We start from the raw sequence: 57,671 nt of genomic DNA on the forward strand, positions 1-57,671 counted from the left end.
CCGTTTAACTACAGTGGTATGTTGGATAATGCCTATGGTGACAAGCGGTATGAACTGTCGAATCATCTGGGGAATGTCTTGCAGGTGATCACAGACCGCAAGCTTCCGGAGAATGACGGAACAAACCATGTAGCACACTACCTGGCAGATGTGGTGAGTTACAGTGATTACTTTCCGTATGGGATGCAGATGCCCGGAAGGAATGGAAACGATGGGGATGGGTATCGATATGGGTTTCAAAATCAGGAAATCGACGATGAGATAAAAGGCACGGGAAATAGTGTAAACTACAAATACCGGATGCATGACCCGAGGTTGGGAAGGTTCTTTGCAGTGGATCCGCTTGCATCGAAGTACCCGTATAATAGCCCGTATGCATTTAGTGAGAACAGGCTAATAGATGGTATTGAGCTGGAAGGATTGGAAGTTTTTATAATGCGAAAAGGAGGGAACTTATATCAATCTCCTTTAGTAGGTCCATACAATCAAGAGATTGTTAAAGCAACTGCTGCAGCTTCAAAATCAGAATACGTCGGATATTATTTAGGAAATCAGAAAACAGTTACAGAAGCAAGAACTCCAAATCATACTCCTGTTAATCCTAAGGCTGCAAGTCCAGCACCCCAAAAACAAAATAGTAACGATGGGGCAGATAAAATGACTGATGCCGCTGGAAAAGGTCTAACTATAGCTGAATCTATTTCTAAGAAAACAGGAACCAATCTAACTACTCCTGTTAAGGTGATAGATGGAACTCTTAATGCTTTGGAAATAACCGAAATGGCATCTAATGTTGTTGATGGAGTGAAAGATTATACTGAATCTGGAGCAACCCAAAAATTGAAAAAAGCGGGGGAGGATGTAACTGAATTTATTGGAGATGCTGTTGCAGATGAACTAATCATTCAACCCCATCCAATTGGTAAAGCTGTTGGTGCATTGTGGTATGTAAGCAAATTTCCGATATTGGATGTTCTAGAAGATATCTTTGGGTTTAAAAAACAAGATTCACCTCCATCCGAGACACGAGAAGAAAAATCAAAGAGAGAAAATATAGATAACACAAGAGTTGACAAATCGGCACTTGCACCGAGTTTTTAACTTAAAAGGAGAAATAATGTTAATGATATAAAAAATCAGTAATTAATTATAATGAACTATTTTTATTCAATATTTCGATTAAGCACTCAATCTGACATAGTCTTTTTGAGATTTTATATTCCATTTTTAGTGTTTGGGTTAGGAGGAATTTTTAATCTTATGTTAGTTCCATTTGGATTAGACCTTAAAAGTGCTCTAGTTATATCATCGACACTTGCTCTTTTTTATACTCTTGCATATTATTTTTTCTTTGGATTTAAGATAGATAAGAGAATTTCAAGTTATTCTTTTGCAAAAATTTATTTCTTACGAATAGCGTTTTTTATAGCTGCAATTTTAGTTGAATTCGGTTCTTTTTTTTTAATAGCTTATTATAACAAATATTTTTACTCATAAAATGATAAAATTCATAATATCCTTTACTTTTATCTTATCGTTTAAGATGACGTTTGCTCAATCAGTATGCTTGGAAAATATCAAAGAGGGAAGATTTACACATTTTGCTTCTGATGGGGAGACAATTATAATTAGAAAAAAGAATAGTCAAACAGAATATTTTGATAGAGGCAAAATTAAATCAAAAGTGACGTGGATTAAGGAAGATGAATATCTTTTAGAAATAACAAAAATTAAAAAAGCTGAATTAGTAGCGGTTAATGTAGGTTCAATTATTTCTGTTAAAGTAATAGGATGTCATGAGAACTATTACGATTTTACTATATCATTGAATAATAATGGTGAGATAATTCAGGCTGATGCAAGGTATTATTGGTAATGTGGTAATGGGGGTCGCGTATCAGATTAGCAGGTAAAAATTTAATTTCCTGTTTTACAAATTTTTATATTCTTTGAAAGCCAAAAAATACCCCAAAAGCATTTTTTTCAGGTGGGGTTTAACTTATTTTGTATGGAGTTCGTTCGTTAAAATTGATTTATTTGCAAATTTTTGGTAATGTTCCAAATTTGCACCTGAGTTATTTTTATAAGATTAATCAATTGAAAACCAGGAATAATTTATTTCTGGTTTTTTGTTTTTTCCACTACCTGTGGTGTCGTTTCAATCAAAATAATGCAAAACAGGGATCTTAAAAGCAGCATTTTCGTATCATGTGTTCCAAATTTGCACCTGATGAACTATCGATATACCATTGGTGGAAATACGGTATATAATGTGTATCTTTCAGAACGAAACCTTTATGGATCATCGAGATTGGAGCAGGAGCAAGTAAATATGGTATTAACACAGGCAGCACCGTTTAACTACAGTGGTATGTTGGATAATGCCTATGGTGACAAGCGGTATGAACTGTCGAATCATCTGGGGAATGTCTTGCAGGTGATCACAGACCGCAAGCTTCCGGAGAATGACGGAACAAACCATGTAGCACACTACCTGGCAGATGTGGTGAGTTACAGTGATTACTTTCCGTATGGGATGCAGATGCCCGGAAGGAATGGAAACGATGGGGATGGGTATCGATATGGGTTTCAAAATCAGGAAATCGACGATGAGATAAAAGGCACGGGAAATAGTGTAAACTACAAATACAGAATGCACGACCCGAGAATCGGTAGGTTCTTTGCTGTGGATCCGTTGGCAAAAAAGTATCCATATTATTCACCGTATGCGTTTAGTGGAAATAGGGTTCTGGATGCTATTGAATTAGAGGGGTTGGAGCCTGCTAAGTATCAAGATCAATATGGAGGTCAAGACATTTTTGATTATGAATTACGTGGTGATCAGTTTACAACGGGTGTAGGTGTAATTAAAGATGGTCAATTTACTGACTTGGGAGACTTTCATTATGTTTTTGTTGAATTTGAACAGCAAATTGAATCAATGAACAGTGGGTGTTCGCCTATGGAGAGCGGGAATGATTATGGAGTGCCGTTAGTTTCTGATAACAAAGGGTCTGAAATCCAAGCAGAATCAACATTTGGTTCTATAGCCGGAGATCTGGCTGGTCCAACGGTGGACGGTGTTGAAGAATTTGGGAAACGAGGAGATAAATTAAGAAAAACAACCACTCCACTAAAAAGCACAGGAGAGATCAAATATTACGATAATGCTTGGGGAGGAAATCAATATACTAAAACCGAACGGGTATTTGGTAAAAATTTGACCAAAGGACTAATAAAGAATGCCCCCATAGTTGGAAATGTATTGGATATTTTAGAAGTGGGGGAAGGCTTTGTTAAAGATGGTAATACTATTGGGAAGAATACAATAAAAGAAGCAGTAGGGGTAGCTGGTGGTGCTGGTGGAGCTGCCGCTGGTGCTTGGGGGGGGGCTTTAACTGGTGCAACTATAGGATCTTTTATTCCGGGAGTTGGTACAGTAATAGGAGGATTTATAGGAGGGGTTGCTGGTGCATTTTTCGGAAGTTGGGGCGGAGAAGCAGCCTCAGAGGCCATTATTGAAAATGTTGTTAAGTAATATTCATTATGGAAAGATATTGGAATTATCTATTTTATCTACAGCATAAATTATTGAATGTAATTGGAGTTAAGTATTTTCAGAGACCATTAAGCTACATAATCTTTTTTATTTTCCCTAAACTAAAAAAGAAAAAAAAGGAAATACTAAATGCAGCTGCTTCTAGCATTGATCATAAGGAAATGGGCTTTAATCTAGGTTTTGCTTTTAGCCATATGTTTTTGACAACTGTAGTTATTTTTAGCATTATTTGTTTGTACGTGACTGTTTTGATTAATTATAAAATAAAAGAAGATATTAAGTATTTTATAACTGGGGTCTTATTATTATCGTACTTGCTTAATTACTGGCTTTTATGGAAAAAAGATATTTATTTAACGTATTTTAAAAAATTTGAAAAACAACCGTTCTCACAATGGCATTATTTGTATATCATTTTCTTCCATTTAGGAGTTTGGGGTTTTGGCATTTTGTCTATCCATTGGACCATTGGTTTTAATCTTTAAGCGGCTATCAAGTATGTTAAAAAATATGCGAATTAATAGAATTTTTATTGAACATTAAAATTGAATAAATGAAGCAGTTATTATTTTCCGGAATGTTAATATTATTTTCTTTCACTTTGTATGGACAGAATAATAATGGATTTTTAAGATCTATATTGTATATATATTCTATAAATAATTTGTCTAAAGATACCTTTGAAATAGTCTTTTATAACTCATTAAATGAGCAAGTTATTAGTAGGTCAATAGGGGAGGGGATAATGTTTATGTCTTTGCCAGTTGGTATGTATTCTATGAAGTGTGCGAACAAATTAGGAATGTCTATTACAATAGAAGGTGTAGAGATAAAATATAAATCGACTGTTCTTCATGATATAAACGTGTCCTCATTATCTGAACATTAGGTAGGTCGCGTATCAGATTAGCAGGTAAAAATTTAATTTCCTGTTTTACAAATTTTTATATTCTTTGAAAGCCAAAAAACACCCCAAAAAGCATTTTTTCAGGTGGGGTTTTACTTATTTTGTATGGAGTTCGTTCGTTAAAATTGATTTATTTGCAAATTTTTTATCAGGTGTATCAGATTAGCAGGTGAAATCATTTAACAGGTGGTAGGAATTCACGAATACAGTATGAACCCCAAAGAATATGGAATGTTTGAGATGTTCGTCTTCCTGTATAAAAGCAGGAAAGCAACAAAATGGGAAACTTACATCCAATAACAAAAGCAGAGTATGGCAAACCAACAAAAGAAAGTTGCGTAGAAATGATTTTTAAATATGGAAAAATAAATAAAGATGAGTTAGTAAATATACCGACTCCGTTTGTTATTAATGATCATTTTTTGACAGAAGATTTGTTTCAGTTAGATTTTGAAAACGGCAGATATGGATTAGATGTTGGATGGTATTCTAAAAATGGTGGGGAATGTTTTGTTATATATATTATTAAAAATCATGATTGGGATAATCCTGTTTTTAGTGTGGATGTGTTTGATAAGCATACATTAGAGGGTGAATTTCTCAAAGCATTGGATATGTTTTATAATCTATGTGAAGGCAACAGGTAAGGTTCCAAACTTTCACCTGAGTTATTTTTTTTTTTTTTGTAAGGTTAATCATTTAAAAATCAGGGGTAAATTACTTTTTATTTTTTCCAATACCTGTGGTATAATTCTAATCAAAATAACGCAAAACAGGTATCTTAAAAGCTGCATTTTCGTATCACGTGTATTAAATCTGCACCTGATGAAATGTTGATATACGGCAATACAATAATAGTGTGTACCTTCGGGAATGTAACCTGTATGGTTGGTTCACCGTTTGTAAACTTCCCTAAAACTGGAAAGGCTACAATCTGTCTTAAAATTTCTGTTGACATTTCTACCGGCAAATCAAGAATTTCGGTCACAGCGACTATGAAAATAAAAGAGAACTAAGAAATATGAGAAAAATAAATTATTTAGCATTAATCCTCTTATTGGTTAATTCATGCAATTTGCCGGAAATGAAAAAGTTAAACAATGAATCAAAAAAGGAGATTGATGAAATCATCAATGAATTGAAATTAGAAGATTTTCAATATTCTTTCCACCAAAAAACAACAAATGAGAATACAAAAAAGGCTTTTTTTGTCGATCTTTCAAATATTGATGATTCAACCGATTTTAAGCCATATAATGATCGAATAATTTCGGCATTTGAAAAAAGCGGATATGATTTTAAAGACCAAGATTTTATTCGTATTGGATATTTCAAACAGCTGATGACTATAGATTTATACGTTTATTACGAAATAGACCCAAGGACGAAGCAGATTATTAAGGAAGGGAGTCAATAAGGTGGTAGTGTTATCAATGTAGTGATATAAATTGCTAATATTCCCAACCCGCACCTGATGAAATGTCTCCATTTTAATGCATCTCGTCTGAAGAAAAGAAAAATTCGAGGTAATTACCCCAGTTAATAGCTCCACCAATCCATGAACCGGTGGTCAATTTAACATCCTACTGATCATTCATCAAAAAAGTGCAGCAGATCATTCTTCCTTCTCACAGAAACCGGAACTTCCTTACCGTTGATCAATACCAATAATCCACCGTTACCGCGAATGTAAGAAGTTACATGCTGCAGATTCACCAGGTAGCGGTCGTGGACACGGATGATGGAGTGTGACTCCAGTTTTGAAACAAAACTCCCGATTTGCTTACTGACAACAATTTGCTCCCGGTTAACAAGAAAAAAAGTGGTGTAATTACCGCTGCTCTCACAGTACAAAATATGCGCAGGATCTACAAACGTTAATCCTTTCTGACTGGTGAGAGTAATCCGTTTATCCTGGTTGTTTCCAGATGTAATAATTGCCTTTTTGAGTGTTTCTACCAATCCCGTATTGGTCTTTTGATGAATGAGCTCAATGGCGCGGGAGACGGTTCGGACAAACTTTTCAGAAACAATGGGTTTGGTAATGTAACCGATTGCCTGGTGGTCGAATGCATCCAGTGCGAATGCATCATGAGCTGTCACGAAAATGACTTCTGCTTTCTGCTGTTTCCGGACATGTTGAAGCAACTCGAAACCATCCATTTCCGGCATGCTGATATCTAGAAAAAGTAACTCCGGTTGAAGCGTTGTTATCAATTCCAGTGCTTCAGCAAGGTTAGATGTGGCATACGGCCGGATGCGATCCGGGAAGAAGTTTTCAAGTAATCCTTTTACCAGGATGCAATTGATTTCCTGATCGTCAATAACAAGCGCTTGAATCATGTTGTAACGTAATTTGAAGTGTTAGTATCACAGACCGTCCTCCGGTAGCGTGTTCAATGAATGCCGTGTCTATTGCATACAATTGTGCTCTTTTTTCAGTAATGGAGATCCCTTTTCCTGTATGCAGATGTGATTCTTTCGGAAGAGGTTGCCGCACAGATCCCGGACCATTGTCGCGAACAGTACACACAAGTCGCTCACCTTGTAAGTCGAATGAAACAGTGATCAGTCCCTGTTTATCATTGCGTGCAGAAACACCGTGTTTGACTGCATTTTCTACGTGCGGTTGCAGCAACATGGCGGGAATAAAAATCCGCTCGGGATCAAGAGAAGGAGAGAGGATTAACTCAAAATTAAACCCGTTGTTCGAGCTCAGCTGCTCAATTTCCAGGTAAGCCTGCAGGTAACTGATTTCCGAAGAAAGCGGGTAATTACGTTCAAACGATGCCTCCAGTGTATTTCGAAAAAGCGTTGCAAAACGGTCGATGTAACGATCGGCTTCCCCTATCCGTTTTTGATACATGAGGCTTTTGATCGAATTCAGGCAGTTAAAAACAAAATGCGGATTGATCTGTGCCTTCAGAGCTACCAGTTCCAGTTCCCTGAGTTTGTTTTGCTGTAACAATTCATCATTCAGTTTTTGATAATGCCGCTTCGTAAAGTAGCGAACCAGCAGGTAAAGCAGTATGATCAGGCAGAATCCCATCGCAACCAGGAACCAGTTCTGAACATAAAACGGATAAGCAATCGAAATCGTAAGGGTATACGAATCGGAAGGACGGTTGTAATTGTTCAGCACCTGGATTGTAATCCGGTAGTTCCCTGATCCGAGTTGATCAAGAGAGAGACTTCCGTCTGACACGTATATCCAGTTGCCGGTATTGACCCGGTAGCGATAGCGGACTGGAAGTCGTTGATAATTCTGTGTCGAGAATTCAACCTGCAGGTCATATTTTCCGGAAGCTAATGCCGTCCGGGGTTGAATCGTCAGTGCCGTCTTATTGAGTAATACCCGGGTAATTTGGAGTTGAAAAGACCGGACAGGAATTTTCGTTCGTGTATCAAAACGGTACAGGCTGCTGGTACTTAAACCGTACATGGTGTCGGCATGAAAAAAGAAATTACGGATACCTTCCCCTCTGAAAACAGGAAGTTCCGTCAGGTCCTCTATGTGTAGCTTTCCTCCCGAAAATGTGTAGGACAATTGTTGTGCTCCGTTGATATACCCGATGTAGAGCTGCCCGTTATCACTCGCTTCAATTGTTTCAATATGATTGCGGGACGTGCCGTTTTCAGCGTTGAGAATGAGGTGTGCTTTTCCATTGTATACAGCACTCAGACCTTCACCGGCTGTCGCCACCCACAAAATGCCGTTTCGGAAGCTCAGGTCGGTGATGCGGATCGGGTTGAATGTTCCTGCATCACTCCAGTTAATTAGTTCCCCGGATGCTGTCCGCTCAATCAATCCCTGGATCGTGCCGATAAAGACGGATCCATTGGGTCCGGGACTGATGGCAGTTGAACGTCCCAGGTAGAGTAATTTTGCTTTCCTGGTCTTGTTGTTGAACCAAAAAGCACCTTTTCGTGTTGCCACATAGCGAATAGAATCATTCAGAATGCTAACCGCTTTTACGCCCATCATGTTAGCAGCGTCGTAGATCAATTCATCCGGGTTGGAAATGATAATTGTTGAATTTCCATATACCAGATCCTTCCCGTTGACCTGTTCGGAAAATACTCCGACATCATAAGTTCCGGCAGTAATGTTTCTGACAGATCCATCTGGCAAATTGAGCAGATTTCCGATAAAGTCGCTTACGTATAACTGGTTCTTTTGCAAGTGGAAAAATCCGGGAATCTTTCCCTGGAATTGTTCTTCTGTTCCGGAAGGTTGATTCTGAACCCGGATCCCGTTGTCGGCAGAGAATAAAACACGGACATCACCCGCTTTATTCTCAGTTGCGTGTGCCAGAATAACGTGTTCCGGCAGTTCGACTACTTTCCGGGTTTTAAAATCAAAAAATAACAGGCTGGCTTCCTCCGGATTGATTAAAACACCCGTTTTGAACACCCCGAAACGATGAACGGATCGGGTGAGGGGAATCGAAATTTGTTCTCCTGTCCTGCTGTTCAGGCACAAGAGAGGAGGGCCATTTAAAACAGATTGAAAGCAAATCCACTCGCCAAATGATTCAACCCGTAAATACCCGTAAAAGGGTTCTTGTTTCACGGTGCGTTGAGTCAGATCAAAGGTGAATTTGTTCAGGGAACAAAACAAAATCATCTTTTTGTCATGTGTTTCGTACAGGAAAGCATTGTGGTAATGAAGATATATCCCGGGAAAGCGCGATCGAAGAAAGTAAGAAGTAAGCAAACGATTGTGCTGAATAATGCGGATAACCCCGTTCTCACTGATCAGGCCAACCTTGCCATCCCGTAAAGGGAACACGCGATAAGACTGATCTTTTTTTACTGTATCGGGATGAATAATGGTGCGTATCGTTTGAAAACGGACTGCGTTTTTTTTGAGAAATGCAGGTTCCCGCTGAAAAGGTTGTGCCCAGATGGTTCCGGTTGAATCTTCTGTAACATAAATGATATCATTGTCCGGTAAACCGTCTTCAACGGTGAAATTTGTAAAATGCGTTCCGTCAAAGCGGGACAACCCGTGATTCTGACAGATCCATAAAAAATTATCCCGGTCAAAAAGTCCGTAGTACGTCGTATTGGAAAGCATTCCGGATTGTGTAGTATATTGAACGGTATGCAGATTGGTTTGAGAATAACCGGCAGCTATGCAGATACAAATTAAATTAGTCGTAAGAAAGAGTCGCATGCCGGTATTTAGTATTATGTATGCCCTGTTACATGTATGTAACGAATGGAAGATAAAAATAATGTTTAATCCCGGAATTTTTTAGCGTTATTTATTTAAATGTGGAACCTGTATATTCTATGATTCAATCGTGAAAAGAGCCGATTACATTCCTGTTTCAGGGCAATGGGCTCATTCCGGGTTAAATAACCACAGCGTGCAACATCTATTACCTCTGCACTACCTGGCAGGTGAACAATTAGAACACAGAAGCCGGCTTGCTTACTGACACACCAGTGTGTCGTAGACCGGTGAATACCCGGCCCATACGCCCAGGCATCCTCCTTGCAGGTTGGTTTTCACATTCATTGAGGAAGCAAAAGGATTGCCGCTGGATAGTGCCTGAGCTACTTTCGTATAGAGAAAATCATAAACGCCTTCGTCTATTTTTGAGAATTTTACAACCACGGTGTCTCCCGCTTTATAGCGTCCCCGTTGCTTTGAATCGATACTTTGATCGCCCATCGTCCAGGGGTTTTCATAATAGAAATCAAATGTTTTTCCATCAAAAAATTCATCTTCAAATACCGGTGAAAACGTCGGTTTGTAATATCCGTCAATTGGTTTTCCGTCGACCACATTAATCCGTTTTACTTCCCATTTGTACGCATCATACACATCTGTGGGGTCACTGAGCCGGGCGTACGAAAATCCATATCCCGGATTCTCATTTTCCTCCTGCCACCAAAGTGAATCCAATGCGTGTGGCGGTAGAATCTGCGTTGTACCGGTATAACTTTTTCCTTCGTGTTCGATCCGCAGGTGATAGGTTTTCCCGGCCTGTCCCCAAATAGCAGGATTCATACTGGTATACGCACAAATATTCAATTGAGCCAATTGCTCGGGGGTAACTCCCAGGAATCCGGCAACCAGTTCTTCCGTCCCCGGGGGAAGGTCATTGGAACAGAGCAGGGTCAACTGGTATTCATTTGTGCCGTCACTGACATAAACCGCTGCATCGGTTACAAAACCGGATAAAAATGCTTCGATATTTGTCGGGGAATAAATGTCCTTTGAACGGGAAATGATGACAATAGGTGGCATTCCCGGCTCAATGGAACCATCAATGACAAGTTGCTCTTTAAACCCCGGGATATCGATTTCCACCTCCTTGGTGCAACCGGAAATCAACGACACGATTACCAAAAAGAGTAAACCGGCCGGAAAGAACTGTTGAAATATGTTGCGCATGTTCACTGGTTTTAAAATTCAAAATTCCATGTAATACTCGGGATGATCGGGAACAAACTCACCTGTTTCACCTTGATCTGAAAGTCACCATCCATAAAATTCCCGTCGCCGTCTACGTACAAAAAGTAAGGATTCGCCCTGCTGTAGACATTGTACACCGACAAAACCCAATTACTTCTGAACCGTTTTTTTACGGCAACTTTTTCTCCGGTGGCCGGATCCAGCTTTTCCTTAAATTCTTTGTCATACCAGGTAACAGATAGATCCAATCGATGATAGGGTGCCATCCGCGTTGAATTTCTGGCTCCATACTGGAACAGCAAATCCTGGTTGTGCATGTACCAGGCATTCGGAAGTGTCAGTGTATTTCCCGTTGCATAGACAAAGGCAGCTCCCAGGCTCCACCGTTTGTTGATGTCATAGTTCCCGACAACAGATAAATCGTGTCGCCGGTCGTATTTTGCGGGGAAGACTTTTCCTTCATTTAATGCTTCAAACTTTCGTTCTGTTTTCGCCCAGGTATAACCGACCCACCCGGTGAATTTTCCACGTGTTTTCTTGAAAAAGAGCTCGACTCCGTAACTCCATCCTCTGCCAAATGCGAGCAGGTTGTCCGTATTGTCATTCACATTGTCTGTTGGCAACGCCCCTTCTTTGAATTCAACAAGATTGTTCATTCCCTTGTAGTACAATTCAACAGAAGACTCAAACATGTCATCCGCGAAGTTGCGAAAGTAACCGATCGCTGCCTGCCATCCCTTTTGCGGGCGAGCAATATCCGTTGTCGGGTACCAGATATCTGTCGGGAGCGAAACGGCACTGATCGAAGCCAGGTGGATGTATTGATAATTGTACGCAAATCCGGCTTTGATAGAACTGTTGTCCGGGAGCAGATACCGCATGGAAATACGTGGTTCCAGTCCCTGGTAAAACGAAACAACATCTCCGCGACCGTACTCAATTGTTGAGTCAGGAGTGGAAATATCACCTTTAACGTACCGCGTAAACCGTCCTGTATGTGTAAAGGTGCTGTACCTCAATCCCGCATTCAGCCGGAAGTTTTCAGTAATGTCCCATTCATCCAGTACATACAATCCTGTTTCATGACTGTATAGACTTTGTCCTTTTCCCGTATCAAATACTGTCGTATCCTGTTCCGCAGAAACACTGGTGGGAGTGAAAACATGATACGTATACTGTGCTCCGAATTTGATGGTATGCCGGTTGTTTCCGGGGAAATAAGAAAAATCAACTTTCCCACCCACGTCGTTGATTCCGGACGTTAGTTTGAGTTGCAATTCATCCTGTTCTGAAATAAAAGAAAAATTATAGTGCGAGAAGGTCGCAGCAACGTTCATAAATAATTTCCGGCCGAACAGGTGTGTCCATCGCAGGGATGCAGCTCCGTTCTGCCACGGCATGCTCACCATGAAATTATCTTTTCGGTTGTCGTATTTGAATTCATCTTTCCCGAAATACCCACTCAGGTAAATGTGATCTTTTTCGGAGAGTTTATAATTGGCCTTGAAATTCAGGTCGTAGAAATAATAACCGGATCCGTAGAAGGAAGAACTTTTGGGAATAAAGGCTTTCATCAGCAAGTCGATGTAGGTTCTTCTTCCCGAAATCATAAACGATCCGCGGTCTTTCTTAATCGGACCTTCCACGGCCAACCGGGAGGAGATGACTCCCAATCCACCCTTGACACCAAATTGTTTCTTATTTCCTTCCACCATGTTTACTTCCAGTACGGAAGAAAGTCGCCCGCCGTAATTGGCCGGCATTCCTCCTTTTATCAGGTTAACGTTTTTGACAGCGTCCGGGTTAAAAACAGAAAAAAAGCCGAAAAGGTGAGAGGCATTGTATACAATTGCTTCATCCAGCAACACCAGGTTTTGATCAGGGCCGCCACCGCGAACGTAAAACCCTTGCCCTCCTTCAGAGGCGGAAGAAACCCCGGGCAGTAACTGAATGGCTTTAATCAGGTCAACTTCTCCCATGAATGCGGGAAGTTTTTTGATTTCTTCAATCTGAAGCTCAATTTGACCCATATTGGCCGATTTTACATTTTCCGATTGCTTTGCACTCACGATCAACTCGTCAATTTGTGTTGCAGGAGTTTTTAATTCGAAATGAATGGTCGTATCACGTTGAAAATTGGCAGTGATCGTTTGTTTCTCCAGTCCGGTAGCGACAACTTCCATCGTTTGCGCTCCCCTGGGAACGGAGACGGAATAGAAACCGTAACTGTTGCTTACTGCTCCGACAGATAAACCGCGGAATGTAACTTTTGCACCGATGACTGTCTCACCATCCTCAAAATTGGTGATTGAACCGGAAATGGTGATCTTTTCCTGTGCGGAAATGACGAATGGAAATATGAACAGAATTACGAGTAGCTGTCTATACATTGGAGTGCTGTTTTCTCCCGACAAAAGTACAAACAAAAAGCAAACTCGTTGCACCAAAAGATGTTAATTAACTGGTTTACTTTTGCGGATACCGAAGGGTTTTCCGGTAGAGGATTAAAAATACAATCAGGGTATAAAATACAAAGAATAACAAGGCGAGCGTGTAGCCGATTTTGAGGAGGTAGAGCATGGATAAAGTGAGTAAACAAGCAACCGAAGCAATCGCCAGGAAAACATACCAAACCTGCCGGTCTTTTAGCCCTGAGTAAACCAGGTGGTGCGTGGTGTGATCTTTCCCGCCGACCATTGGTGATTGTCCTTTCTTCAAGCGGTTAATGACGACCGTCAGCGTGTCGGAAAACGGTGCGGTAAAACAAACGGCAACCAGTACCATACCGATTCCGTTGTGCAATCCCTGTCGGGCACCCACCATCCACAGGTCATCAATGGTAATAAACGCAATGTACAACCCGATAAACTGAGACCCGGCATCGCCCATAAAGATTTTGGACGGATGAATGTTGAAGTATAAGAACCCCAATAATCCACCCACCATCGCACAATTGATTACGGACCAGAAACTGCTGTTGATGCCGTTCAACATCCAGTCGGATCCCAAACAGGTAATGATAATAAACAAAACGACTGTTCCGGTAATACCGTCCATATTGTCCAGCATATTCAGTGAGTTCATCAACAGAATGACCCAAAATATGGTGACCAGGTAATTCAGCCATTCAACGGAGGTAATGCTGATAATTGTTCCGGTGTAAATAAAAATCACTCCGCAGAGGATTTGAACAGACAATTTAATCAATGGTTTTGTGTTGTAGGCATCATCTGCCAATCCCATTAAAAAAGCAAGTGTCCCCGATACAAATAAACCAATGAATTTTAGATCGTGAAAAATATTTTCATCGTGCGCAAAAACAGAAAATGCAAAAATACAGAAGATGAATACGACAAAAAAACTGATCCCTCCCAAAGACGGCTTGGATTGGTTGCTCCACCTCACCGTAATGTCATTTTTATTCCGGATGCCCAGAGATTGTGAAAAATTCAGTAAGAGTAAATTACAGATGTATGCGGCCAAAATACCACCGGCACAGAATGCGACTAGCTGTAAGAGCGTTTCTTTCATCGTGAATAGGACTAAAAAGGAGAATTCAATTCCTCAAAGATACGACCTTTTTTATCTTTTTCCGACACAATGGGATGATTATTTCCCCAATCGATGTTCAACGTCGGATCATTCCAACGTAAAGTTCCCTCAGAATCAGGGGCGTAGTAATCAGTGCATTTGTACAAAAACTTGGTGTGATCTTCCAGTGCGATGAATCCGTGTGCAAAACCTTCCGGAATCCAGAAAAGTTTTCCGTTTGCTGCCGATAAGATCTCGCCATGCCATTTCCCGAATGTCGGCGAATCCTTCCGGAGGTCTACCGCAATATCTAAAACACTTCCGGAGCTTACACGCACTAATTTCCCCTGCGCATGAGGAGGTTTTTGAAAATGCAGTCCTCTCAGTACATGCCTGGATGAAACAGATTCATTGTCCTGAACAAAACGAATGTCTGCCCCGACAAGTTCATTGAATACCCGCTGATTGAAACTCTCCGTAAAATAGCCTCTTTCATCTTCAAATTTCCGGGGAGTTAATACTAAAAGGCCTTCGATGTATGGGTGGACTACCTGCATTATCTTCGGAATAATTTTTTAATGAATTTTTTTGTCTTGCTGGTCGTTTTCAATTCAGCCAGCTTATCCTCGTCGTCCATGTAACCACCATATCCTTCTCCGTAACCATATCCATATCCGTAACCATACATGTTTCGTTTCGTGTTGGCGACACCGTTCAAAATGATATTGAGCGATTTGAGTTGTTGCATTTCAAATAACTCCCGGATACGGTATGCAAAATTTCGTTTGGAATACTGTGATTTGAATACATAAATCGGTATATCTGCTTCCGTAAGTACCTGTACACCATCCGAAACGAGTCCGATTGGGGGATTGTCGATCACAATGATGTCGTAAACCGTTTTGAGTTGCTCAATTAACTGTTTGTAGCGGTCGCTCAAGAGTAATTCTGCCGGGTTAGGAGGAACAGGTCCCGAAGTGATAATGTCCAGGTTGATGTCCACATCTTTGACAATTGCTTCCTCCAGGCTGATTTTTCCGATGATCAGATTGCTCATTCCGTGTTCATTGTTTAACCCGAATGCCAGGTGGACTTTGGGTTTTCGCATATCCAGATCGAGCAAAATCGTTTTCTTCCCGGTCATAGCAACAATTGCAGCGAGGTTTAGGGCAACAAATGTCTTTCCTTCTCCTGAAATGGAAGAAGAGATTGCAATGGTCTTGTAATCGGGATGGATATAACTCAGATTAATCCGTATTTTCCGAAGTGCTTCGGCCATCATTGACTTGGGCGCTTTTGTCACGATAATCTGTGAATGTTCCAGCGTTAGTTTGGAAAGTGGAATTCCTCCCAGGATGGTAGCTTTTTCCGGAAGAATGGCCTGCAAGTCCTCCAACAGATTGATTTCATTAAAACTTACGTACTTGACAAACAACACCCCGATTCCCAGGAATAAACCGAGCAGCGTAAAACTGACATAAATCATGTTGGCTTTCGGTTCCACTGGTGTACTGCTTACGGAAGGCTGCGAGAGAATACGGTTGTTGGTGGAGAACCCGGCATCGGAAATGGAATACTGTACTTTTTTCTCTGTCAGCAACTGAAAGTATTTTTCATTCAGGTCCTGGATGTTTTTCAAGCGGTTGAACTCCATTCGTTTACCAGGTAAATTGGAATATTCAGATTCCAGTTCATTGATTTTAGAACGCAGAATTTTCACCCGGGATTTCAAGCGTGTCTCAATGGCATCGGAGCTGCGCAGAATCTGTTTGATTTTTTCCTGTATCTTTTTATCTATCCGTTTGACTTCCGAACTTTCGGGGGTTAGCCGAAATAATACATCTTCCTTTTCTTCCAGCAGCAGGTGAAGGGCTTCAATGTGCCCGGCAATGGCTGATTCATACGATTTCCCTAAAAGCTCCGGTAGAATCCGGTAGATTTCCAGTCGATTTGAATTTTCATTCATACGTTGGTTAATGAATTGCAACGTACTGAGTTCATCTTCGAGGTTGAACAATTCTTCCTGGAATTTGTTAGCGTCTGTTTGCATCAGGTCTCCTTCTTTTTCAGGATCGGAAAGATTCACCTCACGCTGGTAGTCCATCAAACTGTCTTTTGATCGTTTCAGTTCCGTAGAAAGAGAATCCAGTTGCACTTCAATGAACTGAAGAATGCTTTCCGAACTTTTTTTCTTTAGTTTGACCGAATAATCAATGAATGTATTGGCAACGGCCAATGTGACGTCGTGACACAGCTTGGAATTATCTCCTTTAAACGCAATTGAAACTGTTCGTGCCCGTTCATCAATAGGCAAGACATACAGGTTCCGAATGAATCGTTCTGATAAACTTTGTGTGCTGTTGAACGTGAAGTAGATTTCATTTGATTCGGTCTCTTCTAAAAACGCGCTGATGTTTTCCGACTTCACAACGACATCAAAATGTTGTGAAATAAGGTGTTCTCCTAACTTTCCTTTTACAGTGTATGCCTTCCCTTCGTGTACATAGTTGAGGTTGACCAGTTGGTTAACATAGGTAATCGTGACAGGTGTCCCCACCAGGGTAGAATCATTCAGGTGGTAGGGTTGTACATTTACACTACTGAGTTTATACTTCTCCTCCGTGAGTATTTTTCCTTTATAAAATATACTGACGTTCATTGCCAGCGAGTTCATTGCCTGTTTGAACAATAATTCCGAACGGAGCAACTCTACTTCTGAAAAGAATACGTCTTTCTTGGAATTAATATTCTCTACATCAATAACATTTTTTGCATTGTCTTCATTCTCAATCTGTAAAATCAACTGTGATTCATAGACGGGTTTTGTATACCGCAGGTAAATGATGGCAACAAAAAAGAAGAATGCCATGAAAATCGGAACCAACCACCAGAAACGACGGAGAACCGTACGAAATAACAAGGAGTCGTACGATTTGTTAATGATGAAACTATTTTGATTTTCCGCCATATGTTTATTTGAGCAGGTTTACAACTGTTAGTATCACAACGGCACTCGACAGAATGGTAATGATCGGTGCGACTTCTTTGACAACTTCCCGTGCCAGCTGAGGATTCGGTTCGACATAAATATAATCATTTGCCTGGACAACCATATCCACGTACTGCAACCCTTCGATGGTCGATAAGTCAAGTACGTATACATTGCGTTTATCTCCGTTCCTTCGCATGAGTTTTACCCGTTTAGCTTTACCGCGTTCCGTAATACCACCGGCCTGTGCCAGTGCTTCCATGAGCGTTGTATTGTTATTCTCCAGTAAAATTACCTTGGCATCACTTCCGTTTCCGGGGAAAACAACAACGCGCTGGTTGGTAATCTGAACCTGTACAAACGGATTCTGGTATTCGGAACTATACAACTCTTCCAGTAAATCTTCGCATTGTGAAACCGATAATCCCTGAATTTTGATGCTGCCGATCTTTGGTAGCTCCGCAGTTCCGTCCCGTCGCACCAGGTATTCGACCTGCATGGTCGTTCCTGTCAAACTTTTTTGAGAAACGTCTGCATTGTTAGTCAGTAAAACCTCTCCTTCGTTGGTGTATAACTGAAATTTAATCTTGTCATCGATGGAAATGAGGTAATCCTGAGTAGGTTTCATCGGTATTGAATCGTAATGAACCGTATCGCCTTTTGCTTCCTTAAACATAATGTTGGAATTGATTCCGCAACCGGAGAGAATGATGCACATCACTGCACAGCAGACGACAACTATTTGATTATTTACGGATGACATTTTTTTCGTTCAATAATTTAAAGTACAACTGTTTAACATCATTAGCTAAGCGGGTATAATGAAACTGTTCTTTCACGTACTCCCATCCTGATTGTGACATTGCTGAACGGAGTCCGTCATTCTCAATCAGTTCCAATAACTTTTCTGTATACTCTGTTTGTGTTCCGGAGGTTACAATAATCCCCGTTTTTTTATCTGCTACAATATCGCGAACTCCTCCTACATTGGTAGAAATAACGGGTACGTTTGCAGCTTGTGCTTCAATCAGACTCACAGGTGTCCCCTCGTTCTTAGAACACAGGCAGATGATATCCATTCCGGGGTTAAAAACCTCAATTTCCCTGATCCAGGAAGTTAGTTGAATGGTTAAATTTTCCGGCCAGTTAAAACCGTCAATGTGCTGCTCGATAGCTCCTCTTTCCGTGCCGTCCCCAACGATGAATACTTTTACTTTTTTAGTCGTTTGCCGTGAGATTTCTTTCAATACATCAATGAAAAAGAGGTGATTTTTAATGGGGGCAAGCCGTCCGATAATCCCGATCGCGATCTCATCATCTGCAATGTGAAATTGACGGCGCGTTTTTGTCCTGTTTTCAGTTCTGTTTTCATGGAACTTAGAGAGGTCAAATCCCAATGGAATGACTACTGTTTGTTGATCAGAACATACCTTGTGTGTGTTGACCAGTTCATCTTTCTGAAGCGAAGAAATGGCAATGATCCGTGTACTCGATTTGGAAAGTCGCCGCTCAATGGCTTTGTAAACAGTCGTTTTTAACGGGTTGAAATAGCCGTGAAAAACATGACCGTGATACGTATGTACAATGACCGGAACTCCTGCCGCTTTTGCTGCTCTTCGTCCTAACGCACCTGCTTTTGCCGCATGTGTATGAACAATATCAGGCTGAAATTCCTCAATGATTCGTTGGATGCGTTTGTATGCTTTCCGGTCTGATGAAAAACTGGGTTTTCGTTGCATTTCATCCAATAAAACCGGTTGCACACCGTATTGTTCCAGGATGTGAAGTGAATCAGACTCTCCCTCTTCGGGTAGACCGCCGATCAACAAGGTTTCGAATTCATCTCCCAGGAAACGGGTAAGGAATGTTGCGTTGTACGTCGGACCCCCGATATTAAAACGATTGATGATTCTTAATACTTTGATCTTCTTCACACTGAAAAATGGTAAAAAAATTGCTGTTAATCATGCAAAAGTAGTGCAGAATTGTTAATTTCCTTCAATAAATAAATAAAATGAATAGAAAGTCAGTCCGTGTTTTCCTTTTCCTGTTTGTTTTTCATAGCTCTGTGGGAGAAGCTCAATCCTTGCAGGAAACTGTTAATAAATTTGCAGCACATCCTGAATTTGAACATGCATCTATCGGTGTTTATGCCATAGATGTCAATACGAAACAGGTGTTGATGGACTATGGAGGAGGCCGATTGCTTGCTCCGGCTTCCACGACAAAATTGTTTTCAACAGCCCTTGCCCTGGATGTGCTGGGAGGAGATTACCGGCCTGTAACATCTCTGTATTACAACGGAATGATTAAAGATAGCGTACTCACCGGAGATGTGTGGATTATCGGTGGGGGAGATATGTCGTTGGGAAGCAAATATTTTGCGAAGAATGACCGCGACGGATTTCTCAGGGAATGGGCATCGGAACTGAAGAAAAAGGGAATCGGCAGTATCAATGGAATCATTTATGCAGACGGATCTGGATTTGGCTATGAAGGGGTTCCTGATGATTGGTTGTGGGGAGATATCGGTAACTATTACGGAGCACATTTCTCAGGAATCATGTTGTATGATAACTTAGTGGAATACCACTTTAAAACAAGCACAGCAGGAAAACCGGCAGAATTAGTGTATACCTTTCCGAAGATAGACGCATTACAATTTATAAACAACGTTGTATCCTCTACAAAATCGGGAGATAATTCGTACATCTTCGGAGCGCCTTATTCATTTGTAAGAGAGGGGAGGGGAACACTCCCGCAAAATATGGCAGACTTTCTGGTAAAAGGAAGTCTTCCTGACCCGGAATTGCAGTTGGGAATCGAATTTGACCGTGTTTTATCCGAAATGGGAATAATGCATGAAGGACCGTCACTAAGTACCCGGCTAACCCATCTATCACCTCCCGCGGGAACGTGGCAGAAGGTGATAGAATACAACGGAAAAACACTCCGGGAAATTGTACGTGAGACAAATTATGAAAGCATCAATGTATTTGCGGAGGGATTAATGCGATTGACTTCCTATGTAAAAACAGGAGACGGTACACATGAAAAATCCAGTGGTTACATGCAGAGTTATTGGAAAGAAAAACTGAAAACGAATGCCTTATTCCTCAGTGACGGGAGCGGACTTGCCAGAACCAATGCTATTGATGCAAAAACGATGTGTGAGTTGTTGGTGTATATGGATACATCGACAGGTAAAGCGGATTTTTATAACTCACTGCCGGTAGCAGGTGTTAGTGGAACACTGAAAAATGTAGCGAAAAACCAGGCTGCTCACGGGAAAATTCATGCCAAAAGCGGTACGATGAGAAGAACGAAATCCTACGCCGGATATGCTGAAACAACTTCCGGAAAGAAGATAGCTTTTGCTTTTATTGTCAATAACTACACCGGATCCAATAAAGATGTAACTACGCAGATGGAGGTACTGATGAATGAATTGGTAAAACAATAAAAAACCCCGTGATTTCATTTCACGGGGTTTAAGTTATATCAGGTTAATTTCTTCCTTTCTGGATGACTCCTCCTCCTCCTCCTGTTCGCGGAGCAGTAATTGTGGTGCCAACAGGTACCTTTGCCGGTTGAGGAGAACTTCGCTTTTCACCTTCTTCCACACATGCCCCCCTTGTTGCCCCTAATCGTTCATACCTTCTCCATTCCGTTGCTGCAATTGTTTTGGTAACGTAAACTCCGTTCTCCTGCACGCAGATGAGCATTTTATCCGTAGGGACGGTATTGCCGGTTGAATCGGCCTCGGACCCGACGTTGGAAGTCGGACACGCGCCGAGTGTGGCACCTTTACTTCTGTATGCCTCCCATTGTGATTGTTTAATCGTCAGGGTGTGGCTTTCTTTTCCGTCAGGAACACAAATGATAATATCGGCATCTACCACCTCCGGACATGCTCCCAGTGATGCTCCCTGAGCCTGGTAATCCGGCCATTGTGATTCTTTGATTGTCATTGTTGTCAATACCGAATTTTTGCGCATACAAATGACAATGTCCGGATCATCATTACTGATTCTGCAATCTCCCAGCGTTGCCCCCATTTGCTGATATTGCGGCCACTGTGATTCTTTGATCGTCATTGTCACTTTTGTTCTTCCCTGAGGAACGCAAACAATGATGTCATTGTCAACCACCTCCGGACAGGCCCCCAATGTTGCTCCCAATTGTTGGTATTGCGGCCATTGTGACTCTTTAATGGTCATGGAGACACGTTCTTTATTTTTTACAAGACAGATCACAATGTCATTATCGACAGCTTCCGGGCATTCACCTTTCGTTGCTCCCAGCTTTTCATATTGCGGCCACTGCGATTCCTTGATGGTCAGTGTCATCCGTTGTCCTTTTTTATTGAGACAGATCACCAGGTCATTATCTACTATAACAGGACATTCGCCCATGGTTGCTCCCAATCGTTGGTACTGAGGCCATTGTGATTCTTTGATCTTCATGGTTTGCCGGACACCGTTTACCGTGTGGCAGATAATCAGATCATTGTCAATTACAGGAGCATCTTCCGTTGTGATCTGGCATTTACTTGTCGTTGTTCCAACATGGTTACTCGCGGTAATTTCCATTGTATAGGTTTGTGAGTAACCGACCCGCAGTTCCAGTTCAAAACTAAATCCGTTTCCAATTGGCCTGAAGGTTACCCCGTTCTGAACAACATTTTGCAATTTCACCTGGATTTGCGAAGCTTGTGTTACCCCAAAAACATTTCCTGTAAACTTAACCAGTCCGGCAGCTATTTTTACACCACAATTATTGGTAAATACAACCACCGGTTTTTCACCGACAATAACTGTTTCTCCTTTCAGGTTGATGGTAGTGGAAATCATTGCTTCTCCACAGTTGTTACTTGCTGTGAGCTGAATTAAATTATTTCCTTTTTGCAGTTTAAGTTGTTTCCGCAACACATTCGTATTGTTGAAATATGTAAGGTTCGTTACCACACTACCATTTAAGGTCAGTACAACGTCATTGGCAGAATTGATTCCCGTAATAACAGCTTCCAGTGTGTAATCTTCTGAATTTACACTTGTCCCTGAATTGGCCGGTTGTTTCCATGTGGCAATCGGCTTATTACATGGCGCTGTATACGAAATCGTTGAAGAAGAGCTTGCATATCCACATTCATTGCTTGCAGAAAGTTCAATTTGATTGCTTCCGTTGCCCAACTGAATCGTTGCAGTAAACAACCCGGTCTGCATACTGTAATTAAAACTTGTTACAAGTACATTGTTGACTTTAAACGTAATGTTTTGCGGATTGGTCACATTGCGGATGGTTGCCTGAATCGTATAATTGGAAACGTTGGAAGTGACACGTGAACCGGACGGGTTGGTCATTACAACTGTTGGATCAAGACACGGTTGCCCGTATTCATAATTAATCGTCTGCTCGTGTGTTCCGCAACTATTGGTAGCGCGGACTACAATTGAATTTTGCCCCAATCCGAGTGTGAGTGCTTTTTTGTAGATTCCATTCGTATAAGTACCGACTGTTTGTTTTTGGCCGTTTACATATACATCTACCTGGTTGACATTGGAAATGTTCTGAATGGATGCATTCAACTCAACCCGGTTGGATGTTCCATAACCATTGGATGGTGATTTGATGGAAACAAAAGGAGTCGGACACAATTTGTCATACTGTACGTAAATTGTTTGAGAATTACTCCCGCAACTGTTTGAAACGATGATTTGAATGCTGTTGTTTCCGTTTTGCAATGCAACAGTACTGGATAGCATTCCTGTATTGTTCGTATAACTGAAATTTGAAGTTTGCTGACCGTTCACATATAATTGAACCAGGCCGTCTCCCAGGTTGGTAATCTGTGCCTGAACAGCAATTGTTGCGTTTGTCGTCGAAGTATTGGCACTTCGCGGATTTGTAAAATTGACAAGCGGGTTGTCACATGCGGGAACGTAGTTTACATGAATCGTTTCTGTCCGGATTCCGCAATTGTTCGAAGCGGTTAATACAATTGTGTTTAGCCCCGGCTGTAACTGGAATGTTCCGCGGAATGTTTCACTGTTATTATAGACAAAATTTCCTGTCTGAATACCGTTGTGGGTAGCGGTAATGCCTTGTAATGTTGTATTCCTGATGATTCCGCTTACCTGGAATGTCGGCTGATTGACTGTGCTGTTTGCTGCTGTTTGCAATACGATTACCGGCTCCGGGCAATCAACAGGAGTTGTCGGGTTGGTTGGGTTCGTCGGTGTTGTCGGATTAGTAGGTGTTGTTGGATTAGTAGGTGTTGTCGGATTAACAGGTGGACGGGTTGAATGATCCTCGTGATAACGTGCCCGGTTGAAATAAACTTTCAAATACACACTTGTGTAGTGATAAATATCTGTCTTGAATTTTCCGTGATTGTTGACCGTTCCGTCAAAAATATCACCTCCTGTAAATGTGGTTTTATGTTCAAATCCCATGGCGAAATTTCGGGTGAAATAGTATCCGAGACCTATTCCAAGGTGCCCCATGAGCTGTGCATTCACCCTGTTCTGACTTCCGTCCAGGTCTGATTCGTAGGTTTTATCCATGAAATTGTACAGGGAAGTTTTGCTGTAGTCATTCAGTAAACTGTAGTCATACATAAATCCCATGTCATCTGTGAGGTTCCCTTTTGCACGGAAAAAAGTTGCACCTACGCCACCGAAAATATAGGGATCCAGTCCTGTTCGTTCGGTTAATCTGTTGAGGTGGATTGATAACTCCAGGTTGAGCTCGTGCGCCTTCGTCTGGAAATTGTTGATGGAATATCCGTAGGTATTTTTATAGTCCGTCGGAACCTGACTCAGAGCCAGGTTGGTGTAATCACTGAACCCGGTTGTATCGGTATTCTGTCCTCTCCATGCGCCACCGAGGTAACGCAACTTCAGATCATAACTAAAAATATTAGCATAATCCCGGTTAAATGTTCGTCCGAGAACAAGTCCCCATCCGTAATGTGTTTTATTCTTGATATCCGTATGATGCCATGTGCCACCTACATTGACTCCGAAAAACCAGGGGGAAGTACGTTCATGATCCAGTTTCTGTGAAAAAGAACTGTTGAAAATGAGCGCGAGTGTTACGAAGAATAAAGTAATAATTTTAGTCATAAACGATGCTTTTAATATTGTGAGTAAAAACCCCCAATCCATTTTTTGTGCCAAAATTCATAAAAAAAAATGAATTGCAAATCAATCGATTTTAGATTGTTTGTAATTAGATGGTTATGGACGATTTATTTATTCTGCTGTATCTGTTTTATTTCTAAATTTAGCCTTGTAATACACTAAAAACTAAGTCTATGAATACACGAATTCTTGCATTAATGCTATTACTGCTTCCTGTGTGCTGTTCAGCTCAATCCCTGGAAGAAGTTAATATGATATCCGATGGTCTTTCCCGTAAATTCTGGATACAACTACCGGATGCCCCCGGAAACCTGGATAACAATCTGCCGGTTATCATTGTTTTACACGGCGATGGCGGGACAGGTTCCGGAATTGCTGCTTACTCCGGAATTGCAGACCTGGCTGCGGCACACAATTTTATCGGCGTGTTTCCGAATGCTTATGCCGGTGGCTGGAATAGGGCTGTGTTAGGAGATGCCCCTGCTGATGACCTGTTGTTTATGCAGGATATCATTGATTACTTATGTGAAAATTACTCCATCAACAGGAACCGCGTTTACGTAACAGGTCACTCTGCCGGCGGTTTTTTAGCTTATCGGATGTCTATTGAACTGGCAGACAAAATTGCTGCAATAGCACCGGTTGCCGCAAGCATGTATGGCGATGCGAATAACAACGGAAGTGCTTACATTAATAATTACCTGGGAAGTGGTAGTTTTGTGAAAATGCCCATTCTTCATATTCACGGAGATAATGACAACACGGTGGCTTATCCCGATCCGAATCACCAACCGGACGCATGGAGCGAGTATCCGCTGACCGGATTTTCATACCCGACCTGCGGAGAAAATACGTACAATCCGGCAAATGTATCTGATATCAACCCGAATGTAAAAAAAATCACATTTTGTTCAACAGGAATCAATTCAAAGGAAATTACATTGATCCGAATTGTTGGTGGGGGGCATGGATGGCCGTCGGCTCAGCTCCCGGACGTGGCGACCCGGATTGTTCAGTTTCTCATGGCTTTTGAATTGCAGGGACAACCGGTTTGTCAGGAATTGGGAGTAAACACTGCTGCTGTAACTGTTAAATTGATCCCTAACCCGGCAAAAGAGGTGGTTTATATTCAGACGGATCAACATGTGAAGGCGGTACGGTTGTACGAACTGACCGGTAAATGGATCAGAGACGGAAAACCCGGTTCCGGAGAATTGTCGCTTCTTGGACTAAATCCGGGAGTATATTTATTAATGCTGGAAACAGAAACGGGGACCAGTGTTCAAAAACTGGTAAAAGAATAAAGTCGGTCATTAGGAGAATTCAATCCCCTTTAATTCCGTTTCCGAATGTCAGTATGTCAGTTTCCTGACAACTTTTCTGCCAGTTTTGATTAAAAAAAGGATTGGCACAAAATTGGTCTAAACCGGAACGAAACAGTAAAACAAATTGTACATATGTCTATATCATTTAAACCTTTGGCAGACCGCGTTCTGATTGAAGCGGCGCCGGCAGAAGAAAAAACAGCAAGTGGAATCATCATTCCTGACACAGCAAAGGAGAAACCATTGAAAGGAACTGTTGTTGCTGCAGGAGGAGGGAAAAAAGACGAACCGATGACAGTAAAAGTTGGTGATCATGTTCTGTACGGACAGTATTCGGGAACAGAGATCAAACTGGATGGTAAAACATACCTGATCATGCGGGAGTCTGACATTTATGGTATTTTCTAATTAATAATTACAAGAACAAGTAAACATGGCAAAAGAAATTTATTTCGACGTCGAGGCACGTGAGAAACTGAAAAAAGGTGTAGATGCTCTGGCAAATGCAGTGAAAGTAACTTTGGGTCCAAAAGGAAGAAATGTGGTGATCGGTAAAAAATTCGGTGCGCCGCACGTTACCAAAGACGGTGTTTCCGTAGCAAAGGAAATCGAACTGAAAGATGGAATTGAAAACATCGGAGCGCAAATCGTAAAAGAAGTTGCGTCAAAAACAGCTGATATTGCCGGAGATGGTACAACAACAGCAACAGTACTGGCGCAGGCGATTATTACGGCAGGTTTGAAAAACGTAGCTGCAGGAGCCAATCCGATGGATTTGAAAAGAGGAATTGACAAAGCGGTTGTTGAGATCGTGAAATCCTTGAAATCCATTTCAAAAGAAGTAGGTTCGGATAACGATAAGATCAAGCAAATTGCTACAATTTCTGCGAATAACGACGAAACAATCGGAGCATTGATCGCAGAAGCGATGAAAAAAGTAGGAAACGAAGGTGTAATTACTGTTGAAGAGGCAAAAGGTACCGAAACAGAAGTGAAAACGGTAGAAGGAATGCAATTCGACAGAGGATACTTATCTCCTTACTTCGTGACAAATACGGAAAAAATGATCGCTGAACTGGATCGTCCGTACGTCTTGATCTATGACAAGAAAATTTCCAACATGAAGGAATTGCTTCCGATTTTGGAGCCGGTGGCACAATCCGGAAAACCATTGTTGATCATCGCTGAAGATGTGGATGGTGAAGCATTGGCTACTTTGGTGGTAAACCGTATTCGCGGAGCACTGAAAATTGCAGCAGTAAAAGCACCTGGATTCGGAGACAGAAGAAAAGCAATGTTGGAAGACATCGCAATTTTGACAGGCGGACAAGTGATTTCGGAAGAGCGAGGATATACACTTGAAAATGCGACATTGGAATTCCTGGGAACAGCTGAAAAAATAGAAATTGATAAAGACAATACAACAATTGTCAACGGAGCAGGCAAAAAAGAAGAGATCGATTTACGTGTGAATCAAATCAAAGCACAGATCGAATCCACATCTTCTGATTACGACCGTGAGAAATTACAGGAGCGCCTTGCGAAACTGGCAGGAGGAGTTGCAGTATTGTATGTAGGTGCTACAACAGAGGTTGAAATGAAAGAGAAAAAAGACCGTGTTGATGACGCACTGGCAGCTACAAGAGCAGCTGTTGAAGAAGGAATTGTGCCAGGTGGAGGTGTTGCGTTTATCCGTGCCATTGAAGTGTTGGAAAACCTGAAAGGAGCGAACGAAGACGAAACAACGGGAATCCTGATTGCAAAACGTGCCATTGAAGAACCGTTGCGTCAAATCGTTGCCAACGCAGGTGGTGAAGGGGCTGTTGTGGTTCAGAAAGTACGCGAAGGAAAGAATGATTTCGGATACAACGCACGTACGGATGTGTACGAAAACCTATACGAAGCAGGTGTAATCGATCCGACAAAAGTAACGCGTATTGCCATTGAAAATGCAGCATCTATCGCATCTTTGTTGCTGACTACCGAAGCCGTAATCGCTGACGAACCGGAAGAGGCAGGAGCACACATGCACGGTGGTATGCCCGGAGGAATGCCAGGAATGATGTAAGTTGAAATGCAGTGAAAAACTGCAAATTGATGTGAGATCAGTTTCCCCCTTTGGAGGGGGATAAAAGGGGGAGGATGCTTCTGGTTCTTAGAGGCGTCTTTATGAACAAAGAGTTCCTTACCTCATAAACGCTCAAAGAGTCGGCTACTGTCGGCTCTTTTTCCGTCTTGTTTTTGCCGATTTATTCGGGTAAAATAAGACGACCATATATAAAAGAACCTCTTCTGAAACAGAAGAGGTTCTTCTTTTTAATCCCTTTGCCCTTCACAAGAAAAAAACAGAATATTTTATTGAATGCTTCTACTTAGTTTATATCTAACATCTAACTACTCTTGAGCGTATCCTTTGCGTCTTCGCGCCTTAGCGAGCAAAAACACTACAATTCATTTTACCCAATTTTTCCATCTAACCAACTCCAAAATCCAACGATCCTCTCAATCCTCCCTTCATATCTTCGCGCCTTCACAAGAAAAAACACTGTGTTTTATTCAGTTCGTCTACTCAGTCTATTCCAAAATCCAGTTACTTTTCAGTCTGACCTTTGCGTCTTCGCGCCTTTGTGAGCAAAAACACTACAGCTCATTTCGCATCTTCGCATCCTGGCGAGCAAAAAAAGTCCTTTTACACTTTCTCTTCCACTGTTCCGTCAGCGTGCTTCGCAAATCGACCTTTCGTCCGGTCGTGCACCTGATCGTATTTCGCCCACGGCCAGCCGCCGAATTTTGTCCGGTGATATTCTTCAAATGCTTCCTGGATTTCCGCTTTCGTATTCATGACAAAAGGTCCGTATTGCATCACCTGTTCATTGATCGGTTTTCCCTGAAGAATGAAAATACTTGCGGCAGTAGCTCCTGTTGTCAAAGTTGTTTGCACATCCGTGTTCAGGAAAACTCCTGTATATGCATGAAAGGTGGTTTGATTAATTGTTAATGCGCTCCCCTCATAAAAATACAGACTTCTGTTTGCTCCACTGTCGGAAACAGGAAGTGTAACAGAGGAGTGAGGTTCCATCTTTATGTTTACAATAAACACATCATTTTCCTCCGTAGCTGCCCACGAATCAGGTGGGGGAGAAACCGCCCGGTACTGGTCCCATCTTCCTGCAATCAGTTCAACGAATACCTTATTGTCATCAAAATGCAGATACGGAATAGATTCCCGCCACAGCATTTTAAAATGTGGTTCAACCAGTTTGTTCTTTTGTGGTAAATTCAACCATACCTGGAACAATTCCATCGGATTGTCTGCCGTTTCGGAAAGCAAAGGGAACATTTCAGAGTGCTGAACTCCTTTCCCCGCTGTCATCCACTGCACATCCCCGTCTCCGTACCTTCCGGCAGCTCCCAGCGAATCGGCATGGTCTACAAACCCTTTCCGGACAACGGTTATGGTTTCAAAACCCCGGTGGGGATGTCCGGGAAATCCCGGAACGGTTTTTCCGTGATACATACGAAATCCGTCTTTGATAATGAAGTCATCCCCCATGTGGCGTCCTTTGAAATGGTCGGATGCAGGTCCCATTTCTTCATTTCCTGCCGGGAAGTGATCTTCGTGATGTACACAAAACAGGAACGGATCCTGTGTTTCCCACTGAAAACCCAGGGGGAACTGATGTTTGATAGCTTGTTTATTCATAGATTCAAGTGTCGTTTGATGATTACTGCTTCTAACAAGTCCCGGAATAGCTACAAAACCGGCAGAAGCGGCTAAGAGACGTTGGAGGACATTTCTGCGCGATACATTGCTCATTTTTTCTTCAGTCATTGGTTCAACTTTCACTCAAAAATAACAAACTTTCACGTTATATACTCCTTTGATTTTCTGTATTTCAAAAGAGTTTAGGAGCATCGGGATAAAAAAAATGCGGAAGTGTTTGTTTAAATTAAAAAAATAGTATCTTTGCAGTCCCAAAACAGCTTTGGGGGTGAAACGAAGAAGCGTTTTATCATTGAAATACAAAGATGCGGATGTGGTGAAATTGGTAGACACGCCAGACTTAGGATCTGGTGCCGAGAGGTGTGCGGGTTCGAGTCCCTCCATCCGCACTGATAAAAATGTTTGAATGGTGTAAGCGGGTCTTATGCCATTTTTTATTTATTAAAATCAACAAGAGATGAAAGTAGTTCGTGAAGACATTGATGCGTTAAATGCAGTGTTGAAAGTTGAAGTAGCACCGGCTGACTATGAAACAGCGGTAAAGCAGGAATTGGATAAATACAGAAAGACTGCAAAAATCCCTGGATTTCGTCCGGGAACAGTTCCTTTTTCGTTGGTGAAAAAACAATACGGTAAAGCAGTGTTGGCTGAAGAATTGAATAAATTGGTTAACAAATCCTTGTACGATTTTATTCAGGAAAACAAAATCAGCATCCTTGGAAACCCGATTCCGAAAGAAGGTACAGATGTAAAAGGTGACTTTGACAATCCTTCAACATTCGAATTTGAATACGAAATCGGACTTTCTCCGGAAGTGAAAGTGAATCTTTCTGCAAAAAACAAATTTGAATACAATAAGGTTAAAGTAGATGACGAATTGATCGGAAAGCAAATTGATGACCTGCGTCGCCGCTATGGAAAACTGGGAACAGCTGAAAAAACATCCGATACAGATATGATTCTGGGGCAATTTGTTGAATTGAATGAAGACGGATCCATTAAAGAAGGGGGAATCCTGAATTCATCAACAATTTCAGTGGAGTTTGTTGAAGACAAAGCAACAAAAAAATCATTAACCGGATTGAAGGTAGGGGACAGGGTAGTTGTAGATCCTGCAAAAGTTTCAAGAGGAGAGCGCGATACAGCTGCGATGTTGGGAATTAAGCCGGAGCAGTTGAATGCGATCTCTGATAAGTTCCAGATTACAGTAAACGAAATCAAGCGAATTGAGTTGGCTGAAATGAATGAAGAACTGTTCAATAAGTTATTCGGTGAAGGGGTTGTGAAAACAGAAGCGGAACTGAAAGAGCGCATTGCAGAAGATTTAAAAAATATGTTTGTAAATGATTCGGACCGCCTGTTGACAAAATTCGTTTACCAGGATTTGATGAAAAATACAGAAGTACAGCTTCCGGATGCATTCATGAAACGTTGGATCAAACTTTCAAATGAAAAGCCGATCACAGACGAACAGATCGAAGCAGATTACGATTCTTACTCGGATAACCTGAAATGGCAGTTGATCCAGGGAGAAATCTTCAAGTCTAATGACATTAAACTGGACAACGAAGAAGTAATTGAATTTACAAAAGGATTGTTGGTCAACAATTATGCACAATATGGAATTCCTGCTCCTGCAGATGACGAATTGACAAAAAGCGCGATGCAGGTATTGCAAAACAAAGATGAAGTAAACCGCATCTACGATATGCTGGCAGAGTCAAAATTGACCAAGTTTTTCAAAGACACAGTGAAGTTAAACGAGAAAGAAATTTCATACGATGACTTCGTAGCATTAGCAAATAGTTAAGCAGTTTTTAATTAACCGCATTTTTTATAAACCCGGACTCAGTTCGGGTTTTTTTATGTATTTTAGTTCCACATTTATAAGCTTATGAATCTACGAATTGTCATCGTTCTGTTCCTCCTCGGATTTGCAAAGCAAACCAGTGCTCAATCCGATTATCTGAAATTTCGCCCCTATTCTCCGTATACATGGAAAGTCGGATTAGGGTGGAGCTTTGTTGACAATGACGGACGGTCTCATTCTCACTTCCTGGACTTGAAAGGTGCCTGGCTGATGCATCCTTACCCGACACATTTATTGGTTGATAGGTATATCAAGCACGGAGTCAGTCTGGAGTTAGGGGCATCACTGAATTTACTTACAGGAAAGAAAATGGTCAACGGTGCCTATCCTTCGGGAATGATGGTTTCGACAGATTTGACAGCACGCTATAGCTTTTATCAATTCCTGCAACCGATGCGATGGTTTGATCCGTATGTAGGGATCGGCGTCGGAGCAACCTATATTACTGCCGGATCGAATGGTTTTTACCCTACGGCAAACGGAGTAGTAGGAACCAATTTTTGGTTTGGTAATTTCGGAATCCGATTACAGGGAGCATTAAAATTCGGACTGGTTTCGGATGTCTATTACAATGATACCAATTACCTTCATTACACCGCTGCTGCACTTTATCGTTTCCAGAAAAAAGACAAACGCGACAACTCATTCAACAAGTCCAAACATAAATGGGCACGTAAAAAACCGGGTAAATACAAAGGACGGTCCAAGTAGCAGGTTACATATTTTTTAGACAGATTCTATAAAATGCGCATAAATTATATCTGGTGTTAAGGTGTTCATGATCAGTTTGCGGAGGGAGTAAAACATTTTTTAACAAAAGTTTGTAAGTTAAAATGGAATTACTTAAATTGGCTATTACCAAAATATACTAGCTATGGAAACAATTGCTCAAACTCCACAATTGGTGGATAAGGAATCTATTCCCTCATTATCTTTCAAAGGTGTTGTTCTGGCGGACAAAAACCCGGAATTGGAAAGACAGATCGAACAAGCTGTTCGGTTGGGAAATGCGTATCATTCAAAAGTTTCCATAACCTTTATTGACGACAACGGACTCAAACGTGTTGAAACAACAATATGGGCGAAAGGAGAAAAGTTTATTTGCCTGAAAGGTGGCATCTGGCTACCGATTTCACGCATTATTTCAGTAAAATTTTAACGTTAGGATTACAAGGATAATCTGAAAACGTTGCTTTCATTTTAGATTCTATTGGTTACCTTTGGGAAAATGGAATTTAAAATGAAAGCATTTTTTTTGTCGCTATCAACCTTGCTGTGTTTTGCCGCATATACTCAACAGGAAATTACCTGGGATTTTTCATATAATCAGGAGAAAGAACAAGTGGAAATGAAAGCCAGCCTTGCACCTGGTTGGCATGTTTACAGCACGGATCTGGGGGGAATTGCAGGTCCGATTCCAACTGAATTTGCATTTGAGGAAAATGACCATGTTGCCATAGAAGGAAAAGTAGAAGAGCCCCAGCCAAAAACAGAATTTGACCCCAACTTTGAAGAAACAGTAAAGTACTTCGATCAACAAGTTACTTTCGCGCAACGCGTAAACGTTAAGAAAAATACGTCACTAAAAGGCGGAGTTGTATATATGGTATGCAACGATACAATGTGCCTGCCTCCTGTAGAAGAAAAATTTGAAATCACGTTGAAGAAATAATACCAAATTATGAAAAGCAGACTTTTGTTATTTTTATTATTTATTACTGGGAATATTCTTTCCGGATATTTATTTGCACAACCTACCGGATGGCAAGATAAGGTGAAATGGTTTTTCGCTGTAGAGAAAATTAATGAATCGGAGGCGTATATTGTCGCCAATGCAAAATTAATTGATGGCTGGCATGTTTTCTCTGTTAATCACGACCCTGCAAAAGCAGATTTTACTGGATATCCTACAACATTCAAGTTCCAACCAAATAAAAATTACAGGTTGATTGGTAAACTTACAGACGGTAAAAAACCGATGACTCATAATGATGATTTAGGAACGTCTTTGTACTTTGAAAAAATAGGTGTCTTCAAGCAAAAAATAGAGGTTTTGTCTGGAAACAAATTTGACGTTGAATTTGATTATTCTTTTCAAATCTGTGATGAGTTGGGATGTCTTTTCCCTCCGGACCAGGAAGGAAAGGTCTCTGTTAGTGGATTTATTCCGAAAAATAAGGACATAGTAGATGAAGTGCAGGAGAATACGGGAGTTTCCGGTGATACCAATAAGGGGGCTGTTGTAGATAATATTCATGAAAATCGGGGACAGGTAAAACAAGTAGACAGTCCGAGAGCTGATGGTCAGGAAAGTAAAGAAGTTAGAAGTTTGTGGTCTGTTTTTATAGAAGGTTTTGTATGGGGATTTATTGCCTTGTTTACCCCTTGTGTTTTTCCAATGATTCCAATGACTGTATCATTTTTTACCAGCTCTACGAAATCAAGGAAAAAAGGAATTTTCGATGCTTTGTTTTATGGATTTAGTATCGTCGCAATTTATGTTTCAGTGGGGTTATTAATCACCTTATTAACAAATAATGCTGCGGCAATCTATGAAATTTCAACAAGCGCAACGTTAAATCTGATCTTTTTTGCAATATTTATGCTGTTTGCGTTTTCTTTTTTGGGTGCTTTTGAAATCAGAATGCCATCTAAATGGGTAAATTCAGCGGATAAAAAAGCTGATAAGGGAGGATTGGTTGGCATCTTTTTTATGGCATTCACTCTTGTTCTTGTCTCTTTTTCGTGTACGGGGCCAATTATCGGAACATCATTGGTAAATGCGTTAACTTCTGGTTCTGTGATTGCCCCTGCAGTTATTATGTTTGGTTTTTCACTAGCATTAGCCTTGCCATTTATGTTATTTGCATTTTTCCCCGGAATGGTGAGTTCTTTACCTCAGTCGGGAGGGTGGTTGAATAGCGTAAAAGTGGTTTTGGGATTGTTGGAAATTGCTTTAGCAATGAAATTCTTAAGCATGGTAGACTTGGCTTATCATTGGAATATCCTGACACGTGAAATATTTGTTGCTATCTGGTTTGTTATTTTTGCTGTTATTGGATTTTATCTACTGGGGAAAATCCGTTTTTCACATGATTCTCAAGTGGAAAAATTATCGGTTACACGATTTATGTTTGCATTTACATCATTAGTGTTTTCAGTTTATTTATTGACTGGTATGTGGGGGGCACCTTTATTTATGATCGATGGAGTGGCGCCACCCAGAACGCACTCAGAAGATAATTTCCGGTGGGCAAAAGGGCCAAGTGTGAATGAGATTGCTATGGAAATAGCTTCAATAGATAAAGAACAACACGATTTATTTAAAGAATACAAAAAATATATGCACGAGGTTGGTGACGGGTCTATTTTAGTGTTTCATGATATGGATATTGCACAGGAGTATGCAAAAAAGATGAATAAACCACTATTAGTGGACTTCACAGGGCATTCTTGTGCTAACTGCAGGAAAACGGAATCTAAAGTATGGACAAATGATAAAATTCGTCCGATATTGAAAGATGAACTGGTTATTGTTTCTTTATACTGTGATGATAGAACACCTCTTCCTGATTCTGAAGTGCGTTTTTCAGAGATTCTCCAAGGAAAAATTAAGAATGTAGGGAATAAATGGTCGGAATATCAAATCAAGAGGTATAATCAAATATCACAACCTTTATATGTCATTCAAGATTTGGAAGGGAATGATTTGACGGAAGCAATTGGATATACACCCAATATTGATGAGTACCGGAAATTCCTGGAAAAAGGACTTTCTAAATTTAATAAACAGCAGTCATCAAATGAGTAACGATCCGCTACACGGCATTCCGCTTCAGCGAATAGTGAAAGAGCTGGAGGATAAATTCGGATGGGAACATCTGGGATACCTTATTCCGATCAATTGTTTTACAAAGAACCCGAGTTTGAACAGTAGCTTGAAATTCCTGCGGAAAACAGAATGGGCGCGTAAGAAAGTCGAAGCACTGTACATCGAACGCATTGTTAACGCGCAGAAGTAATAAACTGCCCGGAAATTATGCAGGCGTATTTTTCGAAAATAAAATGAATCAGTAACTGACAGTTACCAGCTTGGCTTTGATTTCCTGCTCAAGTGTATTGAAGTCGAGATCTGCACGGTGATCATTTCTGAAGACAAAACTTGCGTCCTTTTTATACGGATGCAGATAACTCTCATAACACGGTAATACATGATTGTCCCACTGGTAAATGATAGCTTCGCGCGTGTATCCCCTTGTTTCCTGATCGCGATACAGGCGTCTGTCCAACTGAACAACCGGGTCAACATCTACAAAAATGGAATAATCCAGCAATTCGCGAACTCCTTCGTAGTGGAATAAAAACAATCCTTCAACAATGATCAATTCCGATGAATTCAGTGTGATCAACACATTTTTATCCGGAGGTGAATTGAAGTGGTATTCCTTTACCTCAATCGGATCTCCTTTTGCAAGTGTTCGAAGGTCTTCTGTCAGACGCTGTTCATCCAATGCCGTAGGTAAATCGAAATTAACAATTCCGTTGTGGTCATTCTGCTGTTTCTCAATCGGCAGGTAATAATTATCCATCGAGAAAACACTTGGGTTTTTATCTGAAAATGCAGCTGCCAACCGTTTTAATAAGGTTGTTTTTCCAGATCCGCTGCCACCACAAATTCCTACAATCATTTTTTTATAAATTCAAATTCCATATCTGTTGCCGTTTTCAGTTGACTTTTGTCAAAAAACAGATTTCCGGATGGCAAAGTTACGGCAAAGAATTCTTTTTTATCAGAAATTATTGAACGACTTGGGTTATAAATCACAGATTCGGTGAAGTTATTAACAATCGGGGTACTTCCGTCTAAAAACAACGCCAGCGTTTGATTTCCGTTATCTCCTGATAATTTGAAAGTTAATGCCTCGTTCAACGGGTAAATTCCAATCGTTAATCCCTTTTTAGGGGCACTGCTGCTGATGGTGTAATTGTTAATTTTTTTCCAGTCGTCACCATCCAGTTGATGCAGTTCCAGTACTTGCTTCCCGTCGGCTGTGTTCAGCGTTGTAAAGTAAAACTTCCCGTTGTGAAAGGATAAGAGCCCGTTTTGCTGATCTTTTTCCGTTCCCAGGTAATGAGCACCATTGGTACCAAAGCCGGTGGTGGAAAATACCGTATGATTGCTGGCCTTATTTTTCAAAAAGACCCTTCTTTGTTCCTGTCCTTTTGAATTAAATATAACCGCATTCCATCCTTTTCCCGATTTGCTCCCGGAAGAATAGTCAGCAAAACAGATTTCATCACCGGAAAAACCAACGTACTGAAAATGATTACTTCTTCCCGCCTTTATTTCCTCTTCCTTGATCTTTCCCAATTCCACAGCGTATACCAGCATGTTGTGATGTGTAATGAATGTGGCAATCTCCGTATACACTTTTTCTTTCTTGTCAAAATGGCGAAAATGATGCACCAATGCTTTGTCTGTAACAATCACATTTTTCAATTCCAGTTCAAAAGCATCGTATCCCAGTGTCTTGATAACAGAAGTAAGGGTTACGCTTGTGTTTTTTACGTTTCCGGCTGAGTTGAGCTGGTCGAAATAAATTTTTCCGCTCTCCGGGTTAAGATTTCTCAGGAAGTAGACATAGCGGGCATTTTCACTGGAGATGTAATAATATGGTAGTTTCTGCGGTGCAAAACGTTGCTCCCAGATACTTTTATCCTGCTCTCCGACCAATGTCAGGTAGATTTGATTGCTGTTCCCGCTCGGATCTTTGCTCAGAAGCAATGCTCCCATCCCTTTCCATTCAATGATGTCATAAAAAGGCTGTGTTGTTTTTACAATGGTGAATTTTTGCGCCGAAGCGATTGCCGTACAAAAAACAGCAAGTAAAAAAAGTACTTTCTTCATTTGATATTGGTTTGGATGCCTGATTTGTGTTCAATCCGTTCACTCAAGAAAAGGTACCGTTCACGAGAAAATAACAAGTAAATACATTTTTATTTCTTACTTTAGCTTATTCTCAAAGTTCACCAAATTGAACGATAACAAACATAAGCATTAAATTAAAAATAGAAAAGTGATGAAATCTACATTTTTAACAATTTTATTAGCAGTGGCGGGCGCATTTGCGTTCGGACAGCATGCGACATTAAAAATTTCTGATACAGCACCACTGACCGACCGGAAAATGGAAGCAACAGACGGAAAGCAATTGTCGTTAAACGATGTAAAAGGGGAGAACGGAACACTGGTTATCTTCTCCTGTAATACCTGTCCCTTTGTTGTTGGAATGAAAGACGGAGGATTTCCCGGATGGGAAAAAGATTACAATGCATTACACAAATTGGCAGCGGAAAAAGGATTCGGGGTCATCCTGGTTAACTCTAATGAGGCAAAACGCAGTGGGGAAGAAAGTGAAGACACAATGGGAGCCATGAAAGAGAGAGCAAAGGCGAACGGCTATACGATTCCGTATGTAGTGGATAAAGAGTCAACATTGGCAGACGCATTCGGTGCAAAGACAACTCCACATGTTTTCTTGTTCGACAAGGAGATGAAATTGATTTATACAGGTTCCATCGACAATACATGGGACCCGAAAAGAAAAGAAGATATTCCGTATTTGATCAATGCGTTGAGTCAGTTTGACAGTAAAATTAAAGTGGCAGAATCTGAACCGCGCGGATGCAGTATTAAACGGGTTGCTAAAAGCTAAGAAAATGAAACAGATTGTCGGGTGTGTTGCATTGGCCGTTTTTCCCTGGTTGACGTTTTCTCAGTTGCAGGGAGACGGGGGAATAACCGGAATTGAAAAAAATCAGTTAATACATACCGGTTTTCAGGAAATCGCGTTTCCGAAGCCGGATTTAAAAAAACTGCGTGCCGAAGATGCGTTGAACGATGTGAAAGGAGAGGGACCATGGCGATTCGGCTTCAACCATGATACCGCATTGTCTCCGGAAAATTCAGGAACGTGGGTGTCCCTTCTGGACGGAGGGAAATTATGGCTTTTGGGAATCCATTGTCCCGACGCGCAAACGATCAATCTGACTTTTGAACAGACAACAATTCCGAAAGGAAATGAATTGTTTGTATACAACCCCGATAAATCATTTATCCTGGGGAAATTCACCGAAAAACACCTGTATGAAGGTCAATTGGGAACGGAACTGATTCCGGGATCAGCAGTTGTCGTTGAATATTATGTAGCTCCTGAAAATGTACAAAATCCAGGTGATCTGACCATTGCCACTGTAACACACGGATACCGCGTTGCAGAAGAATTTCAGCAGAAAGCATTCGGTCAGGCAGGAGCGTGTCACATGAACGTTAATTGCCCGGACGGAGCGGAATTTGCACATCAGAAACGAAGTGTTGTCATGCTCGTTTCCGGTTCCAACGGTTTTTGTTCAGGAGCATTGATTAATAACACGCAATACGACGGGAAACCATATGTGCTTACTGCGAATCACTGCTACAGCAATCCGGCAACATGGGTATTTCGCTTCAATTGGGAATCTCCCGACTGTACCAACTCGGCGACATCTCCTTCTTTTTCTTCGTTGTCAGGTGCTGTGCTGAGAGCGAGAAGAACTGCTTCTGATTTTTGCCTGGTAGAAATAACCGGGGGATTGGAATCGGGGACGGTTCCGGCTGCTTACAATGCTTATTTTTCCGGATGGGATCGCACAGGTGTGAATCCGGACCATACCTTTGGGATTCATCATCCGCGGGGAGACATTAAGAAAATTTCCTTTGATGATCACGCTTCCATCCCGACACAAAGTGTGATCGGCGGGGTAACAAGTGACGTCAACGGAGTGTGGCAGGTGCAATGGGACAGAAATACGAGTACAGAGCCCGTTTCTTCCGGTTCCGCGTTATTTGATCAGCACAAACGGATAATTGGACAGTTGTGGGGAGGAGGTGCTTCTTGCAGCAACCTGACCGGAAGGGATTTTTACGGACGGGTAGCCGTTTCCTGGAACCCGGCAGGTAGCAATGCGACGAATCAACTGGAATCCTGGCTGGATCCGTCCGGTACAGGTGCGCTTATTGTAGATGGATACCAACCGGGAGTTCTTGCTTCCAATGACGGAGCACTCATCATGGTGAAAGAAATAAAAGGAACGATTTGTAGTCCTTCTGCAACACCCAAATTCACATTGGTCAACCTGGGACAGCTGCCATTGACAACAGCAACCATCAATTATGGTATTGACGGCGTGGAAAACCTGACATTTAACTGGTCTGGAAATTTGGGATTTCTGCAATCGGAGGAAGTAACTTTGCCTGTGCTGATAGCATCCGGAGGAAGCCACACATTCTCCGCTACGATTGCAAGTGTGAACGGAGGCGTGGACGATCAGTCGGATAACAACCTGATTACCGCTGAATTTTTTGTCATGGAATCCCCGGAAACGATTGATCTGAACATTGATTTGGATTGTTACGCAAGCGAGACGAGTTGGAAACTCATCAATTCGGATGATGTGGTTATTTATGAAAGCCCGGCGTATGTGAATGCGGATGACGGAATGCACAACTATGAATTTTGCCTTTCGGAAGATTGTTATACATTCAAGGTATACGATTCATACGGCGATGGAATGATCGGGTGCCCGAGTGGTAACGGAAGCTTTCAAATCGTAAACGCTTCTAATGATGTACTGAAAGAAATGACAACAGCGCAGGCGAATTTCGGTTCTTCCTATTCCGTGCAGATTTGTTTGGGTACAGCATCGGTTGAGCAACTGGAAAATGTGTTCGATGTATATCCGAATCCTTCAACAGGAATGATCCGATGGAACACGGATGTAATCCGGTCCGTAACAGTGATTGATGTAAATGGAAAACAATTGTTGAAGAAACAACTTGACGCAGCGACACGTGAATTGTCTCTTGAAGCAGTAGACAACGGAATTTACCTGGTGACATTCGAACTGATAAATGGTAAGACGATCCAGCAACGGATCATTCTTCTGAAAGAATAAATTATTTGTAATATGTATAGGAGCGTTTAATCGTGTAGATGCGCTCCCCGTTTTCATCAACAAATTCACCGAACGTAAAATTTCCAAAATTATCTTCCTGATTATTTTTGTAATAAGCCGTTGCTGTTCGCTTGGTGATCAGATCAATTGTTATACTGGAGTCCAATATTCCCTGGTTCGTATAGAAATTCTCTTTTTTTGTTTCAAACTTGCTGTCAGCGTAGTGCCCGGTTGTGTATGATCGTACCGGGAGTTCGTTGTTGTAGTAGATTGTCCGGTTCACTTCCACATCCCGTTCTTCTATTTTAAACGTATAGCGGATCTCATCATCCGAAACTTTTTCAAGTTGGAATACTTCGTATATTTTTTCCGAGCCCGGTGCCGTTTTGTAATAATTTCTTCTTCCGTTTTCTGCCTGTTTAACATGCGTAATGTACTCCAGGTCGAAGGTCCCCGATGTGTCGGTAGATCTAAAATGCTCTGCTTTTGTTAATTCTCCCTGTTTATTGAAATAATAGACATTTTTAGATAGTTGGTCAGGATAGACGGACATTTCTTCAATTTCCGTGATCGTCTCAACAGGACCTTTTACTTCATAAAACAAACAATCCAAACTTCTGTTTTCCTGTTTACATGAAACAAAGACCAATGTGATGAGGAAAAGAAAAACAACGATTTTCATAAAAAATAAATGAATGGTAAATATACTTTTTTGAATTGATTCCAGATAATAATTTCCCACTCTCCAAAACAAATATCCCCACTTGATCATTCAAAACTCTCCTCCACTTTATCAACTATTTTACCACTTTATCAACTTTTCATAGATCGTTCTATAAATTCCTTAACTTCGGCCCGTAGAATTGAAAACAGTTGTAGTAATAGCATGATTGGTCGTTTTTTTGAATCGCTTACCCGCTTTTTCCTGCGCAGTAAACTCCTTTTTTGGATCGTGTTTACTGCTATTGTTACCGTATTGGTGATCGGGGTTTCGCGTTTAAAGGTTGAGAAGGACATTTACTCTATCTTCCCGAAAGGAAAAGAATTCCAGGAATTCAGCAAGGTAATCCAGGAAAACAACCTCAATAAACAACTTGTATTTTCATTCAAAGCTTCCGACAATGAAGAGGACAATTTTGACCGGTTGGATGCGCTTTCTGCCCAGTTAGAAAAACAGTTCGAAAAAGAAATCGGTAATATCCAGGTGTACCGGATGGTCGATCAGGCTATGATGGTGGAATACCTTCAGAGTGCATCCATTGCTTACCTCACTGATACAGATTACAAGGAGATTGCCGGGAAACTGAATCCCGAAGCTATAAAAAAGCAATTGGAGACCGTGAAAGAACGCCTGACCGGAGCCAATTCCGTATTTATTGGAAGCTATTTTGCAAAAGACCCGCTCAACGCGTTGGGCAATAAAATGGCACAGTTTAATGTCCAGTCTGATTCAAGCGCCTATACCGTTGAAAACGGAGTGGTATACAGCTACGATAAATCCCGGGTATTTTTCTTTGCCGACCTGTTGATTGATTCCAAAGACAACGAACAACTAAAGAAATTTGACGAAAACCTGAAGGAATTCGCCAATCGGCAAACAGCTTCCATTGATTTTGACGTGTTTGGCGTCTACCAGATTTCCCTGGCAAATGCCGAACAAATTCAGAAAGATACATTCATTACTTCCATCATCAGTGTTTCACTGATTTTATTGTTATTGGTTGTCTATTACCGGAGTATTGTCGTACCCTTTTTTTTCCTGCTCCCTGCTGGCTTTGGTGTGCTCTCAGGTTTGGGGATGACAGGATTTATCAATCCCGAAATAAATGCAATTTCTATTGCAACAGCGAGTGTCTTACTGGGAATTGTGCTGGACTACGCGTTTCACTTCTACACCCATTACAAACATTCGGGTAACCTGCTGGAAACAGTACGGGAGATCGGAACCCCGATGATTGTCGGTAGTTTTACGACCGTTGCCGCATTTGCCGCATTGTTGTTTACAGAGTCGATCGTGCTGCGGAATTTTGGTTTGATCGCACTGTTTACGTTGTTGGGAGCAGCGCTGTTTACCATGACAGCATTGCCGGTCATATTGCACGTAACCGGATTGAAAATCCCGAACAGGGAGACGAGAAAACAACCGAAAAAGACTTCCCGTCTTGCATTTCGACTCCTCATTCTGGCGGTTGCCGGGTTTACTGCGTTCTGTTTACTGAAAGCACAGGGACTCAATTTTGACGGAGACCTCAATAACCTTTCTTTTCACCCGAAAGAATTAAAAGACAAAGAACAAACATTCACAGGAATTCACCCGCAATCAGAGAAGCGGCTGTATATTTTTTCCAATGGGGAAACGTTGGAAGAAGCAAAGACTGTTTCGGAGCAATTGTACGAAGTACTTCAGAAAAATAAAACAAACTACACCGTTTCAGAGATTATTTCTCCGTCTCCTTACCTGGTTTCCTTAACGCGGTGGGAGGAGAAAAGCGGGCAGTGGCTCAACTTTTGGAAACAACATCCGGATGTAAAACATGAAGTAGCCGATCTTGGTTCGGAACTGGGGTTTTCAGAAACAGCTTTCACACCGTTTTTTAAATCCATTGAGCAACCGGAGGAAATCACATCAATCGGGGAAGAACTCATTCAGCAGATGGGGATGACACGACTCATTCATTCGGATGGCACGACTCATTCACTACTCACAAGTATCATTGTGTCAAAAGCTACCGTTGATGAGCTGAAACAGGAAATCAGGAAGGTGGACGGAGTATACATCATGGATATTTCTGAAATCGCTTCTGGAATGTTGACATCCGTTAAAAGCGATTTCGATTTCCTGCTCTATTTCTCTTCTTCCGTGGTGTTCCTGTCGCTTTTGTTGGTGTATGGACGCATTGAGTTGGCATTGTTTGCCTTCTTCCCGATGATGTTGTCCTGGATCTGGATCATTGGTGTGACGTCTGTATTGGATATTAAATTCAACTTTGTCAACATCATCCTGACCACCTTTATTTTTGGACTGGGAGACGACTTCAGTATTTTCATTACCGACGGACTGATTCAGAAGTACAAAATCAACAAGGACAGTATTACCTCGTATAAATCGGCAATTATTCTTTCCGGTCTTACAACAATTATCGGTACCGGAGCGTTGATTTTTGCGCAACATCCTTCCATTCATTCCATTGCAGTTGTCAGTGTGATTGGTATTTCCACCATTCTGCTGATCACGCTCTATGTGCAACCGGGTGTATTTCATTGGTTTGTAACACGTCGAACAGCGGAAAAACGTGGCCCGATTACCTTTTTTATTTTTGTGTACAGTTTGATGCTGTTCGCTTATTTCTTTCTCGGAAGTATGTTTCTGACGATCCTGCTGATCTTTTTCGTGCTGCCATTTCCGGTCAAAAAGGTGAAAAAACAGCAGTTCATGAATTACATGATTTCCAAACTGGCGAAATCAACCCTGTACGCCGGCTTTCAAATTAAAAAAATAGTCCTGAACCCGGAAAAACTGGATTATTCCAACCCATCGATCATTGTTGCCAACCACACATCATTCCTGGATATTCTGGCTGTATTGATGCTGCATCCCAAAACAATTATTATGGTCAAAAGCTGGGTGTATAATTCGCCTGTTTTTGGTCCGTTTATCCGGTATGCAGGATACATTTTTGTAGAAAAAGGAACCGAAACCAATGTCGATGTCATCCGGCAGCAATTCGACAAAGGTTATTCACTGGTTATTTTCCCGGAAGGAACGCGCAGCAAAGATGGAGAGATTCATCGCTTTCACAAAGGTGCGTTTGTCCTTTCAAAACAATTGAATGTTCCCGTTCAACCGGTCTTACTGGTTGGTTTACACGAGGTGAACCCGAAGAATGATGTCATGATCAACGCCGGTGAATTGTATGTACAGCCATTGGACAAAGTATATCCTGTAGAAGGAGAGACCGACAAGGAATATACAAAACGGGTGCAGCAAATGATGCGAACCTCTTTTGCCGAAACAAAACGGGCACATGCACGGTCGGGTTACTGGTTTTCTTCTATCATGCGAAATTATGTGTTGAAAGGACCGGTATTGGAATGGTACGTGCGGGTTAAATTCCGTCTTGAACGCAAGAATTTTGAATATTACGATGAACTGATCGGAGACCGGAAAACAATTTATGACATCGGGTGCGGCTACGGGTATCTAAGCTATTATCTTCATTACAGGGAACCGTCACGCAATATCACCGGGTTGGATTATGATGAAGAAAAAGCATTGACGGCGGAACATGCACTGAAGAAAAACGACCACCTTCGGTTTGAATATGCGGATGTGAAAACGTATGCTTTCCAACCGTGTGATGTTATTTTCCTGAACGACGTGTTGCATTACCTGCCCAAAGAAGGGCAAATCAATGTGCTTCATAAATTACTGGAGGTACTCAACCCGGGAGGGATCTTATTCATCCGGGACGGTGTGACAGATGTGGATGGTGCTGGGAGCCAAGCGTCATCCCGACAAGTAAAAAATACGAAACGAACGGAACAGTTGTCAACAAAATTGTTTAAATTCAACAAAGCGGAGAACGACCTGGAGTTTTTAAAGATTTCCGAAATAAAAGCATTTGCAGCACACAACAACCTGTCATTCGAACTGGTAAAGCACTCAACAACGACTTCGAATGTGCTGTTTGTTTTAAAGAAACATGATCGTTGATTTTCCTCCTACACCAATGAGCGAACAAAACCTGAAATACGATGTGATTGTAATCGGAAGCGGAATCGGAGGATTGACTGCTGCGCTGGTGCTGGCTAAAAACGGCTTCAAAGTGGCCGTGTTGGAGAAAAACCATCAAATCGGAGGAGCGTTGCAGGTGTTTAGCCGGGATAAACGGATTTTTGACACAGGGGTACACTACATCGGCGGATTGGACGAAGGAGAGAATTTATATAAGATTTACAAGTACCTCGAAATTTACGACGACCTGAAACTGGTGCGGATGGATGAAGCATTTGACATCATCCGGCTGCCGAATGGAAAAGTATTCAGACAGGGGCAGGGATACGAGGCATTCACACGGATGCTGCTGGAAGATTTCCCGGAAGAAGCCGCTGCAATTCATACATTTGTCGCTAAAATTCAGGAAGTATGCACGTATTTCCCATTGTACAACATGCGCCTGGAAGGAGAAAAAACGTATTATTCACATCCTGAAATACTGGCAATCGGCGCGTGGGATTACCTGGTCGGATTGACCGGAAACAACGAGCTTATTGCTGCACTTTTGGGAAATGGAATTTTATATGCCGGCGACAGGAAACGAACACCATTGTATGTTGTGGCGCTGATTCTGAATAGTTACATCAAAGGAAGCTACCGGTTGGCAGACGGCGGTGCGCAACTGACAAAAGCGTTGGTGAAGCAACTCCGGAAACACGGGGGAGAACTGTTCAAACGTAAAGAAGTTGTTGCAGGAATCAAAAGGGAAGACGGAAACCTGAAAGCAGTTGTTTGTACTGACGGGACAGCGTATGAAGCAACTCATTTTATTTCAAACCTGCATCCGTCCAGAACAATGGAAGTTATTGGCCATGAACATTTCATGCCGGCGACAATCCGGCGTGTTTCCTCCCTGAAAAATACAGTTGCTTCGTTTGTCGTCAACATTGCATTAAAAGAAAATACCTTTCTGTATAACAATCATAATTACTACGATTTTTTTACGGAAAACGTCTGGGATACGGCCGATTATGATGCCGAAAACTGGCCGCAGGTGATTTTCAGTTGTACGTCAGCATCCTCGAAGCAAACGGAGTATGCGGAAAGTTTATCGGCGATGGTTTACCTGAAAATCGATGAGTTTGAGAAATGGAACACAACCTTTAATACCATTGCGCGGCCGGCAGAACGAGGAATGGAATACGAGCAGGCAAAAACGTTGTTTGAAGAAAAAGTGATCAATCGCTTGTGTGAACGTTACCCCGGACTCCGAGAGGCAATACGTCATGTATACAGCAGTACGCCATTGACATTTCGCGACTATTTGGGGACGCCGGAAGGTGAAATGTACGGCATAGAGAAAGACTTTAACAACCCGATGCTGACCATTATCAATCCCCGGACAAAAATCCCGAATTTGTATTTAACCGGGCAAAACATTGTTTTTCACGGAATTTTAGGTGCAACCATCGGCGCATTGGTAACAAGTTTTAACTTTGTCAACGGAACGGAGATAGTTAGTCAAATTAATTCATACAAATCATGAAAAATCATTACGACGTTATAGTGATTGGAGCAGGGCCTTCAGGAGCTGTCGCTGCTGCAAAATTGCTGAAAGAAGGAAAGTCAGTACTTGTGTTGGAGAAAATGATTTTTCCGAGGTTTGTTATCGGAGAAAGTTTGCTGCCCCACATTATGGATTACCTGGATGATCTGGATTTACTGCCCGTGCTGGAAGCACAGCAATTTCAGATCAAAAACGGAGTGTGTTTTCACCACAAAAAAGACGATTGTCCGTTCTTTTTCGCAGACCAGTTTAAACCAGATGCATGGACATATACCTGGCAGGTAAAACGCGCGGATTTTGATCATGCGCTGATCAAAGAAGTGGAGCGAAGAGGTGCGGATGTGGTCTTCGAAGCAACAGTAACAGCAGTTGAAACAAGTAAGCGTTTGCAGACGGTTCATTTCGTGCATCCTGAATCGGGTGAGCAGACAGTGACGGGCGCATTTTTAATTGATGCCAGCGGTTACGGACGAGTACTGCCGCGCTTGAAAGACCTAGAAATTCCCGTAAGCACACCGCCGCGCGGAGCAATTTTTACACACATCAGAGATGTGAATCGTACGGAGAACGCGGGAAGAAATATTTTTGTGCACATTTTCAGAAACAATACGGCATGGATCTGGTCGATTCCGTTTTCAGACGGAACAACTTCTGTCGGAATCGTTTCGGATGTTGACTTTATCGAAGCATGTAAAGCGGAGAATAATAAAGAATTTTTACGGCTTCTGGCAGAATTTCCGGGATTGGAAGGACGTTTTGCCGATCCGGACATCCAGTTTGAACCACGTACAGTGATGAACTATGCTGTTTCTGTGAAACAATTGTACGGAGAAGGATATGTGCTGAGTGGAAATGCAACCGAATTCCTGGATCCGACATTTAGTTCCGGGGTGATGTTCGCTATTTCATCCGGGTACAAAGCAGCAGCATTGGCTGCCAGACAATTAAACGGAGAAGCAATTGACTGGGAACAGGATTACAGCGAGCACATGAAGCAGGGAATCAATGTTTTTCGCAGTTATGTAAATGCATGGTATGACGGACGCCTGCCGACAATTTTCTTCAGTAAAAACAGGAATGAAGATTTCATGAAACAAATTTGTTCCGTTCTGGCAGGATATGTGTGGGATCAAACAAACCCGTTTGTGAAAAAGCATGCCACGATTTTAACAACACTTGCACACGTCATTAAAATGAATGAAGGGGAGAACGAAGAATCAACCGATCAGTAAAGGAATTTCGTTGTTTTGAAAATCAGACCCTACATACCGGAAGATAAAGACAAGCTTCTTCAGATCATTCGTACGAATACACCAACCTACTTCGCGCCGGAAGAAGAAGCTGATTTTGCAGATTACCTGGAGCGTGAACGAGAAGAGTATTTCGTCATCGAATCAGGTGGTGAACTTGTTGGTTGAGGAGGAGTAAACTATACGGATGACAAGTCTGTCGGGATCATCAGCTGGGGAATGATTCACCCGGATTTTCACGGAAAAAAAATAGGAACAGCACTACTGCGTCACCGGCTTGATGTGTTGAAAAACACGCCGACGGTCAAACGAATTACGGTACGTACATCCCAATTAACTTATCAATTCTATGAAAAAAACGGTTTTCGGTTGATCGAAGCAACAAAAGATTTCTGGGCACCGGGACTCGATATGTATTATATGGAATATGGTGAATTATGAATTACCAAGTGTAAGGATGTTGATTTTTTTTGTTGTGCAACCTTAATCCTTGACTCCACTGATAATTCTGAATTCCGAAAATCGAAAATCCAGCACTCCCGCCAACCGCTAATCATTCTTCTCTCTTGATTTTCCACTTTTCTATTCTCAATTCTTCATTCTTTACTAACTATTGGAACGAACTTTGATGGATTCTCCTGAAAATAATTGGTTTATTCATGAAACTACTGATTCTCTTTCTTCTGCTGACGACTTTCGGACTCGCCCAATCTGATTTTTATACCCGTTTGGCAGATTCTACTTGGACATTGACGCGGCAGACTGTAACATACGATCCGGCATATTTTTCGATTGCCTATCCGAATGGAGATGTTCCGAAGGATAAAGGTGTGTGCACAGATGTTGTGATTCGTGCCTATCGTAAAATGGGAATTGACCTTCAGAAAGAAGTTCATGAAGACATGAAAAAGAATTTCAGTTTGTATCCTAAAAAATGGAAATTGACAAAAACAGACACAAATATCGATCACAGGAGAGTTCCTAACCTCATGACTTATTTCTCCCGCTTCGGATCGGTTTTACCGATGACACAACAAGCAAAAGATTACAAACCCGGAGACATTGTCTGTTGGGATTTAGGAAAAGGGCTGACGCACATCGGGATTGTTTCCAACAAAAAAACAAGCGATGGAAAACGCTACATGATTGTTCACAACATCGGAGCAGGCCAAGTGCTGGAAGATTGTTTGTTTAGTTTTAAAATTATCGGACATTATCGGTATGGGAAGAATCTTGAATAATTGACATTATGATTGGTTGACGTTATGACCTTTTGATGTTATGACTGATTGATTTCACACTACCCCATTCAAAATTCAGTATTTGTTACGAAGGTTTGATAATTGAACATTGATAATTAAACATTCTGCACCTCTCACTTTCCACTAATCACCCTTAACTTCCCTCCAATACGCTTTCACCATCATTTCCAGGCTTGTAATGTTCTGAATTTCCCGATCGGCAATAATATGAGCTTGTCCGTAAAATTGTTCCCTGTTTTTCAGTGTATCTTCGATAAAAGAGATCAATTCTTCTTTTGATTTTCCATCTGTCAGTGGTCGTTTTTTCTTTGAATTGAACACCCTTTCTGCCAGTTCCTTTGCCGGGCGTTTGAGGTAGATCGTTGTGCCGATTTCATTCAAGTCCTTCATTAACTCATTGAAACAAGGCATTCCTCCTCCGGTAGAAACAAGCAAATTCTCCTCTTCTCTTAATTCAGCAACCAGCTTTTTTTCCAATGCACGAAAATGTGTTTCTCCGCAACGGGAAAAAATTTCGGGGATTGTCATGCCCTCATTTTGCTCTATTCGCTTGTCCGTATCGACGAACGTTAACCCAAGCCGGGAAGCCAGTTTTTTCCCCAGGGTTGTTTTCCCTGATCCCATATAACCAACAAGGATGATATTCATGTCATAAAGAAACGAAAAATAAAAAACAGAAGGAGCGATAACCTGTTGAAGTTTTTTAATTGTAGAAAGAAAAAAATATGCGTACATAATATTTTTCTCCAAAAAATGTTTAACTTTACTCGCATGGCATTCGCCTTATTAGTTGGGAATATACAATTTTAAAATATGAAAGAAGAAGCATATATCGTAACGGGTTTTCGTTCAGCAGTAGGGAAAGCAGGTAGAGGAGGATTCCGTTTTTATCGTCCGGATGACCTGGCTGCAGATGTAATTAAACATTTAGTGGATTCTGTCCCGCAATTAGACAAAACACGCATAGACGACGTAATCGTAGGAAATGCAACTCCGGAGGCGGAGCAGGGATTAAATGTGGGGCGTTTGATTTCATTAATGGGATTGGGCACGGATAAAGTTCCGGGAATGACCGTTAACAGGTATTGTTCTTCCGGGTTGGAGACCATTGCGATTGCAAAAGCAAAAATTGAAAACGGAATGGCCGACTGCATCATTGCCGGAGGAGTAGAATCGATGTCCGTCATGGCAATGGGAGGGTGGCGCATTGTGCCGAATCCGAAAATAGGAAAAGAACATCCGACCTGGTATTGGGGAATGGGGTTGACTGCAGAAGCGGTCGCCAAAGATTTTAATGTCAGCAGAGAAGACCAGGATTTGTTTGCATTGAAATCACATGAAAAAGCAATTGCGGCCATCAAAGCAGGAAGATTCAAAGATGAGATTGTTCCGGTAGACATTGAACACATTTTCCTGGATGAACATGAAAAACGACAAGTAAAACACTATGTTGTTGATACAGATGAGGGGCCGCGTGCAAGTACGATTGAAGCGTTAACTAAATTAAAACCTGTATTTGCGAATGGAGGAAGCGTAACGGCGGGTAACTCATCGCAAACTTCTGACGGAGCGGCTTTCGTATTGGTGATGTCAGGGAAAATGGTGAAAGAATTAAACCTGGAACCTGTTGCCCGGTTGGTTTCATATAGCGTTGTCGGTGTCGAACCGCGCATCATGGGAATCGGACCAATAGAAGCAATTCCGAAAGCTGTCAAACAAGCCGGATTGACATTGAATGATATCAATTTATTTGAGTTGAATGAAGCATTTGCTTCACAGTCATTGGCGGTCATTCGCGAAGCAGGGCTGAATCTGGATATTGTCAACGTTAACGGAGGGGCAATTGCATTAGGGCATCCACTTGGTTGTACAGGAGCAAAATTAACTGTTCAGATGATTCATGAATTGAGAAGACGCAACCAAAAATACGGAGTTGTTACCATGTGTGTCGGAACAGGACAAGGCGCAGCAGGTGTGATCGAGTTATTGCGATAACCTCAAGAGAATAAAATACAAAGAAACGAATTGAGTAATATGATTTCAGGAAAATACACCTGCAATTGTATTACTCTTTTTATTTTATGACGCATCTTCTTCACACGAGTTTTTAATTATGAATTATGAAGTGTTGGTTGTGAAATTTCTTGTTACGAAGCCTTGATAATTGAACATTGATAATTAACTTTTCCCGCTTTCCATGCTCAACTACTTACTTTCTCCACTTCCCGGACAAACAATGAAAACCTCCCACATTTGATACTTTATAATTCACCACTTCCACTCACTCCATTACTCACAATCCGGTTCCTTTTCCACCACCTTGTATCTTCTTTTCACCTCATTCCGGCTATATGCATTGAAGTGCCACCATTCAGAAGGGATATTAATAAAACCCTGATTCCGCATGACCTTCCGCAATAATTTCCTGTTTTCCACCTGGTGAGGTTGCAATTCTCCACTGGCCAGAAATTCATTTTCCATACTTGGATAAGCGATTTTTCGGATATCATCGTAACCTGCTCCCATATCTAACGGTTGCTTGTATTCATCTACAATTGTCACATCCACTGCAGCACCATAATTGTGAACACTGTGATTCTTCGGATTGGAAACAAATTTACCCCGTTGTGCAACAGGAATCGTATCGAGCGCATCCCACATCCGTTGCTGCACTTCTACCGGTCGGACACCATCGTATACCAACAAACGATATCCCGGATGGATGGATTGAAGGTATTGCTGACAGGCTGCCAGTCGTTGGGCGACATCTTTTTGTAAGTATAACTTAGTGATGGTAAAATACAACTGCCGTTGCATGAAATTATCGTCTGAAGCATATTTCAGATCAACCAGAATCGTGGAGTCAACAGACTGAACATCGACCAGGTTAAGCGACATGAAGACAGCGTCCGTACAATTCACGTTTACTCCCGGCGAGTTTTCTGTCGGAAAATCATCACTTACATCACGCGGCATAGCTGAAGATGGCTTTTGATCAGTAGCGCATGAGAAACAGACAAGCCACAGAAATAATAAACAGTTGATCGGTTTAATCATACTGCAAGGTAAGTAAATACTGTTAAATCCCAAATAGATAAACAAAGATTCATTTTGACAAAAAGTGATGGGTACAAAAACAAGGAGCGTATTGTTTTCAACAGTTTATCAAAAGAAAATACAGAAGAGTCAAGTGCCGGTTATAAACATGTGACGAAAGAAACGTATTCGGAAGGTGACAACATTAGTTATTATACCATTATAAGTGCTGATAAGCATTCGCTGGAACTTAAAATTCAACGGGAATCTGAAACGCAGTCGTCTGACGGAGGAACCTCGAATTCGACACAATATTTGGAACAAATTGTTAAATTGTCAAAGTGATAGATATGAAAAATTTAATTGTACTCTTCTGCTGTTGTCTCATTGCTGTTTCCTGTGGTAAAAATACGAAGCGGAAAATAAGTGGGGAGTGGTCGGTAAGCATATTTGAAGAAGACCGGAAATACACTTCAAATACAGATAATTCATTCAGTAGGGAGTTGTTGAAATTTGATGGAGAAGCACTTCAGAAGATGGAAGAAGATCCAAATCAATCAAGTGTATTTGACGGAATCGTTCATGAAGCATACTGGAACATCAAAAAAGACGGAACATGGGAGCGAAAAGTGTCTTATACGGTTAATGAGCCGTACGACAAGCATAAGTTTACACGCGTTGAGACCGGTTCCTGGATGTTTTATACAGGTGTGGGAGAGTATAAAAAGCATGAACGTATCGTGTTTACAACTGCTACCATTTCCGAGATGAAAGAGTTTGAAAATAATGATGTTCAAACAATCAACTACAAGATAGAATTGTCAGAAACATACGAAACAGTGACATCTAAAAACAAAACATTGGAATTGGCTCTCCTTGGTAATAATAGTTATTCGGAAATCAATTATAGCAATGCAGCACCAACCGGTGAAGAAATTGAAAATGGAACGTTGATTACATCGCGAAAATACCGGTTGACAAAATAAAGGATTTTCTGTAGCCTTACGAATTGCCGTGTTCTTCCATATCTTTTGTCAGATCTAACCTTCGGAATGTCGGGGAAGAAATAGCTGTTACTCCTACAGTCAGCAAGGTCATGCAGCCACCAAAAACTACAGCTGCTACAGGTCCCAGTAACCTGGCGGCTACACCGCTTTCAAATGCCCCCAGTTCATTGGAAGAACCCACAAACATTGAATTAACGGAAGAAACGCGACCTTTCATATCATCAGGAGCTTTTAATTGTAAGATCGTCTGACGAATCACAACGGAAACACCATCCGCAATTCCACTGAGAAACAAGGCGAGCAGAGAGATCCAGAAAATATCCGATAAACCGAATGCGATGATGCACAAACCGAACAAGAAGACTGCAATCAGTAATTTTTTACCTGCGTTTCGGGCAATCGGGATATAAGCAGTTGCGATTAATGTTAAAAATGCTCCTACTGCCGGCGCTGCACGCAGAAATCCGAACCCTTGCGAACCGACTTCTAAGATGTCCTGCGCAAAAACAGGAAGCAACGCAATTGCCCCGCCAAACAAAACAGCAATCATATCCAGTGTCAGTGCGCCCAAGATGGCCTTCGTTTGAAAGACAAACGCAAGACCTTTCCGTAAACTCTCCATAACAGGTTCTCCGATTTTTTTATTGAGAACAGGTTGTTTCGGAATACGTGTCAATGCCATCAACGCGATCAGTGCAAAACCAAAAACAATACACAATGACCAGTGTACACCGAATACATGAATGGCCAACCCGCCGACAGCAGGTCCTCCTACAGCTCCGATTTGCCAGGTAGAACTGCTCCAGGTCGCGGCGTTCGGATACACTTTTTTAGGTACGATCAGTGAGATCAACGAAAAAATACTGGGGCCGATAAATGAACGGACGATTCCTCCTGCGAATACCAGGCCGTAGATTCCCCATAATACCTGATTTTTGGAAAGCGATTGCTGAATGGATGGAATCGTCAGGAGGAACAACAAGAAGCTGATACAGCTAAATGCGATAATGCATTTCATCAACAATCCGCGTTTCTCCTTCTGATCGACAATGTGACCCGCAAATAATGCCATGGACAATGCCGGTACAATTTCCATTAAACCGATGAGACCGAGTGAAAAAGCATCCTTGGTCATCGAATACACTTCCCACTCGATGATAATAAACTGCATGGACCAGCCGAAAACCAATGCCAGTCGGACAAGTAAGAAATACCTGAATTCTTTGAATTTTAATGCTGCATATGGATCAACTGTTGCCACGGTACAAATGTAATAATCAGGTTGGAATTGAGAGTGATCAATGTTCAATTATCAAACCTTTGTAACAAATACTGAATTTTGAATGGGGTAGTGTGAAATCAGTCATAACGTCAACTATTCAAAAGGTCATAAAATCAACCAGTCATAATGTCAATGATCAACTCTCCGGAGTAAAAAATATTCACAACACTTGATTCAAAATTCAGGATTCATCCTCCAAAACTTTTCCGATCTCCAATTTTAACCTATCTTTGCGATTCTAATTTGTAATAGATTATGCCAAAATTGTCACAAAAGGCAGTTGATATGCCTGCATCACCGATCAGGAAGCTGGTTCCATATGCTGAACAAGCGTACGCAAAAGGATTAAAAGTATACCATCTTAACATTGGTCAGCCGGATATCGCTACACCCGAAACAGCGATCAATGCGATGAAAAATGCAGATATCAAAGTGCTGGAGTATAGCCACTCTGCAGGTTTTGCATCGTACCGGAATAAACTGGCGGCATACTATCAGAAGACGGGAATCAATGTCAACGCGGAAGATATCATCATTACAACAGGAGGATCGGAAGCACTCGTCTTCGGATTTATGACCACCTGTAATCCGGGAGATGAAATCATTATTCCGGAACCGTTTTATGCGAATTACAACGGGTTTGCAGTTATGGCCGGAATGGATGTTGTGCCGGTGAGAGCAACCATCGAAAACGGATTTGCATTGCCACCGGTAGAAGAAATTGAACAAAAAATTACCGCTAAGACAAAAGCGATTGTGATCTGTAACCCGGGGAACCCGACAGGTTACCTCTACAGCAAGGAAGAATTGGAACAATTGGCTGCGATCGTCAAAAAACATGACATTTTCCTGTTTGCAGATGAGGTGTACCGCGAATTCTGTTACGATGGAGCTGTGCCTCATTCGGTGATGAACCTGAAAGGAATAGAGGAAAATGTCATTATGATTGATTCTGTTTCCAAGCGTTATTCCATGTGCGGAGCGCGAATTGGCGCGGTTATTTCCAAAAACAAAGAAGTAATGGCAGGTGTCATGAAATTTGCCCAGGCACGATTATCCCCGCCGACCATTGAGCAGATAGGGGCGGAGGCAGCATTGGAAACACCGCAATCGTATTTTGATGAAGTGATTGCAGAGTATGTAGAACGAAGAAATGTGCTGGTAGATGGATTAAACAGCATTCCGGGCGTATTTTGTCCGAAACCGAGCGGAGCGTTCTACTGTGTTGCAAAATTCCCGGTCGATGATTCAGATAAATTCTGTCAGTGGTTGTTGGAAGAATTCCAATACGAAGGGCAAACTGTGATGATGGCACCGGCAACGGGATTCTATTCGACAAAAGGAGCCGGAAAAAACGAAGCGCGACTGGCGTATGTGCTCAATAAAGAAGCACTGGAAAAGGCTGTTGAATGTTTACGTGCTGCTATTGAGCAATATCCGGGAAGAGTTGAGGTGAGTGAGGACTCCAAAAATCTGAGCTCTGTCGGCTGATCGCTTTCAGAGTGACAGAAGTTATCAACAAAGAATTATTAGAAAGTTAAAAAAATACGAATTTTAATTTGGATATGTATTGAAAAATACTTTTCTTTGCACCCCATTTTAGAATTTTAGGATTAATACAATTAAGAAATGTCAAGAGTTTGTCAACTTACAGGAAAGTCGGTAATGGTAGGAAATAATGTTTCTCACTCAAACCGCAAAACAAAGAGAAGATTTTTACCAAACCTGGTAACTAAGAAATTTTATCTTCCGGAAGAAGATCGTTTTATCACGTTGAAGATTTCAACATCTGCGTTGAGAACGGTTACGAAAAAAGGAATTAGCGCGTGCGTGAAAGAAGCACGTGAAAAAGGGTATTTGAAATAATTAATCCGTCATTACCCCACGATGCTTAACGGGTAAAGCGAAAACAACACGAAAATGGCAAAGAAAGCAAAAGGAAATAGAATTCAGGTGATTCTTGAATGTACGGAGCACAAAGAGTCCGGACAACCGGGAACTTCTCGTTACATTACAACGAAAAACAGAAAAAATACACCTGACCGTATCGAAATTAAAAAATACAATCCGATTTTGAAGCGTTATACGATTCACAAGGAGATTAAATAATATTTGAATCATGGCAAAGAAAGTAGTAGCATCCCTTCAAAAAGGAGGAGGAAAAGAGCACACGAAAGTAATTAAAATGGTGAAGACTGATAAAGGATCTTACTCATTCAAAGAAGAAGTTGTGCACAATGACAAAGTTAAGGACTGGTTTGCTAAAAACTAATTCTTAATTGGCAAATTCTAAAAAATACTAGCTTCCGTTCTTCATTGAATGGAAGCTTTTCTTATTTTTGACCCATGGCATTTTTCGGATTATTCTCAAAAGAAAAAAAAGAGACCCTCAATAAAGGTCTGGAGAAAACAAAACAAAGTTTTCTAAGCAAAGTAGCACGCGCAATTGTTGGTAAATCCAGAGTTGATGAAGAAGTGCTGGATAACCTCGAAGAAATCCTGATTACGTCGGATGTCGGAGTGGAAACAACGTTGAAAATTATTGAGCGGATTGAAGCGCGTGTGGCACGGGACAAAGTTCTGGGAGCTGATGAGCTGAACCGCATTTTGAAAGAAGAAATTGCTGCACTTCTGGAGGAAAATAAATCCTCAGACGGAACGACGTTTGAATTGGAAAAACCAAACGGACATCCACATGTAATTATGGTGGTTGGTGTCAATGGTGTTGGAAAAACGACAACAATCGGGAAATTGGCTCACCAGTTCAAAAGTGCAGGGAAAAAGGTCGTTCTTGGAGCTGCCGATACATTCCGCGCAGCAGCCGTTGATCAGTTGATTATCTGGTCGGAGCGGGTTGGTGTACCAATTGTTCAACAAGGGATGGGAGCAGACCCGGCATCTGTTGCGTTCGATACATTGCAATCCGCAAAAGCACAGGATGCAGATGTGGTAATCATTGATACGGCAGGCCGCTTGCACAATAAAGTAAACCTGATGAATGAGTTGTCTAAGATCAAACGGGTAATGGATAAAGTGATCCCGGGAGCTCCGCATGAAGTGTTATTGGTATTAGATG

The 57,671-nt window shown here is 41.5% G+C and carries 49 protein-coding genes, 1 tRNA gene and 1 pseudogene (1 of these 51 running past the window's edge); 34 read left to right on the forward strand and 17 right to left on the reverse strand.

All coding sequences use genetic code 11. The features are described 5' to 3' along the window. The 6 genes from H9Y05_RS03105 to H9Y05_RS03130 all read left to right on the forward strand — a co-directional run. Positions 1-1,101, forward strand: a 1,101-nt coding sequence (locus H9Y05_RS03105) for an RHS repeat domain-containing protein (RefSeq protein ID WP_394366338.1), incomplete at its 5' end; no start/stop codon positions are given. A gap of 442 nt (positions 1,102-1,543) precedes the next feature. Then, positions 1,544-1,876, forward strand: a complete 333-nt coding sequence (locus H9Y05_RS03110) for a hypothetical protein (RefSeq protein WP_163492770.1) — start codon at positions 1,544-1,546, stop codon at positions 1,874-1,876. A 354-nt stretch (positions 1,877-2,230) separates the two neighbouring features. Next, positions 2,231-3,538, forward strand: coding sequence for a hypothetical protein (locus H9Y05_RS03115; protein WP_216713479.1), 1,308 nt, complete (start codon positions 2,231-2,233; stop codon positions 3,536-3,538). Positions 3,539-3,546: 8 nt separating this feature from the next. Further along, a complete protein-coding gene (locus tag H9Y05_RS03120; protein ID WP_163492768.1) occupies positions 3,547-4,044 on the forward strand; it encodes a hypothetical protein in 498 nt (165 codons plus the stop codon). Positions 4,045-4,744: 700 nt separating this feature from the next. After that, positions 4,745-5,113, forward strand: coding sequence for a hypothetical protein (locus tag H9Y05_RS03125; RefSeq protein ID WP_216713480.1), 369 nt, complete (start codon positions 4,745-4,747; stop codon positions 5,111-5,113). Between the two features lie 374 nt (positions 5,114-5,487). Further along, on the forward strand, positions 5,488-5,883 hold the full coding sequence (locus H9Y05_RS03130) for a hypothetical protein (RefSeq protein WP_216713481.1): 396 nt from the start codon (positions 5,488-5,490) through the stop codon (positions 5,881-5,883). A 173-nt stretch (positions 5,884-6,056) separates the two neighbouring features. Here H9Y05_RS03130 and H9Y05_RS03135 read toward each other — a convergent pair whose 3' ends face one another. After that, positions 6,057-6,809, reverse strand: a complete 753-nt coding sequence (locus H9Y05_RS03135) for a LytR/AlgR family response regulator transcription factor (protein WP_216713482.1) — start codon at positions 6,807-6,809, stop codon at positions 6,057-6,059. After that, the gene (locus H9Y05_RS03140; RefSeq protein ID WP_216713483.1) at positions 6,787-9,645 is read right to left on the reverse strand and encodes a sensor histidine kinase; all 2,859 of its coding nucleotides are present in this window, start codon (positions 9,643-9,645) and stop codon (positions 6,787-6,789) included. The genes H9Y05_RS03135 and H9Y05_RS03140 overlap by 23 nt, the downstream gene beginning before the upstream one ends. A 130-nt stretch (positions 9,646-9,775) precedes the next feature. Here H9Y05_RS03140 and H9Y05_RS03145 point away from each other — a divergent pair, with 130 nt between their 5' ends. Then, on the forward strand, positions 9,776-9,913 hold the full coding sequence (locus H9Y05_RS03145; RefSeq protein WP_216713484.1) for a hypothetical protein: 138 nt from the start codon (positions 9,776-9,778) through the stop codon (positions 9,911-9,913). Here H9Y05_RS03145 and H9Y05_RS03150 read toward each other — a convergent pair. The 7 genes from H9Y05_RS03150 to H9Y05_RS03180 form a co-directional block, all read right to left on the reverse strand. Beyond that, on the reverse strand, positions 9,907-10,875 hold the full coding sequence (locus H9Y05_RS03150; protein WP_216713485.1) for a DUF4249 domain-containing protein: 969 nt from the start codon (positions 10,873-10,875) through the stop codon (positions 9,907-9,909). The two genes, H9Y05_RS03145 and H9Y05_RS03150, sit on opposite strands and share 7 nt — an antisense overlap. An 11-nt stretch (positions 10,876-10,886) precedes the next feature. After that, positions 10,887-13,286 (reverse strand): TonB-dependent receptor, encoded by a 2,400-nt coding sequence (locus H9Y05_RS03155; RefSeq protein ID WP_216713486.1) that lies wholly within the window; start codon positions 13,284-13,286, stop codon positions 10,887-10,889. 76 nt (positions 13,287-13,362) lie between these two features. Further along, entirely contained in the window at positions 13,363-14,427 is a 1,065-nt protein-coding gene (locus H9Y05_RS03160; RefSeq protein WP_163491878.1) for an MraY family glycosyltransferase, read from the reverse strand. An 11-nt stretch (positions 14,428-14,438) separates the two neighbouring features. Next, the gene (rfbC, locus tag H9Y05_RS03165; RefSeq protein ID WP_216713487.1) at positions 14,439-14,984 is read right to left on the reverse strand and encodes a dTDP-4-dehydrorhamnose 3,5-epimerase; all 546 of its coding nucleotides are present in this window, start codon (positions 14,982-14,984) and stop codon (positions 14,439-14,441) included. Beyond that, complete coding sequence (locus tag H9Y05_RS03170) at positions 14,984-17,395, reverse strand: exopolysaccharide transport family protein (protein WP_163491876.1); 2,412 nt, start codon at positions 17,393-17,395, stop codon at positions 14,984-14,986. The genes rfbC and H9Y05_RS03170 overlap by 1 nt, the downstream gene beginning before the upstream one ends. A 4-nt stretch (positions 17,396-17,399) precedes the next feature. Continuing rightward, entirely contained in the window at positions 17,400-18,179 is a 780-nt protein-coding gene (locus H9Y05_RS03175; RefSeq protein WP_163491875.1) for a polysaccharide biosynthesis/export family protein, read from the reverse strand. Then, positions 18,163-19,350, reverse strand: coding sequence for a glycosyltransferase (locus tag H9Y05_RS03180; RefSeq protein WP_216713488.1), 1,188 nt, complete (start codon positions 19,348-19,350; stop codon positions 18,163-18,165). Before H9Y05_RS03180 ends, H9Y05_RS03175 begins: the two co-directional genes overlap by 17 nt. An 80-nt stretch (positions 19,351-19,430) precedes the next feature. Here H9Y05_RS03180 and dacB point away from each other — a divergent pair, with 80 nt between their 5' ends. Further along, complete coding sequence (dacB, locus tag H9Y05_RS03185) at positions 19,431-20,879, forward strand: D-alanyl-D-alanine carboxypeptidase/D-alanyl-D-alanine endopeptidase (protein ID WP_216713489.1); 1,449 nt, start codon at positions 19,431-19,433, stop codon at positions 20,877-20,879. A gap of 43 nt (positions 20,880-20,922) precedes the next feature. On the opposite strand, the gene H9Y05_RS03190 is transcribed toward dacB, so the two are convergent. Continuing rightward, a complete protein-coding gene (locus H9Y05_RS03190) occupies positions 20,923-24,543 on the reverse strand; it encodes an Ig-like domain-containing protein (RefSeq protein ID WP_216713490.1) in 3,621 nt (1,206 codons plus the stop codon). 191 nt (positions 24,544-24,734) lie between these two features. Between H9Y05_RS03190 and H9Y05_RS03195 the strand changes: the two genes are divergently transcribed. From H9Y05_RS03195 to groL, 3 genes are all read left to right on the forward strand, one after another. Next, a complete protein-coding gene (locus H9Y05_RS03195) occupies positions 24,735-25,865 on the forward strand; it encodes a T9SS type A sorting domain-containing protein (protein ID WP_216713491.1) in 1,131 nt (376 codons plus the stop codon). Positions 25,866-26,018: 153 nt separating this feature from the next. Beyond that, positions 26,019-26,294 carry a co-chaperone GroES gene (locus H9Y05_RS03200; protein WP_163491870.1) on the forward strand — a complete coding sequence of 92 codons (276 nt, stop codon included), beginning with the start codon at positions 26,019-26,021 and terminating at the stop codon, positions 26,292-26,294. Between the two features lie 25 nt (positions 26,295-26,319). After that, the gene (groL, locus tag H9Y05_RS03205) at positions 26,320-27,954 is read left to right on the forward strand and encodes a chaperonin GroEL (protein WP_163491869.1); all 1,635 of its coding nucleotides are present in this window, start codon (positions 26,320-26,322) and stop codon (positions 27,952-27,954) included. A 621-nt stretch (positions 27,955-28,575) separates the two neighbouring features. On the opposite strand, the gene H9Y05_RS03210 is transcribed toward groL, so the two are convergent. Continuing rightward, complete coding sequence (locus H9Y05_RS03210; RefSeq protein WP_235992102.1) at positions 28,576-29,718, reverse strand: pirin family protein; 1,143 nt, start codon at positions 29,716-29,718, stop codon at positions 28,576-28,578. 199 nt (positions 29,719-29,917) lie between these two features. Between H9Y05_RS03210 and H9Y05_RS03215 the strand changes: the two genes are divergently transcribed. The 7 genes from H9Y05_RS03215 (at position 29,918) to H9Y05_RS03245 (ending at position 35,502) form a co-directional block, all read left to right on the forward strand. Continuing rightward, positions 29,918-29,999 (forward strand) — tRNA-Leu (locus H9Y05_RS03215). Positions 30,000-30,067: 68 nt separating this feature from the next. Beyond that, positions 30,068-31,420, forward strand: coding sequence for a trigger factor (gene tig / locus H9Y05_RS03220; protein WP_216713492.1), 1,353 nt, complete (start codon positions 30,068-30,070; stop codon positions 31,418-31,420). 84 nt (positions 31,421-31,504) lie between these two features. After that, positions 31,505-32,191: a hypothetical protein gene (locus H9Y05_RS03225; RefSeq protein ID WP_216713493.1), complete on the forward strand. Its 687-nt coding sequence runs from the start codon at positions 31,505-31,507 to the stop codon at positions 32,189-32,191. Positions 32,192-32,354: 163 nt separating this feature from the next. Continuing rightward, positions 32,355-32,639 (forward strand): hypothetical protein, encoded by a 285-nt coding sequence (locus H9Y05_RS03230; protein ID WP_163491866.1) that lies wholly within the window; start codon positions 32,355-32,357, stop codon positions 32,637-32,639. A gap of 81 nt (positions 32,640-32,720) precedes the next feature. Beyond that, positions 32,721-33,152: a protein-disulfide reductase DsbD N-terminal domain-containing protein gene (locus H9Y05_RS03235; RefSeq protein ID WP_163491865.1), complete on the forward strand. Its 432-nt coding sequence runs from the start codon at positions 32,721-32,723 to the stop codon at positions 33,150-33,152. A 9-nt stretch (positions 33,153-33,161) separates the two neighbouring features. Further along, positions 33,162-35,291, forward strand: coding sequence for a protein-disulfide reductase DsbD family protein (locus H9Y05_RS03240; RefSeq protein ID WP_216713494.1), 2,130 nt, complete (start codon positions 33,162-33,164; stop codon positions 35,289-35,291). Next, positions 35,284-35,502, forward strand: a complete 219-nt coding sequence (locus H9Y05_RS03245) for a VF530 family protein (RefSeq protein WP_163491863.1) — start codon at positions 35,284-35,286, stop codon at positions 35,500-35,502. The genes H9Y05_RS03240 and H9Y05_RS03245 overlap by 8 nt, the downstream gene beginning before the upstream one ends. 48 nt (positions 35,503-35,550) lie before the next feature. On the opposite strand, the gene H9Y05_RS03250 is transcribed toward H9Y05_RS03245, so the two are convergent. Together H9Y05_RS03250 and H9Y05_RS03255 are read right to left on the reverse strand one after the other, a co-directional pair. Further along, positions 35,551-36,168 (reverse strand): uridine kinase family protein, encoded by a 618-nt coding sequence (locus H9Y05_RS03250; RefSeq protein ID WP_163491862.1) that lies wholly within the window; start codon positions 36,166-36,168, stop codon positions 35,551-35,553. After that, on the reverse strand, positions 36,165-37,388 hold the full coding sequence (locus tag H9Y05_RS03255) for a hypothetical protein (RefSeq protein WP_216713495.1): 1,224 nt from the start codon (positions 37,386-37,388) through the stop codon (positions 36,165-36,167). Before H9Y05_RS03255 ends, H9Y05_RS03250 begins: the two co-directional genes overlap by 4 nt. 172 nt (positions 37,389-37,560) lie before the next feature. On the opposite strand from H9Y05_RS03255, the gene H9Y05_RS03260 reads away from it, so the two are divergent. Together H9Y05_RS03260 and H9Y05_RS03265 are read left to right on the forward strand one after the other, a co-directional pair. Further along, complete coding sequence (locus tag H9Y05_RS03260) at positions 37,561-38,196, forward strand: redoxin family protein (RefSeq protein ID WP_216713496.1); 636 nt, start codon at positions 37,561-37,563, stop codon at positions 38,194-38,196. A 4-nt stretch (positions 38,197-38,200) separates the two neighbouring features. Continuing rightward, on the forward strand, positions 38,201-40,474 hold the full coding sequence (locus H9Y05_RS03265) for a T9SS type A sorting domain-containing protein (RefSeq protein ID WP_216713497.1): 2,274 nt from the start codon (positions 38,201-38,203) through the stop codon (positions 40,472-40,474). A 1-nt stretch (position 40,475) separates the two neighbouring features. Here H9Y05_RS03265 and H9Y05_RS03270 read toward each other — a convergent pair whose 3' ends face one another. Next, a complete protein-coding gene (locus H9Y05_RS03270; protein ID WP_216713498.1) occupies positions 40,476-41,156 on the reverse strand; it encodes a hypothetical protein in 681 nt (226 codons plus the stop codon). A gap of 204 nt (positions 41,157-41,360) precedes the next feature. Between H9Y05_RS03270 and H9Y05_RS03275 the strand changes: the two genes are divergently transcribed. From H9Y05_RS03275 to H9Y05_RS03300, 6 genes and pseudogenes are all read left to right on the forward strand, one after another. Beyond that, complete coding sequence (locus H9Y05_RS03275; protein ID WP_216713499.1) at positions 41,361-45,188, forward strand: trifunctional MMPL family transporter/lysophospholipid acyltransferase/class I SAM-dependent methyltransferase; 3,828 nt, start codon at positions 41,361-41,363, stop codon at positions 45,186-45,188. Further along, positions 45,178-46,737 carry a phytoene desaturase family protein gene (locus tag H9Y05_RS03280; RefSeq protein ID WP_216713500.1) on the forward strand — a complete coding sequence of 520 codons (1,560 nt, stop codon included), beginning with the start codon at positions 45,178-45,180 and terminating at the stop codon, positions 46,735-46,737. The genes H9Y05_RS03275 and H9Y05_RS03280 overlap by 11 nt, the downstream gene beginning before the upstream one ends. Further along, entirely contained in the window at positions 46,734-47,990 is a 1,257-nt protein-coding gene (locus H9Y05_RS03285; RefSeq protein WP_216713501.1) for an NAD(P)/FAD-dependent oxidoreductase, read from the forward strand. The genes H9Y05_RS03280 and H9Y05_RS03285 overlap by 4 nt, the downstream gene beginning before the upstream one ends. A 15-nt stretch (positions 47,991-48,005) precedes the next feature. After that, complete coding sequence (locus H9Y05_RS03290) at positions 48,006-48,176, forward strand: GNAT family N-acetyltransferase (protein ID WP_216713502.1); 171 nt, start codon at positions 48,006-48,008, stop codon at positions 48,174-48,176. A 33-nt stretch (positions 48,177-48,209) separates the two neighbouring features. Further along, a pseudogene (locus H9Y05_RS03295) lies at positions 48,210-48,449 on the forward strand (GNAT family N-acetyltransferase); the annotation flags it as partial. Between the two features lie 218 nt (positions 48,450-48,667). After that, complete coding sequence (locus H9Y05_RS03300) at positions 48,668-49,249, forward strand: DUF1287 domain-containing protein (RefSeq protein WP_216713504.1); 582 nt, start codon at positions 48,668-48,670, stop codon at positions 49,247-49,249. Between the two features lie 144 nt (positions 49,250-49,393). On the opposite strand, the gene H9Y05_RS03305 is transcribed toward H9Y05_RS03300, so the two are convergent. Next, positions 49,394-50,005 carry a shikimate kinase gene (locus H9Y05_RS03305; RefSeq protein WP_216713505.1) on the reverse strand — a complete coding sequence of 204 codons (612 nt, stop codon included), beginning with the start codon at positions 50,003-50,005 and terminating at the stop codon, positions 49,394-49,396. Between the two features lie 78 nt (positions 50,006-50,083). On the opposite strand from H9Y05_RS03305, the gene H9Y05_RS03310 reads away from it, so the two are divergent. Continuing rightward, complete coding sequence (locus tag H9Y05_RS03310; protein WP_216713506.1) at positions 50,084-51,265, forward strand: acetyl-CoA C-acyltransferase; 1,182 nt, start codon at positions 50,084-50,086, stop codon at positions 51,263-51,265. 294 nt (positions 51,266-51,559) lie between these two features. Here the strand turns inward: H9Y05_RS03310 and H9Y05_RS03315 are convergent, their stop codons facing one another. Further along, positions 51,560-52,246: a M15 family metallopeptidase gene (locus H9Y05_RS03315; RefSeq protein WP_216713507.1), complete on the reverse strand. Its 687-nt coding sequence runs from the start codon at positions 52,244-52,246 to the stop codon at positions 51,560-51,562. Positions 52,247-52,381: 135 nt separating this feature from the next. Between H9Y05_RS03315 and H9Y05_RS03320 the strand changes: the two genes are divergently transcribed. Then, a complete protein-coding gene (locus H9Y05_RS03320; RefSeq protein ID WP_216713508.1) occupies positions 52,382-52,651 on the forward strand; it encodes a hypothetical protein in 270 nt (89 codons plus the stop codon). 5 nt (positions 52,652-52,656) lie between these two features. After that, entirely contained in the window at positions 52,657-53,292 is a 636-nt protein-coding gene (locus H9Y05_RS03325) for a hypothetical protein (RefSeq protein ID WP_216713509.1), read from the forward strand. A gap of 16 nt (positions 53,293-53,308) precedes the next feature. On the opposite strand, the gene H9Y05_RS03330 is transcribed toward H9Y05_RS03325, so the two are convergent. Beyond that, on the reverse strand, positions 53,309-54,574 hold the full coding sequence (locus H9Y05_RS03330; protein ID WP_163491848.1) for an MFS transporter: 1,266 nt from the start codon (positions 54,572-54,574) through the stop codon (positions 53,309-53,311). A 276-nt stretch (positions 54,575-54,850) separates the two neighbouring features. Between H9Y05_RS03330 and H9Y05_RS03335 the strand changes: the two genes are divergently transcribed. The 5 genes from H9Y05_RS03335 to ftsY form a co-directional block, all read left to right on the forward strand. After that, the gene (locus tag H9Y05_RS03335; RefSeq protein ID WP_163491847.1) at positions 54,851-56,086 is read left to right on the forward strand and encodes a pyridoxal phosphate-dependent aminotransferase; all 1,236 of its coding nucleotides are present in this window, start codon (positions 54,851-54,853) and stop codon (positions 56,084-56,086) included. A gap of 138 nt (positions 56,087-56,224) precedes the next feature. Continuing rightward, positions 56,225-56,461: a 50S ribosomal protein L28 gene (rpmB, locus tag H9Y05_RS03340; protein WP_163491846.1), complete on the forward strand. Its 237-nt coding sequence runs from the start codon at positions 56,225-56,227 to the stop codon at positions 56,459-56,461. Between the two features lie 54 nt (positions 56,462-56,515). After that, positions 56,516-56,704: a 50S ribosomal protein L33 gene (gene rpmG / locus H9Y05_RS03345; RefSeq protein ID WP_163491845.1), complete on the forward strand. Its 189-nt coding sequence runs from the start codon at positions 56,516-56,518 to the stop codon at positions 56,702-56,704. 10 nt (positions 56,705-56,714) lie between these two features. Further along, on the forward strand, positions 56,715-56,867 hold the full coding sequence (locus H9Y05_RS03350; protein ID WP_163491844.1) for a DUF4295 domain-containing protein: 153 nt from the start codon (positions 56,715-56,717) through the stop codon (positions 56,865-56,867). Positions 56,868-56,941: 74 nt separating this feature from the next. Continuing rightward, positions 56,942-57,671, forward strand: partial view of a signal recognition particle-docking protein FtsY gene (ftsY, locus tag H9Y05_RS03355; protein ID WP_216713510.1) — the 5' portion only. It continues 227 nt past the right edge of the window; only the first 730 of its 957 coding nucleotides appear in the window; it begins with the start codon at positions 56,942-56,944; its stop codon lies beyond the right edge, outside the window.

Origin of the sequence: Taishania pollutisoli, from assembly GCF_014518315.1 — a bacterium.
GTDB lineage: Bacteria > Bacteroidota > Bacteroidia > Flavobacteriales_D > Crocinitomicaceae > Taishania > Taishania pollutisoli.

What these genes read in the sequence shown, in the direction of transcription:
- H9Y05_RS03110 (WP_163492770.1), top strand. Translation starts at nt 1,544, where the DNA reads ATGACGTTTGCTCAATCAGTATGCTTGGAAAATATCAAAGAGGGAAGA.
- H9Y05_RS03115 (WP_216713479.1), top strand. Translation starts at nt 2,231, where the DNA reads ATGAACTATCGATATACCATTGGTGGAAATACGGTATATAATGTGTAT.
- H9Y05_RS03120 (WP_163492768.1), top strand. Translation starts at nt 3,547, where the DNA reads ATGGAAAGATATTGGAATTATCTATTTTATCTACAGCATAAATTATTG.
- H9Y05_RS03125 (WP_216713480.1), top strand. Translation starts at nt 4,745, where the DNA reads ATGGGAAACTTACATCCAATAACAAAAGCAGAGTATGGCAAACCAACA.
- H9Y05_RS03130 (WP_216713481.1), top strand. Translation starts at nt 5,488, where the DNA reads ATGAGAAAAATAAATTATTTAGCATTAATCCTCTTATTGGTTAATTCA.
- H9Y05_RS03135 (WP_216713482.1), bottom strand. Translation starts at nt 6,809, where the DNA reads ATGATTCAAGCGCTTGTTATTGACGATCAGGAAATCAATTGCATCCTG.
- H9Y05_RS03140 (WP_216713483.1), bottom strand. Translation starts at nt 9,645, where the DNA reads ATGCGACTCTTTCTTACGACTAATTTAATTTGTATCTGCATAGCTGCC.
- H9Y05_RS03150 (WP_216713485.1), bottom strand. Translation starts at nt 10,875, where the DNA reads ATGCGCAACATATTTCAACAGTTCTTTCCGGCCGGTTTACTCTTTTTG.
- H9Y05_RS03155 (WP_216713486.1), bottom strand. Translation starts at nt 13,286, where the DNA reads ATGTATAGACAGCTACTCGTAATTCTGTTCATATTTCCATTCGTCATT.
- H9Y05_RS03160 (WP_163491878.1), bottom strand. Translation starts at nt 14,427, where the DNA reads ATGAAAGAAACGCTCTTACAGCTAGTCGCATTCTGTGCCGGTGGTATT.
- rfbC (WP_216713487.1), bottom strand. Translation starts at nt 14,984, where the DNA reads ATGCAGGTAGTCCACCCATACATCGAAGGCCTTTTAGTATTAACTCCC.
- H9Y05_RS03170 (WP_163491876.1), bottom strand. Translation starts at nt 17,395, where the DNA reads ATGGCGGAAAATCAAAATAGTTTCATCATTAACAAATCGTACGACTCC.
- H9Y05_RS03175 (WP_163491875.1), bottom strand. Translation starts at nt 18,179, where the DNA reads ATGTCATCCGTAAATAATCAAATAGTTGTCGTCTGCTGTGCAGTGATG.
- dacB (WP_216713489.1), top strand. Translation starts at nt 19,431, where the DNA reads ATGAATAGAAAGTCAGTCCGTGTTTTCCTTTTCCTGTTTGTTTTTCAT.
- H9Y05_RS03190 (WP_216713490.1), bottom strand. Translation starts at nt 24,543, where the DNA reads ATGACTAAAATTATTACTTTATTCTTCGTAACACTCGCGCTCATTTTC.
- H9Y05_RS03195 (WP_216713491.1), top strand. Translation starts at nt 24,735, where the DNA reads ATGAATACACGAATTCTTGCATTAATGCTATTACTGCTTCCTGTGTGC.
- H9Y05_RS03200 (WP_163491870.1), top strand. Translation starts at nt 26,019, where the DNA reads ATGTCTATATCATTTAAACCTTTGGCAGACCGCGTTCTGATTGAAGCG.
- groL (WP_163491869.1), top strand. Translation starts at nt 26,320, where the DNA reads ATGGCAAAAGAAATTTATTTCGACGTCGAGGCACGTGAGAAACTGAAA.
- H9Y05_RS03210 (WP_235992102.1), bottom strand. Translation starts at nt 29,718, where the DNA reads ATGACTGAAGAAAAAATGAGCAATGTATCGCGCAGAAATGTCCTCCAA.
- tig (WP_216713492.1), top strand. Translation starts at nt 30,068, where the DNA reads ATGAAAGTAGTTCGTGAAGACATTGATGCGTTAAATGCAGTGTTGAAA.
- H9Y05_RS03225 (WP_216713493.1), top strand. Translation starts at nt 31,505, where the DNA reads ATGAATCTACGAATTGTCATCGTTCTGTTCCTCCTCGGATTTGCAAAG.
- H9Y05_RS03230 (WP_163491866.1), top strand. Translation starts at nt 32,355, where the DNA reads ATGGAAACAATTGCTCAAACTCCACAATTGGTGGATAAGGAATCTATT.
- H9Y05_RS03235 (WP_163491865.1), top strand. Translation starts at nt 32,721, where the DNA reads ATGAAAGCATTTTTTTTGTCGCTATCAACCTTGCTGTGTTTTGCCGCA.
- H9Y05_RS03240 (WP_216713494.1), top strand. Translation starts at nt 33,162, where the DNA reads ATGAAAAGCAGACTTTTGTTATTTTTATTATTTATTACTGGGAATATT.
- H9Y05_RS03245 (WP_163491863.1), top strand. Translation starts at nt 35,284, where the DNA reads ATGAGTAACGATCCGCTACACGGCATTCCGCTTCAGCGAATAGTGAAA.
- H9Y05_RS03250 (WP_163491862.1), bottom strand. Translation starts at nt 36,168, where the DNA reads ATGATTGTAGGAATTTGTGGTGGCAGCGGATCTGGAAAAACAACCTTA.
- H9Y05_RS03255 (WP_216713495.1), bottom strand. Translation starts at nt 37,388, where the DNA reads ATGAAGAAAGTACTTTTTTTACTTGCTGTTTTTTGTACGGCAATCGCT.
- H9Y05_RS03260 (WP_216713496.1), top strand. Translation starts at nt 37,561, where the DNA reads ATGAAATCTACATTTTTAACAATTTTATTAGCAGTGGCGGGCGCATTT.
- H9Y05_RS03265 (WP_216713497.1), top strand. Translation starts at nt 38,201, where the DNA reads ATGAAACAGATTGTCGGGTGTGTTGCATTGGCCGTTTTTCCCTGGTTG.
- H9Y05_RS03270 (WP_216713498.1), bottom strand. Translation starts at nt 41,156, where the DNA reads ATGAAAATCGTTGTTTTTCTTTTCCTCATCACATTGGTCTTTGTTTCA.
- H9Y05_RS03275 (WP_216713499.1), top strand. Translation starts at nt 41,361, where the DNA reads ATGATTGGTCGTTTTTTTGAATCGCTTACCCGCTTTTTCCTGCGCAGT.
- H9Y05_RS03280 (WP_216713500.1), top strand. Translation starts at nt 45,178, where the DNA reads ATGATCGTTGATTTTCCTCCTACACCAATGAGCGAACAAAACCTGAAA.
- H9Y05_RS03285 (WP_216713501.1), top strand. Translation starts at nt 46,734, where the DNA reads ATGAAAAATCATTACGACGTTATAGTGATTGGAGCAGGGCCTTCAGGA.
- H9Y05_RS03300 (WP_216713504.1), top strand. Translation starts at nt 48,668, where the DNA reads ATGAAACTACTGATTCTCTTTCTTCTGCTGACGACTTTCGGACTCGCC.
- H9Y05_RS03305 (WP_216713505.1), bottom strand. Translation starts at nt 50,005, where the DNA reads ATGTACGCATATTTTTTTCTTTCTACAATTAAAAAACTTCAACAGGTT.
- H9Y05_RS03310 (WP_216713506.1), top strand. Translation starts at nt 50,084, where the DNA reads ATGAAAGAAGAAGCATATATCGTAACGGGTTTTCGTTCAGCAGTAGGG.
- H9Y05_RS03315 (WP_216713507.1), bottom strand. Translation starts at nt 52,246, where the DNA reads ATGCCGCGTGATGTAAGTGATGATTTTCCGACAGAAAACTCGCCGGGA.
- H9Y05_RS03325 (WP_216713509.1), top strand. Translation starts at nt 52,657, where the DNA reads ATGAAAAATTTAATTGTACTCTTCTGCTGTTGTCTCATTGCTGTTTCC.
- H9Y05_RS03335 (WP_163491847.1), top strand. Translation starts at nt 54,851, where the DNA reads ATGCCAAAATTGTCACAAAAGGCAGTTGATATGCCTGCATCACCGATC.
- rpmB (WP_163491846.1), top strand. Translation starts at nt 56,225, where the DNA reads ATGTCAAGAGTTTGTCAACTTACAGGAAAGTCGGTAATGGTAGGAAAT.
- rpmG (WP_163491845.1), top strand. Translation starts at nt 56,516, where the DNA reads ATGGCAAAGAAAGCAAAAGGAAATAGAATTCAGGTGATTCTTGAATGT.
- H9Y05_RS03350 (WP_163491844.1), top strand. Translation starts at nt 56,715, where the DNA reads ATGGCAAAGAAAGTAGTAGCATCCCTTCAAAAAGGAGGAGGAAAAGAG.